We start from the raw sequence: 57,671 nt of genomic DNA on the forward strand, positions 1-57,671 counted from the left end.
CTTCACCAAAATAATGCAGGATGAACTTTCTTCTTGACATGGAAGTTTCGGCATAGGCCACAATTTCTTGCAACAAGGCATTTCCGATTTCCTGCTCCGCCACAGGTTTGCCGGACATGAACTTTTCCAGTTTTTCCACATCCTTGTATGAATAGAAGGCCAAACAATGACCTTCACCACCATCACGGCCGGCGCGACCGGTCTCCTGATAGTAGCTTTCTATACTTTTCGGGATATCGTGATGGATCACAAAACGCACATCGGGCTTATCGATTCCCATACCGAAGGCAATGGTGGCCACAACCACATCCACTTCTTCCATCAGGAACATATCTTGGTATTTGGCCCTTGTCTTGGCATCAAAACCAGCATGGTAAGGCACTGCACTCACCCCATTCACCTGTAATACCTGGGCTAGCTCTTCTACACGTTTTCTGCTCAAACAATATATGATACCCGATTTTCCCTGGTTCTGCTTAACAAATCGGATAATATCGGCGTCCACATTCTGGGTCTTGGGCCTTACCTCATAAAACAGGTTGGGCCTATTGAATGATGCCTTGTACACCAAAGCATCGTTCATTCCCAAATTTTTGATGATATCTTCCTGTACTTTTGGTGTGGCCGTTGCTGTCAGTCCAATAATGGGAATGCCTTCTCCCAATCGGTTGATGATGCCTTTTAGGTTTCGATATTCAGGCCTAAAGTCGTGTCCCCATTCCGAGATACAGTGTGCCTCATCAACAGCTACGAAGGAAAGTTTCACGCTTCTCAAAAAATCTACATATTCTTCCTTGGTCAACGATTCCGGTGCCACGTACAACAATTTGGTGACGCCGTTGGAAATATCCTCCATCACCTGTCTTACCTCGGTCTTGGTGAGTGAGGAGTTGAGCACGTGGGCTATACCATTTTGTTCGGATATGCCCCGGATGGCATCGACTTGGTTTTTCATCAAAGCTATCAAAGGGGAAACCACAATGGCGGTACCCTCTTTCATAATGGCCGGCAACTGGTAACAAAGGGACTTCCCGCCCCCTGTGGGCATGATTACAAAAGTATCCTTGTCATCCAGCACGTTTTGGATGACATCTTCCTGAAGCCCCTTAAATTTTGAGAAACCAAAATATTTTTTGAGTGAGGAATGCAAATCGGTATTCGTTAGGCTCATTTCCGCATTTTTCAATTAATAACAAGCAACCTGAAAGGCCATTGAAACAATCATTTTAATCAATCTTCAAAAGTAGGAAGTATTCTATCTTCCATAATGGTCTGTAAAAGATAGTTTGATTAGTTTTGTAATCTTAAAGATAAGATATTCTTTTAGGAATACAATTAGATAATCCGTTATTTACCTTGAACGACATTCAGTCAATTTTATCCATCGCAAAGCGGACACTTGAAATCGAAAGTAAGGCCATCAGCAATTTGATAGACCTACTCGATGACCAATTTGCACATGCCGTACAACACATATTGGAATCGCAGGGAAGGGTGGTGGTTTCCGGCGTTGGGAAAAGTGCCATTGTAGCCTCTAAAATTGTGGCCACACTGAACTCCACAGGCACTCCTGCCATTTTCATGCATGCCGCGGATGCCATCCATGGCGATCTGGGCACCATTCAGGAGAACGATGTGGTCATTTGCTTATCCAAAAGTGGAAACACACCCGAAATAAAAGCCCTGTTGCCACTCATCAAGATAGGGAAGAACAAACTTGTGGGTATTACCGGGAACATGGATTCACTATTGGCCAAACAGGCCGATTTTGTATTGAACACCTTTGTGGAAAAAGAAGCCTGTCCTAATAATCTGGCCCCAACGACCAGCACCTCAGCGCAAATGGCCATGGGCGATGCACTCGCCATCTCCCTTTTGGAGCTCAAGGGTTTCAGCAGTGCTGACTTTGCCAAGTACCATCCCGGAGGCGCCTTGGGCAAAAAATTGTATTTACGCGTGGCCGATATCGTGGTAAACAATGAAAAACCACAAGTGGACATCAACACCAGCGTAAAAGATGTAATCGTTGAAATATCCTCCAAAATGTTGGGGGTTACGGCCGTCATGGAAGACAACAAAGTAGTAGGCATCGTTACGGATGGGGATATAAGAAGGATGCTGAGCAAATATGACAATATAAGTGGACTGACCGCCAAGGACATCATGACCTCCAACCCAAAATCGGTAGATGTGGATACCTTGGCCATCAATGCGTTGAAATTGCTCCAGGAAAAGAGCATTTCCCAACTTTTGGCCTTTGAGGGTGATGCCTACGCCGGTGTGGTCCATATCCATAACCTTATAAACGAGGGAATCCTATAATGGCAAAAACAGAAAAGAAAAATCCGGATGAAATGTCCTTTTTGGACCATTTGGAAGAATTGCGCTGGCATTTGATACGCTCCACCTTCGCCGTGGTGATCATCGCTTGCTTGGCTTTTATTTTTAAGGGGTTCATTTTTGATACCATCCTATTTGGTCCAAAGAACATGGACTTCCCCACCTACAAGTTCTTTTGCAACATCGCGACCTTTTTTGGGGTAACATCCGAATTTTGTAGCGAATCCCTGCCGTTCACTATTCAGAGTAGATTGATGGCGGGCCAATTTTCGGCCCACATCTGGACCTCCATCTGGGCCGGTGTAATCCTCGGGTTCCCTTATATATTGTTCGAGCTATGGCGGTTCATAAGCCCCGGACTCTATGAAAAAGAGCGAAAGCACTCCAGAGGATTCATCCTAACCGCTTCCTCCCTGTTCTTTTTGGGGGTGCTGTTCGGATATTATGTGGTGGCACCGTTGTCCATCAATTTTTTAGGCTCATATCAGGTCAGTAAAGAGGTATTGAACGAGATTGACCTGGCATCCTACGTATCCACCGTTAGAGCCTCCGTCATTGCCTGTGGGATCATGTTCGAGCTCCCCATCGTAATCTATTTCTTGACCAAAGTGGGTCTGGTAACCCCGGAAATCTTGAAAAAGTACCGGAAGATTGCCTTGGTAGTCGTTCTGATCCTTTCAGCCATCATTACACCTCCAGATATCACCAGTCAAATTGTAGTGGCCATCCCTGTACTTATTTTGTACCAGATCAGCATCTATATCTCCAGAATGGTGGTTAGAAGGGAAGAGAAAAAAGAAAACGCGCGAAAAAATGCCAAATAAAGTAGAAGAATTCAATGCATATCGTTCCAAAATGAACGAAAAGTTGTTGGCCGACAACAATAAGTTGATCAAGCGTATCTTTAATCTTGACACCAATGCCTATATGGCCGGGGCCCTTGATGTAAAGACCAAGGAATTGTTGGGGCTGGTTGCATCCGCAGTGCTTCGATGCGACGATTGCGTGAAATACCACTTGGAAAGTTCCAAAAAAGCCGGGGCCAACAAAGAAGAGGTCATGGAAACGTTGGGCATCGCCACTTTGGTGGGTGGTACCATCGTGGTACCCCATTTGCGAAGGGCCTATGAATTTTGGGAAGATTTGGAAGCCAATGATGCTTAAAAAAATCCAAAAGACACCATCCCAGAAAAAGAATATGTTTAGTTTTGGCACGTTCCTATGAAGCTACGCGCAGAAAATATCATGAAGGCTTACCGCGGCCGAAAAGTTGTTAGGGGTATTTCCCTAGAAGTGAACCAAGGAGAAATCGTGGGTCTTTTGGGACCTAATGGTGCCGGAAAGACCACTTCATTCTACATGATCGTTGGGCTCATCAAACCCAATGGCGGCAACATTTACCTTGACAGCACCGATATTACCAGTTTCCCGATGTACAAACGGGCGCAACACGGCATCGGTTATTTGGCACAGGAAGCTTCGGTATTCCGAAAACTGAGCATTGAGAAAAATATTCTGAGTGTACTGCAGCTGACCAAGTTGACCAAGAAGGAGCAGCACATGAAAATGGAATCGCTCATCGATGAATTTGGTTTGGGGCACATTCGTAAAAACCGTGGCGACCTACTTTCAGGAGGCGAACGCCGTCGTACGGAAATTGCAAGGGCTTTGGCCACCGATCCAAAGTTTATTTTGTTGGATGAACCCTTTGCCGGGGTAGATCCCGTAGCTGTGGAAGATATTCAACGTATTGTGGCCCAATTGAAGAACAAGAACATCGGTATTTTAATCACCGATCACAACGTACAGGAGACCTTGGCCATTACGGAACGTTCTTACCTCATGTTTGAAGGAGGCATCCTAAAAGCTGGTATTCCTGAAGAGTTGGCGGTAGACGAAATGGTGCGAAAGGTATATCTGGGGCAGAACTTTGAGCTCAGAAAAAAGAAATTGGATTTCTAGATCACTTCCCAGAAGGCACCAACAAAGAAGCCAGAATATAGAATACTATAATCAAGGGAATGGCCAAAAACTTCAGGGTCAACAACATGATCAAACTTCCGATTAAGAACAAATAACGAATTCCGTTATCCTTAAAACTCCAATTTTTGAATTTGAGGGCGAAAAGTTCTATGGGTGAATTCAACAAGTAGGCACTTAAAATCGTCAAACCGATCAAAAACCAAGGATTGAGGATGATGTCGTTCAACACTTCGTTGTTATGGTACATCAAAATAAGGGGCAAGGAAATAATTAAAAGCGTATTGGCAGGTGTGGGAAGGCCCACAAAGGATGAAACCTGGTTCTCATCCACATTGAATTTGGCCAACCGATAAGCGGAAGCCAGTGTAATCACAAAACCTAAAAATGGCATGACGGACAGCTCCATATCGTGCCCAAAGCCAAGGTTCCACCCTCCCCTTTCGGCCATATTCAACAATTGGTACATGAAAATTCCGGGGACCAACCCGCTGGTGATCACATCGGCAAGGGAGTCCAATTGCACCCCAACTTCGCTCTGAACATTTAGGATCCGGGCAGCCAATCCATCAAAAAAATCAAAAAATATTCCGATGAATACAAATAGTGCGGCCCATTCCAAATGGTTCAGCACCGCAAAAACTGTGGCAATGCAACCACTCAAAACATTCAAAAGCGTTAAAAAGTTGGGAATATAGGACTTCATAGGTATTGATTTCCGTAAAAATAAGGGAAAAAACAAACTGTTACGGAATCCTATTTCAAGGAGCCGTATTTATTCTGATATTTGCGCTGATGAAATTTGGAATGAAACCAAAATCCCTATTACTTATCTTGTTCCTTTTGGTCGGGAAAACCTTGTTTTCCCAAGTACCCGAACTCTCGGAAAAATCCCAGATCAGTCTTCTTACCTGTGCCGCAGGCGATGAGGTGTACACCGCTTTTGGGCATAGTGCCTTCCGTGTGCAGGATTCCGTTTTAGGTATTGATGTGGTATACAACTACGGGACATTTGATTTCAACAAACCCAATTTCTATCTCAATTTTGCCAAGGGACGTTTGATCTATTCCCTTTCCCGAGACACTTTGGATAATTTTTTGTTCTCTTACGAACTGGAAAAAAGATGGATCAAGGAACAGATTCTGGACCTTACCCTAGAGCAGCGAAACCAAATGCTCCAATTTTTCGAGAACAATTACCTTCCCCAGAACAGGGATTACCTCTACGACCCCCTTTTGAACAATTGTTCCAGCATTACGGGCACCATCCTTAAAGATCAATTTGGGGACAAAGTTGTTTTTGATGGCTCCTATTTGGAAGAGCAGTATACCTTCAGGCAATTGGTGCGACAATTTCTAAAAGTCAATTCATGGTCCATGTTCGGCATTGACTTGGCTTTTGGATCTCCCGTAGATCGAAAAGCGACCGTACAAGAGCATATGTTCATGCCCTATTACGCCATGGAACAGATGAGGCATACCACGTTGGACGGGAAACCCATCTTGAAAAGGGAGCGCACCATTTTGGATTATAGCGAACACATAAACCAAACCTTTTTTCCTTTGACCCCGTTGTTCTGGTTTATCCTGTTGTTGGCATTCACGGGAATCATCACCTATTTCGATTATCGCCACCAAACAAGGAGCAGGTGGTTGGATTTTTCACTGATGTTAATTACCGGACTGGCCGGAACGGTTTTGTTCCTCCTTTGGGTGGCCACGGACCATACCTCCACACCCAGAAACTTCAATGTGCTTTGGGCTTTCCCCTTGAATGCATTTGTGGCCTTCATTTTTGCCTTTCAGGATAAACTGCCTGAATGGTCAACCAAATATCTTTGGACCGCTTTGGGGTTGATAGGATTGATGCTTTTGCTTTGGTTATTCAAAGTGCAGATTTTTTCGCCCGTACTGATTCCCTTACTTTTGACCCTGGCTATCCGATACGTATATCTTATTCGGTATTCCAAGTTGTAAGCTTGATGATTTTGCAGCATCCATGAATTTATTGACGGTAGAAAACATATCGAAATCCTATGGGGAACTGGTCCTGTTCTCCGACATTTCTTTTGGTATCAACAAAGACCAAAAAATTGCGCTCATTGCCAAGAATGGGAGTGGCAAGACATCAATATTGAACATCATGTCGGGCAAGGATACTTCCGAAACAGGTCAAGTGAACGTTAGAAAAGGGATCAAAATATCCTTTTTGGAACAAGAACCCTATTTGGACCCTAACCTGACCGTAGAAGAAACCATTTTTGCCACTGATAATGAGATTTTAAAGATCATTGCAGCCTACGAAAAGGCCGTGGAAAACCCGGATGACTCCGTACAATATCAAAAGGCGTTTGAAGCCATGGAGCACCACCAAGCCTGGGATTTCGAGACCCAGTACAAGCAAATCCTCTTTAAACTGCAACTGACCCAACTCGATGCCAAGGTTTCCACGTTATCGGGAGGTCAAAAAAAACGATTGGCATTGGCCAATGCGCTGCTCAACAAGCCTGACCTGCTTATTTTGGACGAGCCTACCAACCACTTGGACCTAGAGATGATCGAGTGGCTGGAAGCCTATTTCGCCAAAGAGAACATCACGCTTTTCATGGTTACCCACGACCGCTATTTTCTGGACCGCGTCTGCAACGAAATCATCGAATTGGACAACAACCAACTCTACACCTACAAGGGTAATTATTCCTATTACCTGAATGAGAAGGAGGGACGCATGGAGCGGGAGGCCGTGGAACAACAGAAGTCCAAAATGCTCTACAAAAAGGAATTGGAATGGATCAGAAGGCAACCCAAGGCCAGGACCACCAAATCCAAGTCCCGGATTGACGATTTCAATGAGATCAAGCAAAGGGCCCATCAACGTAGAAAGGAGCACGAAGTGCAATTGGAGCTGAACATGGAGCGCTTGGGCAGCAAGATTTTGGAATTGCACAATATCACCAAGTCTTATGGCGACAAAGTGATTCTGAACAAGTTCGATTACAACTTCACCAAAGGTGAACGGGTAGGTATCATTGGACAGAACGGCACCGGTAAATCCACTTTTTTGAACATCATCACCCAACAGGAACATGTGGATGGCGGTAAGGTTGTGGTGGGCGATACCCTAAAATTTGGCTACTACACCCAAAAAGGGATTCCGGATAAGGAAGGCCAAAAGGTCATTGATGTGATCCGCGAATTTGGGGATTACATTCCCCTGAAAAAAGGAAGACAGATTTCTGCCCAACAGCTTTTGGAACGTTTTCTTTTTGACCGTAAAAAGCAATATGACTTTGTCGAAAAATTGAGTGGAGGGGAACGCAAACGGCTTTATTTGTGTACGGTACTCATCCAAAACCCCAATTTCTTGATCTTGGATGAGCCCACCAACGACCTTGACATTGTGACCCTCAATGTTTTGGAAAACTTTCTGTTGGATTTTCCTGGCTGCTTGATCGTGGTATCGCACGACCGTTATTTTATGGACAAGATCGTAGATCACCTGTTCGTTTTCAAAGGAAATGGGATTATCGAAGATTTTCCAGGCAACTATACGGATTACCGTGTGTACGAGAGCAGCAAGGTGGAAGAAGAAAGGGAAAACAAATCCACCGTGGTGGAGAAACAGGAAAAAAACTGGAGGGACACCAGTGGGGGTAAACTTTCGTACAATGAGCAAAAAGAATACAAGCAATTGGAAAAGGACATCCAAAAGCTTGAGGAGCAAAAAGAGACGCTACAGAACCGATTTACCGATCCTGACTTAACAGGTGATCAGATCAATCAATTGTCCGTGGAACTCAAGGAAGTTTCGGATGCCATCGAGACCAAAACGGAGCGCTGGTTTGAGCTTTCCTCAATTCTTGAAGGATAATCATGTGGTTCAGGATCGCTTCGTATCTTCAATTCCTGCTGAAATCCACCAACGAACACGGGGTACATTCACCCTTCGTCTTCAATTTTGTAACAAAATGCCTTTACAATAAGAAGACGTACCATAAAGACAAAAGCATCAATGTTTTGCTCAAAAGCATCGAATATTTCAACGTTCAGCATGCCATTATCGAAGACCTTGAAATCAAAAAACTAGTAAAGGAAAACTTCCCAAGGGTTCAATTTGGACAACAGATGTTGGATTTATCCTTTCTTGAAAGCCTAAGCCCTTCCGAATTCAATATGCTACTGAATGAAGGTAGACTCCATAATGACAGTTTGCTAATAATTGACAACATCTACTTTGACAAAAAAAAACTGGAAGAGTGGAACCACCTCATAGCTCAACCTGAGATTACGGTCAGCATGGACCTGTATCATTGTGGCATCCTATTTATCCGTAGGGAACAGGTAAAGGAGCATTTCACCATTCGGATTTAAAGCAGTAATTTTAGGTATGGAAAATGTTGCAACAGACAATACGATTTGGTACGTGCTCGGCGTATTGGGGCTTATTTATTTGGTGATTTTGACCAGAAATAAAAGAGCCACCAAACGTAGGAAATCGCGCAGGTTCATGGAAGGAAAGCGAAGGCGGGACAATGAACAGTGAACAATGGACAATTACCAATTCATAATGAGCAATTGACAGTACAAATACCGATCGGACAACAACTGTTAATTGATTATTGTTTATTGAACATTGATAATTGAAAAAATGAAAATATACACCAAAACAGGCGATAAGGGCACCACGGCACTATTTACAGGCCGAAGGGTTCCCAAACACCATATCCGCATAGAGAGTTACGGCACCATCGATGAACTCAATTCGCATTTGGGGCTGCTCCGCGATCAGCAAATGGATGCCCATTCCAAAGAAATGTTGGTACTGATCCAAAAAAAACTCTTCACCGTGGGATCTATATTGGCCACGGAACCCGACAAGGACAAACGCCTGAAAATTTCACGAATTAGCCAAGAGGACATTGCCCTTTTGGAACAGGAAATGGACCAAATGAACGAAAACCTTCCTGAAATGACACATTTTATCCTTCCTGGAGGCCACACGACCGTGTCATACTGTCATATTGCCAGAACGGTTTGCCGTAGGGCTGAGCGGATGATCTCCTATTTGCACGAGAACGAACCTGTTCCAGATACCTTGCTTTCCTATATGAATCGCCTATCCGACTACCTTTTTGTATTGGCACGAAAGTTGTCCAAAGATGTAAACGCCGATGAAATCAAGTGGATTCCGGAGAAATTGGACTGATAAAATCGTTTTTTTGACCGCTAAGTTTTGCCAACAATAAAATAATTTTTAAATAATCCAGTTTTTACTTGACAAATTGGGTTTAAAATTTATTTTTGCAAAAAATTTAAAATCAAACCGTTACTATGTACTGGACGTTAGAACTAGCCTCATATTTAAGTGATGCACCTTGGCCAGCCACCAAAGACGAACTGATAGATTACGCGATTCGTACGGGAGCCCCGTTGGAAGTAGTTGAAAATTTGCAGTCCATGGAAGAAGAGGGCGGCGAGATATACGAATCCATCGAAGAGATCTGGCCTGATTATCCCACCGAGGAAGATTACCTCTGGAACGAGGATGAATATTAAATTCATAAAGCACAAAGCACGTTAAAAAGTCTCATCTGAGGCTTTTTTTTATGTAATTTTGACAGCCCAGCAAAAGATTTCCATCGTAATCCCATCCTTGGAACAGCTTTTGCCATTCAAACGAAAAATTATTCCATGAGTTTAATTAATTCCGTACTAAAGGTTTTTGTAGGAGATAAATCGGAGAAAGATGTAAAAGCGCTCCAACCTTTGGTAAAAGAAATAAAATCCTTCGAGCAGCAGTTGGAAGGATTGTCGCACGATGAACTAAGACAGAAAACCGTCGATTTCAAGGCCAAGATCGCTGAGGACTGCAAAGAGATCAACGATAAGATCGCAGCCCTTGAAGCAGAAGTCGAAGCCTCCAATGACATCGACCGAAACGAAGAAATCTATACTGAAATTGACAAGCTGAACGAAGAGGCCTATAAAATTTCAGAAAATACCCTGAACACTATCTTACCCGAAGCCTTTGCCGTGGTAAAAGAAACCGCAAAACGCTTCGCGGCCAACGAAACTTTAACGGTAACCGCCACCGAGTTTGACAGAAAATTGTCCGGTGACAGGGACTATGTGACCTTGGAGGATGACAAGGCCGTTTGGCAAAACTCATGGGATGCCGCCGGAAAAGAAGTCACTTGGGATATGGTCCATTATGATGTGCAGTTGATTGGAGGTATTGCATTACACCAAGGAAAAATCGCGGAAATGCAGACCGGTGAAGGTAAGACCCTTGTGGCCACCCTCCCGCTCTATCTGAACGCCTTGGCAGGAAAAGGGGCGCACTTGGTAACCGTGAACGATTACTTGGCTAAAAGGGACAGCGCCTGGATGGGCCCATTGTTCGAGTTCCACGGCCTTTCCGTGGATTGCATTGATAAGCACCGACCCAATTCCGATGGAAGAAGGGCGGCCTACAACGCCGATATCACCTACGGAACCAACAACGAGTTCGGTTTTGACTACCTACGTGACAACATGGCGCATACGCCTGATGATCTGGTACAACGTCCACACCACTATGCCATTGTGGATGAGGTGGATTCTGTATTGATCGATGATGCCAGAACACCGTTGATCATTTCCGGACCTGTACCTGAAGGTGACCGACACGAATTCAACGAACTAAAACCCAAGGTTTCCGATATCGTTCAAAAACAACGACAATATTTAACCGGGGTTTTGGCAGAGGCCAAACGGTTGATCAAGGAAGGGGATACCAAAGAAGGTGGTTTCCAACTGCTACGTGTACATCGTGGTCTTCCCAAAAACAAGGCCCTCATCAAATTTTTGAGTGAAGAAGGGGTCAAACAATTGTTGCAAAAGACCGAGAACTACTACATGCAGGACAACAACAGGGAAATGCCCAAAGTGGATGAGGAACTGTTGTTCGTAATCGATGAAAAAAACAACCAGATAGAACTGACCGATAAGGGAGTTGAATACATCTCTGGCGATCAGGATAGGGACTTTTTTGTGTTGCCCGATATCGGTAGCGAAATTGCCAAGATCGAAAACCAAAATCTGGAAATTGAGGAAGAGGCCGATCTCAAGGAAGACCTTTTCAAGGATTTTGCCATCAAAAGTGAAAGGATCCACACGCTCACCCAATTATTGAAAGCCTATACCCTCTTCGAAAAGGATGTAGAATATGTGGTCATCGACAACAAAGTGTTGATTGTGGATGAGCAAACCGGTCGTATCATGGACGGAAGACGATATTCTGACGGACTGCACCAAGCCATTGAGGCCAAGGAGAGTGTGAAGATCGAGGCCATGACCCAGACCTTCGCCACCATCACCTTGCAGAACTACTTTAGAATGTACAATAAGTTGGCAGGGATGACCGGTACCGCGGTAACCGAAGCTGGCGAGTTTTGGGAAATCTATGAGTTGGATGTGATGGAAATCCCGACCAACAGACCTATTGCGAGACATGACAGGCACGACTTGATCTACAAGACCAAGCGCGAAAAATACAACGCCATTATTGAAGAAGTGACCCAGCTTGCCACTGCAGGCAGGCCCGTGCTGATCGGTACCACTTCGGTAGAGATTTCGGAATTGTTGTCCAAACTGTTGAGCGTACGCAAAATACCGCACAACGTATTGAACGCCAAGCTCCATAAAAAAGAGGCCGATATTGTGGCCGAAGCTGGAAAATCCGGAGTGGTCACCATTGCCACCAACATGGCCGGTAGGGGTACCGACATCAAATTGACCCCAGATGTGAAAAAAGCAGGTGGTTTGGCCATTATTGGTACAGAGCGACACGATTCCAGACGGGTGGACAGACAGTTGAGAGGTCGTTCCGGTAGACAGGGAGACCCAGGAAGTTCCCAGTTCTACGTTTCGTTGGAAGATAACTTGATGCGTTTGTTCGGTTCGGATAGGGTCGCCAAAATGATGGACCGCATGGGATTGGAAGAAGGAGAAGTGATCCAACACTCCATGATGACCAAATCCATAGAGCGCGCCCAGAAAAAGGTGGAAGAGAACAACTTCGGCATCCGTAAACGTTTGTTGGAGTATGATGATGTGATGAACGCCCAAAGGGAAGTAGTCTACAAAAGAAGGAAACACGCCCTTCAAGGAGATCGTTTAAAAGTTGACATTGCCAACATGATCTACGACACCTGTGAAGTGGTGGCGGAGACCAACAAAATGGCGGATGACTTCAAAAATTTCGAATTCGAGTTGATCAAATTCTTCTCGATCACGTCACCCATTTCCGAGGAGGAATTCAAAAAAATGAGTTTCCAGGAAGTTGCAGGGACCGTCTATAAGGCCGCCTATAACTTCTATCAACAAAAAATGGAGCGAAGTGCCACTGTGGCCTTCCAGGTCATCAAAAAAGTGTTCGAGGATGACACCAACAAGTTCGAACGTATTGTGGTTCCCTTTACCGATGGCATCAAGACTTTGAACGTGGTGACGAATTTGGAGAAAGCTTATAAAACGGACGGAAAGCAATTGATCACCGATTTTGAAAAGAACATCACCCTTGCCATCATCGATGATTCCTGGAAGACGCATTTGCGCAAGATGGACGAGTTGAAACAATCCGTTCAATTGGCCGTACACGAACAAAAAGATCCCTTATTGATCTACAAGTTTGAGGCTTTTGAACTTTTCAAGGATATGATAGACAAAGTGAACAAAGAAGTGATTTCTTTCCTTTTCAAAGGGGAATTGCCCTCTGAGAACACCAATCAGATCCAAGAGGCCAGAACGGTTCGCAGACCCAAGGAAAACCTTCAGACTTCCAAAGAAGAAATCCCGAACAGTGACGAGCTGGCTGCCCAGAACAGGGCCGCGGGCCAAACCCAAGGGCAAAGACCCCATATTACCGAGACTATTGTTCGTGAGAAACCGAAAATTGGGCGTAACGATAGGGTCACCATTAAAAACGTAATGTCGGGAGAGAGCAAATCCATGAAGTTTAAGCAGGCAGAGCCCTTACTCGATAAAGGGGAGTGGGTATTGGTGGAAGACTAAACCCTCTCATTCAAAATTTTAAGAGTGGCAGTTATTTATAGCTGCCACTTTTTTTATATCAAAAACATAGTTAGATTTACACCCTGAAACACCCCATTAAGTTACTTTTACTACCCCAATTTTCAACCTTTTGGTAGTAGAGGGTACAATCACGTGCAGCATATGAAAATTCCTGGTGAGGATAAATATCGATTACAAGATAAGATTGATTTGATACTAAAGGTTAACTATAGTTCTTCGATTTTTGCTGCCGTCTTCGGGTTGATCTGTTTTTTCCTTTTGGATATCAGAGGGGTAATTCCTTATGTATTTTTGGGCTATGCCTTTATCAACCTCATCAACACCTTAGTCTACAAGCAGCACAACAACTTAGTGCTCACTTATAACCTGACCTCCATACTCTCCATGATTGGGGCCATTATCATCACCATTTACAGTGGGGGCATCCAAAGTCCGTTCATTTTTGTGCTCGCCATTGTGGTCTTTGCGGGGTATGTGACCACCAAGGTGTTCGGCCAACTCTACCTGATCATCAATTTGGCGGTACTTACTATCCTATTCCTTTATGATACCGGGAATTTCAAGATATCGAACAATACCGTTCCCATGGAATCCAGAAATTGGTTCGCTTTCTTGAGTGCCGTTTTTGCCGTGTATCTACTTGGGGGCGTATTTGGAAAAAACCTGTTAAGGGCCCATCATAAACTGTACAAATCCAGAAACGAGATCCAGGAACGTATTGAAGAGAAAGAAACCTTGCTCAAGGAAGTACACCATCGGGTAAAGAACAACCTTCAAACGGTATCCAGTCTTCTCAGCCTGCAATCCCGGGCCATTGCCGATGAAAAAATCAGCAACATCATCAAGAGCAGCCAAAACCGTGTGGTATCCATGGCCATGGTGCATGAAATGCTTTACAAAAGGGACGACTATCTTTCCAAAATAGAACTCAAACCCTATGTAAAGGAATTATGCGATTATCTGGTGCGTTCCGTGAAGGGCAGCAACAACAGTGTAAAGGTAGATTTGGACATCGACGAGCACAAACTCAGTATAGATACAGTTATTCCCTTGGGATTGATCATTAATGAAACCATCACCAATGCCCTCAAATATGGCATTACGGAAGGGCATAATGGAGAAGTCCATGTGTCGGTCCATAAGATTGGGGACAATCGTTTTGAAATGTACCTTGGCGATAATGGCATAGGGTATTCCGAGGACATCAACCCTAGGACATCCAATTCCTTGGGTCTTAAATTGATCTATAACCTTGCTAGGCAGCTAAGGGGTACCATTAGCCGCGATTATGATAAAAAAGGTACTTATTACCGCATAGAGTTCGAAGAGATCGTGGAAGAGTTCAATTCTGTGGATTGATCTCAGAAACAACAGAAATAAAAAAGGCCGGTTTTAAAACCGGCCTTTTTCTGTTATGAAATATTCTACTGCTTACCTATTTATCTTGAAATTTTTTATCCCTTAATGAAAAAACGATCGAAGCGACCACAAATGCCATGCTCAAAAACAAGGCAAAGAGAATCAGCAAATTTAAAATCATGATTAAGCCAATTTAGCTTTGTTTTTTTTGGTTGTGAAAGAAAGTTCCTTTTTAACCCTTGAGTTTTTGAATTTGTACAATCTGGCAACTTCCCTATTCTGCTTAACGGATGTGCTAAGATCGATGTTCAACTCAACTCCCACAGTAACGGTATCTACCTTAACTTCTTTGGAAGTATCTTGGGCCATGGCCACTGTTCCGAAAAAAACTACTGCGATGATGGTTAAAATTGTTTTCATGATTTGGGTTTTTATTACGAAGTAAAATTACCCTCGCACCTACCCTAGATCAGATTTGTGTCGCTTAACAGATCAAAATTTTCGGTGTAAAAACTTTTCTTGGTTAAAGTGCATTTTATCGACGACGAACGTTTTTGGGTCCAAAAACACCATACCGACGGCATGTGCATTTCATCGATCGTGAAAATGTAGGGTGCTTTGTAAGTTGTTGATAATGAACGATATATTTGTAGGAAAAAGATTATATTTTCATTATATCATGTAGGAAAATTGTAAGATTTTGAATTGTAAGGCAAATTTTAGTCCAGGGCAGAAATGAGGTCAATTCACAAATTTTAACACCCTTTCGTGTAATTCTTGGTATCTTATAGCAACTAAGTAAGAAAGAACATGAACATCGTGAGAATTACATTTTTTACCCTTCTGATTTTGGTTTCGACCAGTTGTCGACCCAAAGAGAAATCCACCGAACAAGAAATGGCCCATCAAGAGCCTATTGAAAATCCAGAAACTCCCAAACTGACCCCTCCAGAATTACAACAATACGAAACGGCCTATTTTGCCAGTGGCTGTTTTTGGTGTGTAGAGGCCATCTTTGAAAGCGTAAAAGGTGTTAAGGAAGTATACTCGGGTTACTCGGGCGGAACGGAGAAAAACCCTACCTATGAACAAGTCTCCTATGGTAAAACCCACCATGCCGAATCCGTAGAGGTGTATTATGACCCAAAAGTGGTCTCGTTCACACAACTGGTACAAGTATTCTTTGGCTCTCACGATCCCACTACATTAAACCAGCAAGGACCCGACAGGGGCGCCCAATACCGTTCCATTGCATTTTATAAGAATGATGAACAGAAGAAGATCATCACGGATTACATGGCCAAATTGGAAGCGGAACACGTCTATGGCAGACCCATAGTGACCGAAGTGAAAAAGTTCGACAAATTTTATAGGGCCGAAGATTATCATCAGGATTACGAAAAACTACACCCGAACAATAGTTACATCCAGAATGTTTCCATTCCAAGGTTGAACCGGTTCAAAAAGAATTTCAAATCCTTCCTAAAGGAAGATGTGCATTAAGCTGAAGGCTTTTTGTGGACGAAGAAGTTGATATGGGCTTGAAGCAGTGTTGGCCTTGTAGGGAGGACGGCCGAAAGTAGGTGGTTCTTTGGGAATGGGAGGTCTTTTTAATTTTTAAGAACCACCTCGCTGTATTTGGAATTGATGCTGATGGATTTGCCATCCTTGTCATTGATGTGGTACCCTTTATACAAATTGGAACCATGACTTTTGGAAGATTGTAGTTTCAAGGCCTGGGGGTACTTAAACCCTGATCCTGATGTGGTTTCATTTACCGAAATCACAAAGGGGGTGGCCGGTAATTTGCAATCCAACTCCCCGTTTTCCACTGAAATATCCAAGGTATGGAATCCATCGGAAACCGAATTGATGCTCAGGTTGCCGAAATTGTTCGTGACCGATGCCTTACTCGTCAACCTGCCGATCACCACATTGGATGATACGGCATTCAACTTCAATTCCTTTACTTCTTTTAGACTTACATCATCGGAATAATCAGTTTTTAATTTTCCGTAATTCCATCGCTGCACCACCACCGGTGAATATGAGACCCTGATGTCCGTCTTGTCGCCATCAATGGTAGAGGCAAGCAAGCTTGCGTAGGACAAGCTTGCATTGATGTTCCTCGTATTGGCAGCCAGTTTTACCTCGCCGTGCCTGACGTTCAAGTTTAGTTTCAGGTATTTTGGCATTTTGATGATGATATGCTTTTTTACCTTATACTCTTTGTTCTTCCCATCGGATGAAAAGTAGAACACATTGGGAGAAACACGTACGGCCCTGGCTTCTTCCATCTGTTGCTTTCTCAATTCTTCCCTTTGGTTTCTGAGTTCTTCACGTTGTTCCTGCAACTCTTCTCGCATTTCTTGGCGCATTCTTTCACGATCGGCCCTAAGCTCCTCACGTTGCTTTTTCATTTCCTCCATTTGTTCCTCACGTTCCTTGGCCATTTCTTCCATCTCCTTGCTCCACTCCTCAAAGTGCTTCTTGTAATCCTCATCAAAGTTTTTGTCGAATTTCTTCTTCCACTCCTTCAAATACTTTTCCTTATCCTTTTTATAAGCATCATAATCAAACTCCATGTATGGCATCGGTGGCATGGGCGGCATGGAAGGCATCACCGATAATTCGGGAAGTACGGCAATCTCAGGGATTTCTGGAATATCGATATTCTCTATGATATGCGCCACGGAAGGAATATCCGGAATATCAATATCAATACTTCTATAACCAAAAGCATAGGGGCCGGCAGCTTCGGTGCTCACTTCAATTTCCTTGCTGTTGCCCATGATCTTTATCAGATCCTTATCCAAGTACGATTTGGCATCCTCATCGGGCACTCCATCCAATTCAATAGTTGCGGTAATTTCCACCTGGTCCTTGTCCCAGGTCACAAACTCAATATCAGCATAACTGGTATTGATGTTGAGTTCCGTGTCCTTGTCCACATTATAGGTTTCCTTGTAAGTCTTCGATTTCTCCTGTGCATGGCAGGTAAACCCTGCCAGCACAGCGAGCAAACCACTAAACAATATTAGACGATTCCTGTTCATTTTTTGATGATTTTAATTGATTCAACTTGGTTTTCAACTTTTGTAGCAACTGCAGCCTAAGCTGTAGATTTTTGATGAGGGCCTCTATAGTCTGGTCGTTAGGTCCCAGTTCGTTCAGCTCGGCATTCAATCTGTGGTACTCGGCATTCAGCTCCGCCAAACGGTCCATATAGCTGTCCATGAGTTCCTTATTGTTTGGATCCATTTCCAGATCGGAAAGCTGCAGGTTGATGTTGGTCGTATAGTAGGTTTCTATTTTTTTGAGGTCCGGGGAAAGATCACCCAAGGATATGTTCTGTGCTTCACCGCTTGGGTTTTCCCGATCCACTACGGTGATATTCCCGTCAGGGTCGATTTTATTGTCAGATCCCACAAAAAAATATATCGATAATCCTAATACCACCACTACCGATGCCGCAATCTGCAGCCACCATGTATATACCTTTTTCTTCGGTGGTTCGGTAGGCATATCCTCTTCCAATTTGGAAAGGAACCGGACCTCATGCCCCTCTTTTAAGCTATAGTGCTTTTGCTCCCTTTCCTTTTCAAACAAATCCCTTAGATCATGTGCCATAAGCCAAATCCTTTAATTTTTCCTTCAACTGTGCCTTGCCCCGTAACAACCTTGTTCTTGAGGCGGTTTCCGAGATGTTCAAGATTTCTGAAATCTCGCTGTGGTCATATCCTTCCACTAAGAACAATTGCACCACGTATTTATATTTCTGGGGCAGTTCTTCAATGGCCACCTTAACCTGTTCCAAAGAAATCCCCTCTTCAACTGTCCAGCCATCTTCATCCGTGACATGGAGGTAATTTTCATTGAGCTCCACGGTCTGTTGATGTTTTGCCTTCAAAAAATCGATGCTCCCGTTCACTACTATCCTTTTTAACCAAGCCCCGAAGGTTACCTCTCCTTTAAACTGATGGATACGTTGGAAAGCCTTGATGAACGATTCCTGTAGCACGTCCTCTGCATCATCCGTATTTTTAAGGAACCGCATGGCCACACCGAACATACCATCGCAATACTGACGGTACAGTTTAAGCTGTGCCTGACGATCGTTCGCTTTACACCGCTCCACTAGCTCAATATGGAACACGCTCGGTTCTATGTTTGGTTTTTTAGTTGTTCATCATAAGGACGATACAAAAATGGCCTCGTTGCAAATTAGTGCGATTTTGAGTCATTTTTAACAAAAAAATCCCGAAGAGTTCGCTCAACGGGATTCTTTATCAAGTACTTATAAGACTTATTCGTCCAGTAATAAATTGAGATGTACCGTAATATTGTCACGTGTAGCTTTGCTGTAAGGACAGATTTCATGGGCCGCATTGATCAAATCTTCCCCTGTTTCCTGATCTACCGTGGGCAAATAGGCATCCAAAGTGGCCTCTAGGTAAAAACCTTCTTCTTCCTTATTGAATTCTATGGTAGCCGTAACGTTAAAATCCCCTAGATCATCAATTCCCTGCTCCTTGGCAACGGCCTGCAAAGCTCCCGCAAAGCAAGTGGAATAGGCCGCCGCGAACAGTTCTTCGGGATTGGTGGATTTTGGGTCTGGCTTGCCCTTGGAGTTCGGCATTGTAATATCGAAGTCCAATACGCCATCTTCACTTTCTACATGTCCGGACCTGCCTCCTGTGTTGGTCGCCTTCGCTTCAAAAATAGTTTTCATTCGTTTCTTTTTAAGGGTTGATAAAAACCGATAGTATAAAACACATCGGTCATTAATCTGAAAAGTTACCAAATTGAAACTGGAAGTACCCTTAAACAGTTATTAAATTTATGTGAAATGGATATCGGCATCCATCGTTCGTCTTCTTCCCATTCCCGGTAACAAACAAAAACTTTATACCTTCGTGATAAATCCTAAGGGACATACTCTTGACAAACGATAAGAACACACCAACAAATACCATTTCAAAAATAAAGGCACTCCGTAAACAGGAAGTATCCGTGAAGGAGTTGACCGAAGGTATTTTCAATGGCAATAAAACCCAGTTGGCCAAGGCCATCACATTGTTGGAAAGCACCCATCCTTCCCATTATGAAAAGGCCAATGCAGTGATTGAAAAATGTCTGGCCAAGCCCAATGCAAGCATCAGAATAGGAATAACCGGAGTCCCAGGTGTGGGCAAGAGCTCCTTTATAGAAACTTTTGGGACGTATTTGACCTCTTTGGGCAAAAAAGTGGCCGTTTTGGCCGTGGACCCCACCAGTTCATTGAGTAAAGGCAGTATTTTGGGAGATAAGACCCGAATGCAGGAACTGTCCAAAGATCCAAACGCCTTTATTCGCCCCTCCCCTTCGGGAACTTCATTGGGTGGTGTGGCCCGAAAAACAAGGGAGAGCATCATTTTATGTGAAGCTGCAGGCTATGATGTGATCTTGGTGGAAACGGTCGGGGTGGGCCAGAGTGAGATTGCCGTGCACAGTATGGTAGACTTTTTCCTTTTGCTGAAATTATCCGGTGCCGGGGATGAGCTACAGGGCATCAAAAGGGGAATTATGGAAATGGCCGATGCCATCGCCATCAATAAAGCGGATGGAAGCAATTTGGAAAAAGCGGAGCTTGCAGCTACCGAATTTTCCAGGGCCTTGCATCTATATCCACCGAAAGCAAACGGATGGATCCCCAAAGTATTGAAATGCTCCGCAACAGAAAATACCGGAATCAAGGAAATTTGGGAAGTGGTGGAAAACTTTGTGCAACAGAACAAGGAAAATGGTTTTTTTGATAAAAACAGGAAGACCCAGAACAAGAATTGGTTCCTACAGACCGTGGATGAACACATTAAACAGTTTTTTCATCAAAAGGAATCCTTTAAAAATGCACAACTGACCTTATTGAAAGATATTGATGACAACAAAATTTCCCCGTTTTATGCGGCCAAGCTCCTATTGGATCAGATAACCAAGGAACTTTAAATAAAAGCGATAAATTTGCACAGATTTTATACTGAATGAGCACCGTTACCGATTCCCTTTTATCCATAGTGGTTCCTTTGTACAACGAGGAGGACAACGTGGTCTTGTTAACCCAGAAAATCCATGAAAGTCTTCCGGGGTACAACTACCAGATCGTCTATATCGATGATTTTTCCACGGACAAAACCCGCCAAAGGGTCAAGGAAATGGATAACGACAAGGTCCATTTGATCGAGCTGAAAAAAAATTACGGCCAAAGTCTCGCCTTGGCGGCCGGTCTTGATTACGCCGAAGGGGAATACATCATCACCATGGACGGTGACCTTCAGAACGACCCATCCGACATTCCTCACATGTTGGAATACGCCGTTAGCGGTGAATATGATGTAGTCACAGGTATCCGACAAAAAAGAAAGGATTCCCTCGTCAAAAAAATACCATCCAAGATTGCCAATTTTATGGTGAGAAGGGTGACCAAACTGGACATTAAGGATAACGGCTGTGCCTTAAAAGTATTTACCAAGGACATTGCCAAAGGCTTGAACCTTTATGGCGAGATGCATCGATTTATCACGTTGTTGGCCTTTTTGGAAGGTGCCCAGATCAAACAGGTTCCGGTAAAACACCATGCGCGCCATGCCGGAGTTTCCAAATATGGTTTGGAGCGTGTTTTCAAGGTGGTAGCCGATATGATGTTGCTGCTCTTCATCCGAAAGTATTTCCAACGCCCCATCCACCTCTTTGGTATTTTGGGCGTATTGTTGGTCATATTGGGTGTTTTCATCAATATTTACCTGTTAATCGTAAAACTGGGTCTTGGGGAAGATATCGGAAGTAGGCCTTTGCTCATTTTCGGGATGATGTTCATTTTGGGAGGTATACAGTTGTTTACCATCGGTATTGTGATGGAACTCTTGATCCGCACGTATTACGAGTCCCAACAAAAACGACCATATCGCATTAAAAAAATCACGATAGGTGACGGAAAAGCTGCGTAAAAAGCTCATCACTGCCTTAAAACTTGTTGTAAGTGCAGCCCTGATCTACTTTATCTTCACGAAAATAGATCTGAAGGACGTTTTGGAGACCCTGAAGAAAAGCAATCCTTTCTTCTTTTTCTTGGCCTTGGTATTTTTTGTGCTTTCCAAAGCAATAGCCGCTTTTCGGTTGAATGCATACTTCCATCAAATTGGGGCCAAAGTTTCACATCGGAGTAATTTAAAGCTCTATTTGCTGGGCATGTTCTACAATCTGTTTTTACCTGGAGGAATTGGCGGTGATGCCTACAAGGGATATGTGGTGCAAAAAGCATTTCAACCTGGGACCAAAAAAGTGGTATCCAGTTTATTGTTAGATCGTTTGAGTGGCATGTTGCTGCTTTTTATATATGCTTGCTTTCTGGGAACCTTGTCCGAAAATCCATTTTTTGATGGTTTTGATTGGTTGTTGATATTACTGATTCCTTTGAGTTTGGTAGTATTTTGGTTTATGAACAAGCTGTTCTTTACCACAACACTCCTCGTTTTTTGGAAATCGTTCGGCTATTCTGCTCTAGTGCAATTGGCGCAGTTGGTCTGTGTGATTTTCATCTTGAAGGCGCTATCCATTTCCACGGATGCCATCGAATATCTTTTTGTTTTCTTGGTATCGTCCATCGTGTCGGTCATTCCATTGACCATTGGCGGCATTGGAAGTAGGGAAGTTACTTTTTTGTATGGGGCGGAATGGCTGGGTTTGGATGCCAGTACCTCCATCGGCATCAGCTTTACCTTCTTTCTGATTACGGCACTCACCTCCCTTTTTGGAATTCTATATCATTTCAAAAAACCGGAATTGGAATCGGTAGCCTAATTTAAATGCACCAAATGCATTTTATTGAGCTTTTCTTGGCGGGTATTCGGGTTCAGGAACTTGATCTGTAATCGGGTAATCCTAAACTGGTCCACCGTGATTTGATCATCCCACTGAATCCCTTGTTTGGAGAGTTGAGCCAATTCCTGATCGGTGGCATATACCCAAACATCCTTTTTGGATTTTAGTTCAGGGATGGAAACAATATTGACAGGGTCTTTGTCGTAAAAATCCAAGGCCCACGTGTGTTGTTCGGAAACTTTGTAGATCTTATCCACCGGAATATTTTGCTCCTTTACCTTTTCGGCCATGGTGGACCCGCCTTGGTATTCCAACAGTTTTGGATAGAAATGGGCATTCATCAATCCGTTCAACAATACAGAGCTGAATAGTGCCACAGCAATAATTTTAGCGGCAAAATCTTCCTTCTTCCAAATAAAATAGGCAGTCAATGCGAGAGCAACTATCAAAAAGACATACCCATACCAATGTTCCACTGGGAAAATATAAAAACTGACCAGTAAAACGAACACCACGACCAATCCCAATATAAAATATTGGAAGCCCAAAATCACTTTGGCCATTTTGGCTTTTTCCTTTTGAAAAAGGGTATAGAGAAATGCTGCGGAAAGAATGGCGTACAACGGCATTAAAATGTTCATGTAGTGTGGCAACTTGAACTGTGCAAAACTGATGACAAAAAACAGGATGGAAATACCGCCCAGTGTTAAAAACTCCAGATTGGGTCGGTAAGCGAATTTCACCTGCCAAAATGTTTTCAATTGGTTCCAATAGCCGATCAAGGCCAAAACGGTCCAAGGGAGGAATACCCACAAAAAAGTGTGGAAGAAAAAGAAGAAATCGCTACTGTTCTTCCCTACCCCTTCACCGCTCATGCGTTCAAAGCTCTGTTCCCAAAAAATAAAGAAGATTCCGCTGCGATGGTCCTTTCCGCGAATCACTTTTTCGGGATGTAGATCGAACTGATGGTAATAAGCATACAGCATAGGTGCAATGGTCAATCCGAATACCAAAACAGCCACCAACAGTTTCCAGTTGAGCAATCGGTACCATTTTCGGGTGTAGGCCAAATGGCACAATACGGAAATACCAATAACCACCAACGCAATCTGTCCTTTGGTGGAAAAGGCCATTCCCGCCCCAAATGCACCCAAGGCAATATTTTTCAGGGAATTCTTTTCAATATAGGCCACCAACTGCCAAATGGAAAATATGGTAAAGCCGGTGAGCACGGCATCCGTACGTACATCAATATTGGCCAGCACCATCGTCTGGGCTGTCATAAAGATCAAGGAGGCAAACCGGCCTACATCCTTGTTGTACAATAGTCTTCCAAGGCCATAACAGCTATAAGCACCCAACAAGGTGGACAGAATACCGGGAATTCGGTACGCCCAATCATGGATGCCAAAAATCTTATAGGAAAGGGCCGCCAACCAATAGTGCATATGTGGCTTGTCCAGATACTCCTCCGGGCCTTTGAAAAGGCTTAAAAAATCATGTTCCTGGACCATTCGCATGGCCATTACGGCAAATTGCGCGGAATCGTTCTCGAACAGGGTCACGAACATCCCGATGAGGTACACCAGCACAATGAGGGCAATAAAAAACCAATACCGGGTGGTGGAGATCATGTCCCTATTTTTTGGAATGCAAATATAGCCAACTTGGCAAACAACCATCCGAAGAGCGAACCGATGAAAGCACCCGTGATCACATCCAAGGGATAATGCACCCCGATGTAGATTCTGCTATACGCTACAACACAGGCCCAAAACAACAAAACCCAACTGATGTATTTCACCTTTTGATGGAACAACACGATAAAAAACACGGCAGGCCCGAAGGAATTGGCCGCATGGGCCGAAAAATATCCATACTGTCCTCCGCAGTAACTTTTTACCAAACGCATCACACTGCTCACTTCTGGGTCGTGGCATGGACGCAAGCGACCCACCCCATATTTAAAAAAATTGGCCAACTGATCCGTAGAGGTAATCAAAAGTGCAACAGAAACCAAAACGATGGCGGTGTTCTTCCAACCCAAATGTTTGTAGGTAAGGTAAAGCAACAGTAGATAAAGTGGAGCGGAATTCCGGGTGGTGGTCATGAACATCCAAAAACCGTCCCAAGTTTCCGTTCCCAAACCATTCAGGAATAGGAAGAGGTCTTTATCGTACTGTAGGATTTGTTCGAGCATTACGCGTCGTATCTTGCCACTTCACGATCGTAAAAAGCAGTAGCCGCCTCGATCAGACTTTCGGCTTCTTCCATCAAATCCGCTTCGTCCTCTTTGGAGAATTCCTCCATCCATTCCACTTCATCATTTTCCAAATTGATGATAAAACGCGGGTATTCGGTATGGACAATGAAAATGGCCTCGGGATAGTCTGTATTGTCGGCCAATAAAAATTTAGGTAGTTCCATGTGTTATCAATTTGGACCCAAACGGGTATTTTTATTCAGATATCAATTTTTGGGTCAAATACTTAAACCGAAGATACAACATTACGGCCGATGCAGTGAGCCCAAGAAGCAATCCAATCCAGATTCCAGTACTGGTCAAATCTGTGTATAGACCCAAATAAAAAGAAGCAGGAAAACCGATGAGCCAATAAGCGATGAAGGTTATCAACATGGGAACCTTTACATCCTGCAAACCACGGAGAGCCCCCAAGACCACCACTTGCAAACCATCTGAAATTTGAAAGAAAGCCGCCACCAACAACAATTTGGCTGCGATGATAATCACTTCTGTATTGTCCATTTGATTGGCAATATCGTCCACATCCAAGTAAATAGTGGGGAACCAATGCCTACCCACTAAAAAGAGTGTGGCAAAAACGATTTCCAAGATAAGTGTCAAGAAAAATATGGACTCGGCGATACGCTTCAATTCCTTGAAATTTTGGAGCCCTTTCTGGTTACCCACACGGATCATGGCCGCCACGCTGAGTCCCATACCCACCATAAAGGTCATGCTGCTCAGGTTCAAGGCAATTTGGTTAGCCGCTTGGGCGTTTTTACCCAGTACCCCACTCAACCAAATGGCAGCCGTAAATATGGCCACCTCAAAAAACATCTGCATGGACGATGGAAAACCCAGACTGATGATTTTATTGATCATCTTTTTTTCAATAATCTTGAAATTGAAATGGGTCACGTAGGGCCTGAATTTTTCCCGACGGTTCAATAAAAACCAAATAAACAATACCATGATGGCCCGTGAGGCCAACGTACCGATGGCCGCCCCAACCACGCCCAGTTTAGGAAACCCGAAGGAACCAAAAATGAACAGGTAGTTAAGGGTGATGTTCACCACATTCGCCAAAATGGTGGCATACATGGGGTATTTGGTTTGGGAAAGTCCTTCCGAAAATTGTTTGAACGCCTGAAACATGATCAAGGGCACTAGTGAAAAGGCTACAAGCTCCAAGTAAGGGACGGCCAGTTCCACCACTTCAGGTGGCTGTTCCATATGATGCAACAGAGGTTTGCAAAGCAAAATGATTCCGAAAAGAGAGAGCCCCAAAAGTGTACAAAGTACCAAGCCATGTTTTAGGGCATTCTTGCCCGCTGCCTGATTTCCTGCCCCATCCGCCTCTGCCACCAAGGGTGTTATGGCCGTGGAAAAACCAATACCCAGCGACATGGCAATGAACACAAAACTATTCCCCAAGGAAACAGCGGCCAACTCTGTAGGTCCCAATTGGCCCACCATGATATTATCGGCGAAAGCCACAAACGTATGCCCCAACATCCCCAAAATAACGGGATAGGACAACTTTAGGTTATAGGCGAATTCTTTGGTGTACTGCTGAAACAAAACGGATACGTATGAAAAGATGGCAAATATAGCTAGTTTGACAAAACAATGAAGTCAAACTGACATAAGCTAAAGGATAAATTATAGTGCATCACAGTCCTTTGGCCTCTTCCCAAAAAACATCCATTTCAGCCAAGGTCATGTCCTTAAGGCTCTTTCCTGAGGCTTTTGCTTTTTCTTCCAAATACTGGAAACGCTTGATGAATTTTTTATTGGTCCGTTCCAGCGCATTCTCTGGATTGACGTTTAAAAACCTGGCATAATTGACCATGGAAAACAACACATCCCCAAACTCGGACTCCATTTTATCGGCATCGTTGGCCTTCACTTCTTCCTGAAGCTCACCCAATTCCTCTTTCAATTTTTCAAAAACCTGTTCGGGATGTTCCCAATCGAAACCTACACCGGCCACCTTTTCTTGGATTCGGTTGGCCTTTACCAAGGCTGGTAAACTATTGGGCACGCCTTCGAGCACACTTTTTTTGCCTTCCTTCAGTTTGATGTTTTCCCAATTCTGTTTCACTTCCTCTTCATTTTCCACCTTCACATCACCATAAATATGGGGATGGCGGTTGATCAATTTCTCACAGATACCGTTGGCCACATCGGCAATATCAAAGTCTTGGGTCTCCGAACCGATCTTGGCATAAAAGACAATGTGAAGCAATAGATCACCCAATTCCTTTTTTACTTCCTCAAGATCGTTGTCCAGAATGGCATCCCCAAGTTCGTAGGTTTCTTCAATGGTCAGATGCCGAAGGGTTTGCATGGTCTGCTTTTTGTCCCAAGGGCATTGCTCCCGTAACTCGTCCATGATGTTCAACAGTCGTTCAAATGCCTTTAGCTGCTCTGATCTTGCGTTCATCTATAAAATTTTAGTCAAAAGTACAAATCCCATATTTTAGGACATGTTGGATTTTGGGCATTTTTGGGCAACTTTTCAACGCCTTTTAAAAAATTGATGCGAAAAGCAACGAGTAGTCAACGATCCATACCATAAATTGTATTTTTGGGAGAAACATTCCAATCCATGAGAAAGATCCTTTTAGCATTTTTACTGATTTCATCCATTGGATATTCCCAAACTTCCAAGCCTTTTGAAAGTGAAGTGAAGGACATTCAGATAAAAAATGACAGTCTGTGGGACTCCACCAAGCCGGCCATCGTGTTCACGGGTAGTTCCAGCATACGATTTTGGAACGATGTGCAAGAACGTTTCCCACAGCATCAAGTATTGAACACGGGGTTCGGAGGATCTCAATTTTCAGACCTGGAACTTTACCTGAACGAATTGATCTTGAACTACAATCCAGTAAAAGTGTTCATTTATGAAGGGGATAACGATATTTTCGCCAAGAAAAGCCCTCGAAAAATTCTGGGGACCGCAGAAGGAATTTTGGCGCAGTTACAACAAAAAAATCCAACTATGGAAATTGTGCTCATCTCGGCAAAGCCTAGCATTTCAAGATGGCACTATCGCGGAAAATACCGAAGGTTAAACCGAAAACTGAGCAAATTGGCCAGTGAACTGCAAAGAGTTGATTTTGTGGATGTTTGGTATCCCATGTTGGACAAGAGAAAGGTAAAACAGGACATCTTTGTGGAAGATGGATTGCATATGAACAAAAAAGGGTATGACATCTGGTATGAGACCCTTAAAGATTACATAGACTAAAAACTGAACAAACGTGATTAAAAAAACCCTTTTGCTGTTCACCGCAGTACTCTGCATGGCAGCATGCCAAACCGAAAAAAAGGAAATCAACTTCCCAAAAACCGACTTGGCCAGCGCCCCTTTGATCCCAAAACCAGTCAAGACCATTGCCACGCATACAGCTTTTGGGTTGGATAGTAGCACGGTAATCTACACCACGACCACAGATCCACAATTTGAAAAAGTGGGCAAGTTTCTTTCTGAAAAAATAAAGGGAAAAACAGGATTGGATCTTATGGTGAACGCTTCCCCCGATGGTGGAACCGGGCGACTGATCTACATCAACCAATCCGATAGTACAGCTCTGGAAACACCGGAATCCTATCAACTCTACATTAAAAAAGACTCCATTTTGTTGAATGCCAAAACAGCGGCAGGAGCTTTTCGGGGTATCCAGACCTTGAGACAACTCATTCCCGAAAAAAGCAACGACACCCTAACGGACCATCCTTTATGGGTAATTCCGTCGGGAAAGATCATGGACTCGCCCAAATATGGACATCGTGGTGCCATGCTGGATGTAGCGAGACATTTCTTCACTTTGGACGAAGTAAAAAAATATATGGATGCCCTAGCTTATTACAAGTTCAACATCCTGCACCTGCATCTTTCCGATGACCAGGGATGGCGAATCGAAATCAAATCCTGGCCCAAACTGACCGAGGTAGGTGGTGCTACCGAAGTAGGTGGTGGCGAGGGTGGTTTTTACACCCAGGAAGAATACAAGGAATTGGTACAATATGCGGCGGACAGGCATATCACCATTATCCCTGAAATCGATATGCCCGGACATACCAATGCGGCATCGTTCAGCTATCCTTTCTTGAACGGGAATGGTAAAAAATTGGAGGCCTACACCGGAACCCACGTAGGTTTTAGCACTTTTGATGCCCAAAAGGATACGGTTTATGCCTTTTTGGATGATGTGATTGGTGAGATTGCGGCAATCACCCCTGGTCCCTACTTCCATATTGGAGGGGACGAAAGCCATTCCACCAAAAAAAGTGACTACATCCATTTTGTGGAAAAGGTGGAGAAAATTGTCCAAAAACATGGCAAGACCATGATTGGTTGGAATGAAATCGCACAGGCTAAAATTGCCCCAACATCCATTGCCCAGCTTTGGAACGAACCCCACAATGCCATAAGGGCAGCGGAAAACGGGTCTAAAATTATTCTGTCACCTGCCGTAAAGGTCTATTTGGATATGCAATACGACTCCCTTACCAAATTGGGATTACACTGGGCGGCATACATTCCTGTGGATGAAAGTTACAATTGGAATCCCGAAACCTATGTGGAAGGACTTCCGAAAGAAAGTATTTTAGGTGTGGAGGCCCCATTATGGTCAGAAACCATCAGCAACAGTGCAGAGCTGGAATACTTAGCTTTTCCCCGCATTATAGGAGTTGCCGAGTTGGGATGGTCCTCCAGTGAAAACCTAAATTGGGATGACTACAAAGTACGTTTGGCCCAACAGGTGCCCTATCTAAAAGAAATGAACATCAATTTCTACCCCACCAAATTGGTGGATTGGGAAAAGGAATGATTATTCCTCCTCCTTGGAGGCCTCTACAGCAGTAGGTTCCTCACCATCCTTCTCTTCAACAAAGTCAGTAATGTTGTTGTCTAGAAGGATGTTGTACCACTGTACGATTTTTTTGATGTCACTCGCATAGACCCTGTCTTCATCATAGTTGGGAAGGATTTCGAAGAAGTATTCCTCCAACTCGATTTTATCGGCCTTGTGACTGATGGATGTTTTCTTGCCACCTTCCTTTTCCTTTATCTTTTGGAACACTTCCCTTAAGGGAACTTCTTCTTCCAAAGTATAGATGGCAATTTCTGAAAGTACACTTACATTGCTGCGGATGCCAACGGTAACACGCTTGCCATCCAACAGGGATTCACCAACAAAACCACTTCTTGTTTGGGTGAGTAATTTGTAAAGTCCAGGTTTTCCACCTATAGATAAAATCTTGTCCAATGCCATGTAGTATTATTTATTGCGGGCAAAAATATGTTTTTATCGCAAACTGCGATTTTTTTAACGTCCTTTTTTGATGTTGGGAAACTTCATTTTGTATTCCACATCAATCTTTCCTTTGGAAATTTTATCGAGGCGGCTTTTCAACAAGCGTTTTTTAAGGGATGAAAGTTTATCCGTAAAAAGTATGCCTTCAATATGATCATACTCGTGTTGGATCACCCGTGCCAAAAGCCCATCATAGGTTTCGGTATGAGAAACAAAGTTTTCATCCATATACTGAATGGTGATCTCTGGTTTACGTTTAACGTCCTCACGGATATCGGGAATGCTCAGACACCCTTCGTTAAAATCCCATTCCTTGCCATTTTCGGCTTCGATTTTGGCATTGATGAACACTTTTTTGAAACCTTTGAGCTGTTCCTGTTCTTCTTTGTCCAATTCCTCATCATCCCCGAACGGAGCGGTATCCACTACGAATAAGCGTATGGGCAAGCCCACTTGTGGGGCGGCCAGACCTACCCCATGGGCATTGTACATGGTCTCCCACATGTTCGTGATCAATTCTTCAAGTTTTGGATATTCCTGTGTGATATCCTTTGCCACTTTACGTAGAACGGGGTCACCGTATGCCACAATGGGTAAAATCATAAACTAAAATCTGTTAAGGTATGCCTGCAATATAAGCGTGGCACTAATTTCATCAACCAAGGCCTTGTCCCTGCGTTTTTTCTTTTTCACCCCACTGTCCAACATGGACTGGAACGCCATTTTAGAGGTAAACCGCTCATCTTGTCGTTCCACTGGAATGGCGGGAAACACGGCCATCAACTTCTTCAAAAATCCTTGGATAAGCTCTTCTGACTCCGACGGGGAATTATCCATCTGTTTGGGTTGTCCGACCACAAAACGTTCCACTGTCTCTTCCTTGAGATACTTCTCCAGAAACGGGATCAGTTCCTTGGTCTCAACGGTAGTAAGTCCGGAGGCAATCAATTGCAGTTCATCGGTCACCGCAATTCCCGTCCTAATCTTACCATAATCCAAAGCCAAAATTCTCGCCAAGACAATTTTTTGGCAAAAATAACCCTAAAAATGTTATGCCCTTAAAAATGACGGGCATTATTCTGGGGAGGGCCGTATCTTTGCGAAAATTTTAAGAAAAATGACCAATTTAAGGACGCTTATTGAAGAAGCATGGGACAATAGAGCATTATTGGAAGACGAAAGGACCCAAGTGGCCATACGGGAGGTGATCGACCTTATCGATATGGGAGAATTGCGCTGTGCAGAACCCACCAAGGATGGATGGCAGATCAACGAATGGGTAAAAAAGGCCGTGGTACTTTATTTCCCCATCCAGAAAATGGAGGTCCTGGAAGCTGGCATTTTTGAATATCACGACAAGATTCCGCTCAAAAGGGGCTATCAGCAAAAAGGGGTTCGTGTGGTACCTCATGCGGTGGCCAGACATGGCGCATATATTTCCAGAGGAACCATTTTAATGCCCAGTTATGTGAACATTGGTGCTTATGTGGATGAAGGCACCATGGTGGATACCTGGGCCACCGTCGGTAGCTGTGCCCAGATAGGCAAGAACGTCCATTTGAGTGGCGGTGTTGGTATCGGTGGAGTGTTGGAACCCTTACAAGCTGCTCCGGTAATCATTGAGGACAATGCCTTTATTGGATCACGCTGTATCGTTGTTGAAGGGGTAAGAGTTGAAAAGGAAGCCGTTTTGGGGGCCAACGTAGTGTTGACGGCTTCTACCAAAATTATTGATGTAACCGGTGATGAACCCATTGAACTAAAAGGTAGGGTGCCCGCACGTTCAGTTGTAATTCCAGGAAGTTATACCAAAAAATTCCCTGCAGGGGAGTTTCAAGTTCCCTGTGCCTTGATCATTGGGAAAAGAAAAGAAAGTACCGACAAGAAAACATCATTGAACAATGCGTTAAGGGAGCATGATGTAGCAGTATAATCCCATTGTATACAACTCTGAAAAGAGTATTCAATAATAATTATGGAATAGGGTTGTTTTTTTCTGAAATGAGAAGCAACCCTATTTCTTTTTTGGCCTCTACAAGAAAAATGATTGTCCCAAAATTTAGATTTTAACAAAAAATCGGTAGGGAAAATGAAGACCTGATTGTTGTAAGAAAAATAAAGCAAGAAACAATTTTTGAGCTTTTTTTTTGTTATAGATTTGTAAATACCAAAACACTACACCAATAAATATGGCTGGATTGAGCACCCCAAAGCAAAAATTATCAGCGCTGATCATCACCTACAATGAAATGGGTTACATTGAAAGATGTATCGATTCCGTTTCCTTTGCAGATGAAATCATTGTGGTAGATTCTTTTAGTACTGACGGCACCTTTGAATATTTGACCGACCATCCCAAAGTGAAAGTGATACAAAATCCTTTCGAGAATTTTACATCACAAAAATCCTTCACCCTGAAACAGGCGACAAATGATTGGGTCTTGTTTTTGGATGCCGATGAAGTGGTAACCAAATCCCTTCAAAAAGAAATCATCGCTACCATAAACAATCCTGAAGCCGATGAAGCCTATTGGTTCTACAGAAAATTCATGTTCCAAAACCAACCTCTTAATTTTAGCGGTTGGCAGACCGATAAAAATCATAGACTTTTCAGAAAAAGCAAAGCATGTTTTACCGACAGAAAAATCGTCCATGAAACGTTGGAAGTAGATGGAAAATCAGGAATCTTAAAAGAAAAACTGATCCATTACTGCTACAAGGATTACGAGGATTATAAAGGTAAGATGCTTAAATATGGCTGTCTTAAGGCCAAGGAGGACTTTTACAAGGAAAAGCACTTCAACTACCTCTTGATGATGATCAAGCCTGCGTGGAAATTTTTTAACCATTATGTCATCCGATTTGGATTTCTGGATGGAAAGCGTGGAATTACCATCTGTTACCTGAATGCCCTAGGAGTTTTGGAAAGGTTCAAGGAGCGTAAAAGATTGGAAAAAAAGAATGAGCTTGCCTATTATTTGGTAATGCCATAGTGGGTCCACACCACCTTTTGTGACTTGGTTTCCTTTCTAATGGACTGATTTTTGGCAATGGATTCCGGGGTTTTGTAACCTCGCTTATGGTCCAAATGCACGCAAACCGCACTGTAGCGCAACTGTTTGGATTTGATCCCGAAATTAAACAATCGTTCCCCTAATTCCCGGTCCTGACCGCCATACTGCATACGTTCGTCAAAACCGTTCACATTCAGGATGTCCTTTTTCCAACCCGATGAGTTGTGCCCGTTCCAACTGGCATTGGTCGGGGTGAACGTATTCAAAAACTTGGAAACAAAACCTTTGGCTGTGAGTTTGTTATTCTTAAAAGTCTTGGGAATCCCCATTTCCTTGAGCCATTGAATGTTGAAACAATTCTGTTTCTCTATATCTTCCAAAGTGATCAACTTGGAAATGTTCATGGGCAACATATAATATCCCCCTGAAATAAAATAACCCGGTTCTTTGTTGATGTAATGCACCTCCACAAAATCCTCCCTGGGAATACAATCCCCATCGGTCATGATGATGTATTCCGCATTGCAGGCTTCCACTGCCTTGTTCAAGATCCTTGATTTTTGAAAACCATCGTCCTCTTGCCAAACATGGATAATCGGATAAAAAACCTGTTCGGAGAGCTCATCCAACAATGCTTTGGTCTTGGGACCCGAGCCATCATCGGCGACCACTACCTCAAAATCCTTGAAAATTTGGCAATTGAAACCCCACAACACTTTCCTCAACCACTCCTCCGCGTTGTATGTGCTCACTATTACTGAAATTTTTGGTGCTTCTTGTTCCATCGGGTTCATTCTGGCAAAAATAACAAAGTCTGTAATTTATGGAATAACTTTGCATAAAAGTATCTAAGACAAAAGTATTGTTAAACTGGGTTTTTAGCTGAAATAGACCACATGACCGAAGAAATCAACAACTGCATCAAAATTTTAAAAGAAGGTGGACTTATCCTTTATCCTACCGACACCGTTTGGGGAATCGGTTGTGATGCCACCAATCCCGAAGCGGTTAAAAAAGTGTATCAACTCAAAAAAAGGGAAGACAGCAAGGCGCTCATTTGTTTGGTGGCCCATCAGGCCATGTTGGAACGCCATGTTCGGGAAGTTCCAGAAGTAGCTTATGATATCATGGATTTGGCCACCAAACCCACCACCATTGTTTTTGATGAACCCAAGGGAATTGCCGAAAATCTTGTGGCCGAAGACAATACCTTGGCCATTCGGGTGGCCTCGGATAAATTTTGCCAATACCTCATCAACAAATTCAAAAAACCTATTGTTTCCACCTCCGCCAACATTTCAGGGGAACCCACACCAAAACAATTCAAGGATATAGCCCCGGAAATTTTAAAAGGAGTGGACTATGTGGTAAATTTGCCGGACGTAAATAAAAATGCCATACCCTCTTCCATCATCAAATTGAGTAATGACGGTCAGGTAAAGGTAATCCGTGAGTAAATGACGAAGGAGTTGCATACAGAAGCCCTACAACATCCCATTTTTAAGCTGATCGGTGAAGCCTCCGAAGAACTGGGGGTTGATTCCTATGTGATCGGTGGATTTGTAAGGGATTATCTTTTAAAAAGGGGCACTCCAAAAGACATCGACATTGTGGCCATTGGCAGCGGTATTCAACTGGCCAAAAAAGTAGCTTCCAAACTTAAGGGGAAACCTGAGATTTCCGTGTTCAAGAATTTTGGGACGGCCATGATCAAACACAATGACTTGGAATTGGAGTTCGTCGGTGCCCGAAAAGAGAGTTACCACCATGATAGCAGAAAACCTGTTGTGGAAGACGGAACTTTGCAAGACGACCAAAACCGACGTGACTTTACCATTAACGCCTTGGCGTTGGCATTGAACAAGGACAGTTTTGGAACCCTGTTGGACCCTTTCAATGGATTGTCCGATCTGGACCAAAAAATCCTACGTACCCCTTTGGAACCCGGAATCACCTATTCCGACGATCCCTTGCGCATGATGCGCGCCATCCGGTTTGCCACGCAACTGCACTTTACCATAGAACTGAAATCGCTCCAAGCCATTTCGGAGAACAAGGAGCGTATCCAGATTGTATCCAACGAACGTATCGTGGACGAGTTGAACAAAATTTTGATGAGTCCCAAGCCATCCATTGGCTTTAAGCTGATGCACCAAACGGGGTTGCTTCCCTTAATCCTTCCTGAATTGACAGCGCTGCAGGGCATTGAGGAAGTGGAAGGACAACGGCACAAGGACAATTTTTGGCACACGCTGGAAGTGGTGGACAATATCTCAGAAACCACGGATAACCTTTGGTTGCGATGGGCCGCCCTACTCCACGATATTGGCAAGGCACCCACCAAAAAATTCCATGATAAAATTGGATGGACGTTCCATGGCCACGAATTCGTGGGTTCTAAAATGGTGTACAAGCTGTTCAAAAGGCTCCGGATGCCCTTGAACGAAAAAATGAAGTTCGTTCAAAAAATGGTGTTGATGAGCTCCAGGCCCATCATCCTATCCGAAGACCATGTAACAGATTCCGCGGTACGGCGATTGGTCTTTGATGCAGGGGATTTTGTGGACGACCTCATGACTTTGTGTGAAGCCGACATCACCACAAAAAATCCAAAGAAACAGAAAAGGTACAAGAACAATTTTCAGATTGTTCGTCAAAAAATAGTGGAGGTCGAAGAAAGGGACCACGTCCGAAACTTTCAACCCCCGGTCTCCGGAGAAGAGATCATGGAAACCTTCAACCTAAAACCTAGCAAGGAAATAGGCATCATCAAGGATGCCATCAAAGAGGCTATTCTAGAGGGCGAGATTCCGAACGAATACGAAGCCGCTTATCAATTTATGTTGGAAAAAGGCAAATCAATGAACCTAAAAGTCCACTCCAAATGAAAAAGAACAAATATGTGGTGTATTGGTTGTTAACGGGTTGTGCGCTCATCTTTGTGATGGTTTTGGTCGGGGGAATTACCCGCCTTACCCATTCCGGACTATCCATTTCCGACTACAAGTTGATACAGGGCACCCTTCCCCCCATGAATGACCAAGAATGGCAGGAAGCCTTTGAATTGTACCAACAATACCCGGAATACCAAAAACTGAACAGTCATTTTGGCCTTGAGGATTTTAAGGACATCTATTTTTGGGAATGGCTGCATCGGTTCATTGGAAGACTTATTGGCATGGTGTTCATCATACCTTTCCTGTTCTTTTTGATCACTAAACGATTGGACAGGCCCACCATTAAAAAAGCAGTGATCCTTTTGATCATGGGTGGTTTCCAAGGATTTTTGGGGTGGTATATGGTCAAAAGCGGATTGGTGGATCGGCCAGACGTGTCCCATTTCAGATTGGCCGCCCACTTGACAACGGCCTTCCTTACCTTTGCCTATAGCCTTTGGGTTGCCCTAGATCTAATCTATCCGGATAAAAAAGAAGTCAACACAAAGATTAGGAACCTTATCCGGTTCGCTTTGGTCGTCCTGCTCCTGCAGATCATTTGGGGCGCTTTTGTGGCGGGATTGGATGCGGGATTCATCCACAACCACTGGCCATTGATGAGCGAAGGAAAATTGATACACGAAACGGTTTATATTGAGCAACAACCTGTGATCAAGAACTTTTTTGAAGGTAAAAGCGGTGTACAGTTTGTTCACCGTTATCTTGCCTATGTAGTGGTGGCATTTATTTTGGCGATATGGTTCAAAACTCGAAAAATAGAGCGTACTCCGCTGCAGGAAAAAGGTCTGAAAGTGCTTTTGGCCATGGTTTTTGTACAATTTTTGTTGGGTGTATTCACCTTGATCTATGCCGTTCCTCTCTGGTTGGGAATCGCGCACCAAATCGGGGCATTTTTTCTTTTGGCCACCATGACGTTTACCTTGCACCGGTTCACCAAATAAGGTCTATTTATTGTAACTTTGTGCCCACTTTAAAAATTTTTGGATGATTTATAAAATCAGGATAATACTTGATGCTGAGGAAGATATCTTCAGGGATATCGAGATTGAGGACAACAATACTTTGGAAGAATTCCACAATGCCATTACCCAAGCCTTTGGTTTTGAAGGCAGTGAAATGGCTTCTTTTTATACTTGCGACGAAGAATGGAACCAAGATGAGGAAATCGCCCTTTTTGACATGAGCGACAGCGATTCTGATGTTCGGTTGATGAACGAGACCAGTTTGGATGATGTACTAACCGAACAGACCCCGAAAATGATCTATGTGTACGATTTTTTCAGCATGTGGACCTTTTTTGTGGAATTGGCCGATATTGCAGAAAAAGAGGATGGACGCGTTTACCCGAGTCTGCTGTTCAGTTTTGGGGAACTTCCCGATGCCCCGCCAGAGAAAAATTTTGAAGCCGAGGAAGGTGATTTAGAAGATGACTTTGATGATGATGATGATTTCCTCGACAGCTATGATGATATGGATTTTGATGAAAATTGGAATTGAATCGAACTTGACCTTCCACCCCAAACCCTTCACCCTTTTACTATAAACCTTTCACCCTAAACCCTTTACCTAAAAAATGCTAAACCTATATAACGCCCAGATTGAAAGTCTTTCCCTCCACCGAGTAGGAAACAAAAGTAAGAACGAAGCCGCGTTCTTATCGTCGGAACCTTTTACCTTGAACGATGAGATGGCGGGTCTGTTGAAGGAATATTTCTTCCGCCCCTTTCGGGAAAAAGAGGAGAATTACTATAGGTTTTCCAATGACGTGGATGTGGAGTTCAACGATATGTTCACGGCTGTTTCAGGTATTTTTGAAAACCCGGCGAACGGGCACGAACTTTCAAAAAAGATTACCCAACACCTCTATGACCAATCCAATCACCCCCATATCAAAAGTGGTGAGGTTTACGTGGTGCATTTTTCGGATGTGGTAATCGACAACAAGAAAACCGATGCCGTGGGCATTTTTAAGAGTGAGTTGAAACACGATTTTCTTCAGTTCAAGGAAACGGAACAAAATCTGGAAATCTTAATCAAACAAGGTATCAATGTCAACAAACTGGATAAGGGATGTATTGTCTTCAATGTGGAAAAAGAGGAAGGGTACAAAGTGTTGTCAGTGGATAGCAACCGGTATGATGCCAAATATTGGTTGGAAAACTTTTTGGGCCTGATCCCTTTGACCGATGAGAACTTTTACACCAAAAACTACCTGAAATTCTGCCAGAACTTTGCCAAGGATGTGGTTTTACCTGCCGAGGACAAACAACAGGAAGTTTTGTTCATGAATCGCGCAGTGAACCATTTTGCCAAAAACGATGCCTTTGAGGAAACCGCCTTTTTGAACGAGGTGATGGAAAACCCGGAATTGATTCCCGAGTTCAAACATTACAAAGTGGAAAAAGGACCCAAATACAGCATTGAGGACGTTTCCAACTTCGACATTGCCAACAAAGCAGTGAGCGATGCCCGAAGAAAGATCAAGAATGTGATCAATCTGGATACTAACATCCAAATTAAATTGGACTTTATCAACCCGGAATCTGCAGAGAAATTTGTGGAAAAAGGATGGGATGAGGAACGCCAGATGTACTATTACTTGGTCTACTTCAACAAGGAGCAGAAAAGCTAGAACTTCTTCTCGATAATCTGTTTCATACTGACATCCTCATAATTCCTGCGGACAAAATCCAGGGCATGGGTCAATATTTCACCCATATTCTTACTGTCCCTAAAATTGATATCGCCCGTAAGTTCCTGTAATTGGGCTTTGAGCATTTCAATATTCTCCGGGGTAGAAATGGTATCCTTTCGGCAGGCATCCAAAAGTGCTGTGAGTCGATGTCCCCAACTCAAAATCCGTTTGGCAATGATGGAACGCTCCTCCACAATATACTGGTTTACCGAGTCCATCCGTAGTTTGTTCTGTACCATATCCACCATAATCTTGTTCTCCTTGAAAAATTGGGGGCGGTACACCTTCAACTTCCCTTCATAACACTGTTGGTCAAAATCGATGGCGCGTATCTTGTAGACCACACTGTCAAAATCGTGGGTGGGAACCATTACATAGTTGTAGGAGCGCATATCTCCCAAAAGTCGGATCATACAGCGCTCGTTGAACTTTACAAACTCCTTGGCAATCTGTGCTTTATCAAATTCTGAACACTCCGGCAAATTGTTCTTGATAAACAGATCCCCGGGAATACCCACAATGTGCTCTTCGATCAAAGTATTCTCATAGATCACAAAATTCAGGTTGTAGGGAGACAGCATGTGCTCCAACTCCAGCCCATACACCCTGGAAGCATCCGTCTTTTTTACATAGAGCAAGGTGTAGTTGTCGTTCAAGATGTTACGGATCTTGATCCGAAAGGGTTTGGAGTTCCCAAAGGTGCAATAATCCACATAATCCACGTTCAGGTATTGTAGAATGGAATCGCTACCATCCGAAACGAATATGGAATAGACGCGCTTCAATGCAAGATCAATTTCGTCCCTATCAAACTCCGCATAATAGACCCTCACCCAAAGGGTGTCCTCATCATTCGCATCATACACGGCCACGCTGCCAGAAAACCGGAGAAGATCATCATAATGGATGGGAATCTCGATCTTTCGGTTGTAATAATCCAAATATTCATCCAGTTCCTTGCTTATGGGATAGGCAGGTTTCTTTTTGGACATCAATTTTTCTTCGGACATTGTAAAGGGTTATTTTGTAACAAATTTCGATAAACATCGTCAAGTTAGTATAAACCATTCAAAAAACGTTAGCAACCTTTGGAAACAATTCTGACCGTTAACCATCTCACCAAGAAATTCGGTTACCTGACTGCCGTGAACGATCTTTCCTTCACCATTGAAAAAGGAAACGTCTATGGCATTTTGGGCCCCAACGGAAGTGGTAAGTCCACAACTTTAGGCATTATATTGAACGTGGTCAACCGTACTTCCGGCGAATTCAGCTGGTTTGAGGGCAACACCTCCACCCACGAAGCATTGAAAAAAGTAGGGGCCATCATTGAGCGGCCCAACTTTTACCCCTATATGACCGCCATCCAAAATCTTCAACTGGTCTGTAAGATCAAGGAGGTACCTGAAACCAAAATCCAGGAAAAATTGGAATTGGTTGGACTTTGGGAGAGAAAGGACAGCAAATTCAAGACATATTCCCTTGGGATGAAGCAGCGTTTGGCCATTGCCTCCGCCCTGCTCAACGATCCTGAAATACTAATTCTGGATGAGCCCACCAATGGCCTAGACCCCCAAGGCATCCATCAAATTAGGGAAATCATTAAAACCATTGCCGGTCAAGGCACTACCATTTTGTTGGCTTCGCATTTGTTGGATGAAGTGGAAAAGGTTTGCTCCCATGTGGTCATTCTTCGAAAGGGAGAAAATCTGTATTCCGGCCCGGTAGACAGTATGTTGGCCAGCCATGGCTTTTTTGAACTGAGATGTGGAAATCTGGACAAGCTTCAGGAATTGCTTGAAAAAAATGCAAGTTTTGGGAAAATAGAAAACTTCAACGGTACCCTTACGGCTTATCTGAAAGAGGAAATGGACGCGGAATCGCTGAACAAGATGCTGTTTGAAAAAGGAATCGTCCTGTCCCATTTGGTGAAACGCAAAGAAAGCCTTGAAGAACAATTTTTAACCTTGACCAAAAACAACTAATCAAAAAACGAATGTTACGTCTACTCCAAATAGAATTCATAAAACTGTGGAACAATAGGGCCAGTAAGGTCTTGATCATCTCCTATTTTGTGCTTCTGACCTCCATCGCATTGATTGCGGCCATAAAGTTCGACATCGGACCTGTGCAGTTTCACTTAGCCGATCAGGGCATCTTCAACTTTCCATACATCTGGCACTTTAACACCTTTGTCACCGCACTTTTTAAATTGTTCTTGGCAATCGTGATCGTTTCCATGATGTCCAACGAATACAGCAACAAGACGATAAAACAAAATTTGATCGACGGACTTTCCAAGAAGGAATTCATACTTTCCAAGTTATTGACTGTCATTTCTTTTGCTCTCATTTCCACTGTATTTGTTTTTGTGGTATCCATGATTTTGGGGTTGGCCTATTCTGATTATAACGAAATGTCCATCATCTTCTCCGATCTAGACTTCTTGTTCGCCTTTTTTGTGAAGTTGGTGGCCTTTTTCTCCTTCTGTCTGTTTTTGGGCATCTTGGTAAAACGTTCGGCTTTTGCTTTGGGCTTTCTGATTCTATGGAGCATTTTGGAACAAGTGGTATTTGGGCTTTTGGGTTGGAAAGTGGTTAGTTGGGACACGGCAAAACATATTAAGAACTTTTTCCCATTGCAGTCCATGTCCAACTTGATTAAGGAGCCCTTCACTCGTCTTTCTGCGGTCCAGAACATCGGGCAGCAGATTGGGGAAGACATGAAGTTCGATTACCACACCTATTGGTACGAGTTCCTGATTGCCTTCGTTTGGACTGCCATTTTCATCTATTTATCCTATGTCCTATTGAAAAAGCGTGATTTGTAGTATCTTGGGAGATGCACATATCATGTAAATGCTGAACAGAAAATTAGTTTTCTTGGTTCTTTTGATGGGCGTGATGGCACATGCACAAAATTGCCCTGACCTCTTAAGCCCTGCCGAAGGTGCTGCGAACGTTCCCCTGAATACCACGATTTCTTGGAATCCTGTGGATGGGGTAAATGCATTCATCATCTCCCTAGGTACAACACCGGGCGGGAATGATATTGTGTCTCCTAAATTTGTCAGCGGAACCACTTACACGCCTCCACTTGGACTACCGGAAAATGCAACCGTTTACGTCACCATTTCACTCTACTTTTATGATGGGCCAGATATTACTTGCCCCAGTATAAGCTTTACCACGGAATCGTTGACACAGCCTCCTGCCTCCTGTGCAACAATGACACAGCCTTCAGATATGGCTACCGATGTCAATCCAAAAACCAACATTTCTTGGGATTATGTTTATGGAGCCACGGGGTATCTGGTTAGATTGGGCACTACAGCGGGTGGTAGTGATATTTTGCAGCAAGATGTAGGGAACAGGTTGACCTTGAACCCAGATTTTGATCTTCCAGCTGAAACCCCCATTTTTGTAACCATCATCCCCTATAATGACATTGGAACGGCAATGGGGTGTTCCTCGCAGCAGTTTACCACGGGAATGGTTTCGGCTCTACCGGAATGCACCAGTATGACCTATCCCCCGAATGGGGAAACCAACGTTCCCTTGACCACCGAACTGGAATGGAACGATGTACCTGGGGCAACTTCCTACTATGTCACTATTGGAACCACACCGACCAGTAGCGACATCTTGGACAATTCCCGGTTTTATACCAACTCTACCCCTATTTTCAATCTGGAACCCAATAAGACCTATTTCATCACCATATCCCCTTCCAACGAAACAGGTACCGCCATGGGATGTCTTCAGGAAAGTTTTACCACATCCTTTGGATGTGGCCCCTATTGGGATGTGAACGTGGGTGACTTTGTGACCATCAATCCCGAAATTGATTTTCCAGATACCATTTCATTCTGTGAAAACGAAGCTCCATACATGGCCTTCTCCACCGATGTTGCCGATGGATATCGCTGGTTTAAAGTGGATGACAAGGACAACGAAACATTGCTTTCGGAGACCAGTGAAGTTGCTATCACGGAAAATGGCACCTATCGTTATGAAGCTTACAATCTAGTGGACAGGGAAGCTGGTACCCTTGAATGTCCCACCACCAAGATATTCCATGTAGTCTCTTCTGAAATGGCTTCTATAGACAACCTTAGGGTTCAAAACAGCAATGGACTACTCAGCATTCAAGTGGAAGCCTCGGGTATTGGGGATTATGAATTTGCCATTGACAACATGAATGGTCCTTATTCCGATAGCAGTGTCTTTAGCAATATTGAACCTGGGAACCACACATTGTATGTCCGCGACAAGAACGGTTGCGGGGTGGCCCAAAAAGCATTTGTTCAAGACCTTACTTTGGAAGGCTTTCCAAAATTCTTCACCCCAAACGGGGATAACATCAACGATTATTGGCAGTTCATCCAACCAGAAAAATCAGCGGAAGTAGTCTTTCAAAGTATCCGAATTTTTGACCGTTATGGTAAATTTTTAAAACAGATATCACAGGATTCACAGGGCTGGGACGGAAGAATCGCAGGTCGTCCCCTACCATCCGGGGACTATTGGTTTGTGGCCATCGATGATTCGAACCAAGAAATCAAAGGGCATTTTTCCTTAAAAAGATAATCTCATTGATTCGCTTCCTTTTAGCATTATCCTTTACTATTTTTATCGAATGAAATTTCAGGTAGTCTCAGCATTCAAACCCACTGGGGACCAACCCGAGGCCATACGACAATTGGTAGAGGGCATAGAGGGAAATGTGCGCCATCAAACCTTGCTTGGGGTCACAGGTTCCGGTAAGACCTTCACCGTGGCCAATGTAGTAGAGTCGGTGCAGCGGCCCACTTTGGTTTTGGCCCACAACAAGACCTTGGCTGCCCAGTTGTATTCGGAGTTCAAACAATTTTTCCCGAACAATGCTGTGGAATACTTTGTATCCTATTACGACTACTATCAGCCAGAAGCTTATATTCCGACTAGTGGGCTTTATATTGAAAAGGACCTTTCCATCAACGAGGATATTGAAAAACTGCGGTTGAGTGCAACCTCTTCGCTTCTTTCGGGACGAAGGGATGTGCTTGTGGTTGCCTCGGTTTCCTGTTTGTATGGCATTGGAAACCCTATCGAATTTCAAAAGAACGTGATCACCATCCATCGTGACCAAGTGATTTCCCGGACCAAATTCCTGAAACAACTCGTGCAAAGCCTATATTCCAGGACTACTGCGGATTTCAGGAATGGAAATTTTAGGGTGAAGGGGGATGTGGTCGATGTGTTCCCAGGCTATGCAGACCATGCGTTCCGTATCCATTTTTTTGGGGATGAGATTGAAGAGATCGAAGCTTTAGATCCGTTCAACAATAATGTCATCGAAATTTACGATTCGCTGAATATATACCCGGCCAACATGTTCGTGACCTCGCCCGACATCTTACAGAATGCCATTCGTGAAATTCAGGATGATCTGGTAAAACAAGTGGACTATTTCAAAGAGATTGGACGACCCTTGGAAGCCAAGCGATTGGACGAGCGCACCAATTTTGACCTTGAAATGATTCGGGAACTGGGTTATTGTTCCGGTATCGAAAACTATTCCCGCTACTTGGATGGTAGGGAACCAGGCACACGGCCTTTCTGCTTGCTGGATTATTTCCCCGATGATTACTTGATGGTCATTGATGAAAGCCACGTAACCATTCCACAAGTGCATGCCATGTACGGGGGCGACCGCTCCCGCAAGGAAAACCTAGTGGAATATGGATTCCGTTTGCCCGCGGCCATGGACAACCGACCTTTAAAGTTTGAAGAGTTCGAAACCCTTCAAAACCAAGTGATCTATGTAAGTGCTACACCTGCGGACTATGAATTGGAGTTGAGCCAAGGGGTTTATGTGGAACAGGTGATTCGCCCAACGGGATTATTGGACCCTGTGATCGAGGTACGACCCAGTGCCAATCAAATTGATGATTTGATAGAAGAGATCCAACAGCGGGTGGAATTGGATGAACGTACCTTGGTGACCACCTTGACCAAAAGAATGGCAGAGGAACTGACCAAATATCTGACCAGAATCGATATTCGATGCCGTTACATACACAGTGATGTGGATACCTTGGAACGCGTGGAGATCATGCAGGATCTGAGGAAGGGCATTTTTGATGTGCTCATTGGTGTAAACTTGCTTCGGGAAGGATTGGATCTGCCAGAAGTTTCATTGGTTGCGATTTTGGATGCGGACAAAGAAGGATTTCTCCGAAGCAACCGTTCCCTGACACAGACCGTGGGGCGTGCGGCCCGTAACCTGAACGGAAAGGCCATCATGTATGCGGATACCATCACGGACAGCATGCAAAAGACCATTGATGAGACGAATTACCGTCGGGACAAGCAGATAAACTACAACAAGGAGCACAACATCACCCCCAAGGCTTTGAAAAAGAATTTGGACAATGCCTTGGCCAAGAATTCCGTGTCCACCTATCATTTTCAAAAGGAAGAACTGCGCGCCGCAGAACCCGATTTGGAATACCTGACCGAGAACCAAAAGGAAAAATTGATCAGGGAAAAGCGCAAGGCTATGGAAAAAGCGGCCAAAGAACTCAACTTCATGGAGGCGGCCAAACTACGGGACGAAATCAAGATGCTCCAAGAAAAGGAATAAACGAAAGCGCGCCCCGAACATTGCTGTAGGGGCGCGCCAACAAACTAACCAACTAATCCAACCATCATGAAACACCTATAGTTGGTGTCTTCAATTTCTTATGCGATTTCAATCAAACGTTTTGGTTTTGGTAATGCTTCTTGCTTTTTGGGCAAGGTCAATTTCAAAATTCCATATTCGTATTTCGCATCGATTTTAGAACCATCAACGGTTTCAGGTAAGGTGAAGGCCCTTCTAAAAGAGGTGTATGAAAACTCTTTTCGGGTGTAATTTTCCTTGTTTTCTTCGTTTTCGGTTTGCAGTTCACTGGAAATGGTCAACACATCTTTATCAATTTCCACGGTGAAATCATCCTTTTTCATACCTGGAACAGCCAGTTCCAATTCAAAATTTTCGGTATTGTCCTTTATGTTGACAGCGGGAACGGAAGCATTCCACTTCTCTGTTCCACCAAACCAATCAGGACCCATAAAATCGTTCATCAGGGATGGAAAAAACAGGTTGTTTCTTTTTACTATACTCATGGCGATTCAATTTTTAGTTAAACATTTAAATCACCTAGTACTAGACAAATGGTGTACCAATACCCAAAACATGTCTTTATGACATGAATACAGGGGAAAATAATGTCATTTTGGCATTAATTGTAGTGCGCCTTGAAGATATCGATGAGCACATCAGGAGGGACCACGTTGTCGGGATAGCGGTGCATCACCTCAAGGACCTGACCAATGGCAACGGGCGGAAGCCCCATCTTAAGTCCTATATTGTAAAGGGTATTGACCTCACTTTTGTGTTGTTCGCGATCAATGTTCATCAACAGCAACAACCTGTGGAACTGCACAATACGTTCTGCTTGGGACTTCAGGGTTATTTTAGGGGAGCGATGTTTTAAAAGTCCATCGAACGTTTCCTTATCGATCCCTAAATTGGAGGCCACCTTGAGCAGGAACTCATATTCGGACCGTTTCATCGAATGATCCACCCTGGCAAAGGCGATCATCTCCGAAAGGATGCTCAGTTTTTCTTCGTAGGTTCCCATTTGGTTTGGTTTTGGGGCTTGCTTCCTTATACATAACTCAAAAACCATGGTTTTAGTGCATAAAAAAAGCCTTGATCATATCAAGGCTTTCTAACTAACTCAAACAATCTCCGTCAATTACGCGGTAATTCTTACGGCAACCGTATAGATTTTGCCCTCTACGGGTTTTCCAGATTCCACTTTTTGGTAGTTCAATCTGCTTTTTACAAATTTTTCCAAAACCTCATTTTTGGTTTCCACGGAAAGTACTACCATTTCCCCATTTTGGTTGATGGTGAAACGTACATCAGCTGTCAACTCGTTGTATTGAAGCTCGAAGTTATTCTGCTTCAACATTTCATAAATTTGAGAGGACAAGCTCTTTTCTGGAAGTTCATTGTTGCCTTTGTTGGCGAATGCGCCCAATGTGGCGAACAACATAAAAGCTACGGATGCAATTTTAATTTTTCTCATGATTTTGTTTTTTGATGTATTGATGAATGATTTTAATGATTTGTCAAAAAAACGTTTCTGTTTTAAAGACACTACAAATATAAGACGGTAAAAAAATCGAAATGTTACACAAATGCATGATTTAACCAATGTTTAACTCGTGTAACGATGTCCTAATATTGAAGATTTTGAAGAAAATCCGAACAATTATGAAAACTCTGCAGCCGAATTAAGAAAGGACCAATAACCTTGCAAACCATTTCTGAAATAGAACAAAAAATGATTTTGTCTTCTTTCCCTATTCCAGGAAAACAAAAAAGGGCAACGTTAAGAAAACGTTGCCCTTGTCTATTTTAATTTTTGGTGTCTTATGCCAAAACCTCTTTCACTTTATCAGCAGCCTCTTGGAACTGTACCGCTGAATGCACGGCCAATCCAGAATTATCGATGATCTCTTTTGCCAATTCGGCATTGGTGCCTTGCAAACGCACAATGATGGGCACCTTAATGGCATCGCCCATATTCTTATAGGCATCCACCACACCTTGAGCCACACGGTCACAACGAACGATTCCTCCAAAAATATTGATTAAGATTGCTTTTACGTTGGGATCTTTCAAGATGATACGGAAGGCTTCCTCTACCCTTTTGGCATCGGCGGTACCACCCACGTCCAAGAAGTTGGCCGGCTCACCACCTGCCATCTTGATCAAGTCCATGGTGGCCATGGCCAACCCGGCACCGTTTACCATACAACCCACGTTTCCATCCAAATCCACATAGTTCAAACCTACTTCCCTTGCTTCAACCTCAATAGGGTTTTCCTCCCTAAGGTCTCGCATTTCTGCATAGGCCTTTCTTCTATACAGTGCATTATCGTCGATGGTCACCTTGGCGTCCACCGCCATGATCTTATCGTCCGAAGTTTTCAAAACCGGGTTAATCTCAAACAAGCTGGCATCACTCTGTTCGTATGCTTTGTACAAGTTGGAAACAAATTTCACCATCTCCTTGAAAGCCGTACCGGACAAACCTAAGTTGAAGGCAATCCTTCTGGCCTGGAAGGGCAACAAGCCCAATCCTGGGTCAATTTCCTCGGTAAAGATCAAATGAGGGGTCTTTTCGGCCACCTCTTCAATATCCATACCCCCTTCGGTGGAATACATCACCATGTTCCTGCCGGTACCCCTGTTCAAAAGCACGGACATATAAAATTCATTGGTTTCGCTATCGCCTGGATAATATACATCCTCGGCCACCAAAACCTGGTGAACTTTTTTACCTTCGGCAGATGTTTGCGGGGTTATCAGGTTCATCCCGATGATACTACCTGCCAATTCCTCCACTTCCTTCAAGTTTTTGGCAAGTTTTACACCGCCGCCCTTACCACGGCCACCAGCATGCACCTGTGCTTTGATCACGTGCCATCCGGTTCCGGTTTCCTGTGTAAGTTGTTTCGCGGCCTCTACCGCTTCCTTGGCGTTGCGGGCAACAATACCTCGCTGGATCCTGACCCCAAAACTGGCCAAAATCTCTTTTCCTTGATATTCGTGAAGATTCATCTGTGAATTTTACTTTTGTTTGCCGACAAAAATAGAAAACACTACGGAGAAATTGAAGGTATTATGGAATTATTGCCAATTATTCCGTGCTTTTTCACTGTCGGAACTCAAGGCTTAAAATCCTGAAAGTCCAAAGGGTCGAAATTTTTGAAATGTCCGTTCATTTCTATAACGGTTTTGGTGCGGTTGACCTCGTTCAAAATATTGGTAGTCGATTCCAAATGGGCCTTGATAAAATGCAATCGGTCGGTTTCTTTGGTCATCAGCAGGAGTTCGTATTCCTGTTCAAAAGAAAGTCCCATTTTGTGCGCCAACGAATAACTGTTGAACTGTTTGGGCGACGTCTGGGTGAAAGGGACATCCATCAAATCGTATAACATTTCCACTTTTTGGATTACCTCTTTCCTGAGATTGTCGTCGGCATCGTTCTCCATTTCCAAAAATTCCACATCTCCCCCAGCGTATAATTTGCCTTCCATTTGCTTTTCAAAACTCAGTATCTTAAACACCTGTCTGGCCACACAGACCACATCCATTTCCCCAGAATTGTAGGTAGTGACCACCTCCACCAATTGCACTTCGGTACCGTAGGAAATGGAATTATTGATAAAAACGGGGATCCCAAACGTCAAGGCCTCTTTTCTGCAATCATGGATCAATTGTTTGTACCGATCTTCGAAAATATGTAGTGGTACGGTCTCACCAGGGTAGAAAACGGATTGCAATGGAAATAATGGCAGCTTCATGGTTGTGGTTTGTCTAAAAGTACAATGTCCCAAGCAAAGCCGCAAACAGTTCTCTAGAAAAGGATTGTTGCAATTCAAACATTTTGTTATAAATATATAAAATATGTTTTTTGTTCTTGTATAACCCAAGGACTTACTTTAGATTTGTCCATTAAAGACGGATATAGCATGAATTCCAAGGATTTATTGAAACTGGTTGACCAATACGGTGCCCCACTATATGTTTATGATGCGGATAAAATTGCATCGCAGTTCAACAGGCTTACCAATGCTTTTAAGGAAGTACCCAGCCTACGATTGAACTATGCAGCGAAGGCCTTGTCCAATATCAGTATCCTAAGGTTCATGAACAGTTTGGGAAGTGGGCTTGATACGGTTTCCATCCAAGAAGTAAAATTGGGGCTATTGGCCGGTTTCAAACCCGAATCCATCATTTTTACGCCAAATGGTGTTTCATTGGAAGAAATTGAAGCCGCTGCCGCCTTGGGTGTGCAGGTGAACATCGACAACCTTTCCATTTTGGAACAGTTCGGAAGCAAACACCCCGACATTCCAGTTTGTATCCGTATCAACCCCCACGTGATGGCCGGAGGGAACTCCAAGATTTCCGTAGGGCACATCGATTCGAAATTCGGTATCAGCATTCATCAAATTCCGCATTTGTTGCGCATTGTGGACTTGACCAAGATGAACATCAATGGCATCCACATGCATACCGGTAGCGATATTTTGGATATTGATGTATTCCTTTATGCCTCTGAAATTCTTTTCGAGACTGCTAAAAACTTCAAGGACCTGGAGTTTATCGATTTTGGAAGCGGATTTAAAGTACCTTATAAAGAAGGTGACATCCAGACCAACATTGAGGAATTAGGTAAAAAATTATCGGCAAGGTTCAACGAATTTTGTAAAGTTTATGGCAGGGATCTGACCCTAGCCTTTGAGCCTGGGAAGTTTTTGGTAAGCGAAGCTGGGTTCTTCCTCGCCAAAGTGAATGTGGTAAAACAGACCACCTCCACGGTGTTCGCCAGTGTGGATTCCGGATTCAACCATTTGATCCGTCCGATGCTGTACGGCTCCAGTCATGAGATCATCAACATTTCCAACCCAAATGGCAGAGAGCGTTACTACTCTGTTGTTGGGTATATCTGTGAAACCGATACTTTTGGAAGCAACCGACGCATCAATGAAATTTCCGAAGGGGATATTCTGTGCTTTAAAAATGCAGGTGCTTATTGCTTCACCATGGCAAGCAATTACAATTCCAGATATCGGCCTGCTGAAGTTTTGTGGTACAAAGGCAAAGGCCATTTGATTCGCGAGCGCGAAACCTTTGATGATATTTTAAGGAACCAAGTAGATGTTAAATCGCTATTTGAAGCACCCAAGAAAGAAACCGTAAACTAGAATGGGCACTATAGCCCTGTTGCTTTCCATTATTTTTATCTTTTTGGCCGGACTCCATTTTTATTGGGCGATTTTCGGCATCAAGGATCCTTCCGTGGTGCTACCCACGAAGGAAAATGGCAAGTTTCTCTTTAAACCGGGCAAGTTGGGAACCGTTCTTGTGGGACTGTTCTTGAGTCTTTTTGCATTAGTTTACCTTAACAAAGCCATCGATTTTATGGAACATGGAGAGCTAACCTATGCTTCCGCAGCTATTGGCTTCATCTTTCTTTTAAGGGCTTTGGGCGATTTCAAATACCTGGGATTCTTCAAAAAAATGAGAACAACCCGTTTTGCCCGGATGGACAGCCAATATTACTCGCCTTTGGCCTTGCTTGTATCCATTTTGATATTTGTGTTGGAGCTCTGGTCCTGAATACTTTTTTGGCACAATTTTCGTTAGCTTTGTATGGATGGAACGACAAAACGTTCATAATTAAGAAATCATGCGCAAGACATTTACCCAAATCAGTTTGTTTTTTCTTCTTCTTGTTGGACTGCAGACCAACGCCCAAGATATAAAATGGCTAAGTTGGGATGAAGCTGTTAAGCTTTCCCAAACCGACGCAAAACCCAAGAAAATGTTCATCGATGTGTACACCGATTGGTGCGGATGGTGCAAAAAAATGGACAAGGACACGTTCCAACATCCCGATGTATCCAAATACATGCAGGCCAACTTTTATATGGTAAAATTGGACGCAGAGGGTAAAGATCCCATTGAATACAAAGGCAAAACCTTCAAGTTTGTCCCTTCCGGAAGAAATGGCTACCATGAATTGGCCGCTGCCCTTTTACAAGGCCAGTTGAGTTATCCCACCGTGGTATTTCTGGACGAGGAGATGAACATGTTATCCCCAGTTCCCGGATACCAAAAAGTGGAACCCTTTATGCAAATTGCCAAATACTTTGGCGACAACATCTACAAGGACAAGGACTGGCAAAGCTATGCTGGGAAGTAGCATTATCAATTACTACAGTTCCCGTCAATGATATTTTGGGCCGTAGGATTGTAATCATTTCCAACTGCCGTAAAATTGCCTATTAATCCGCCATCAACCACAAGTGATTGTAAGCTGCAATAATCACTAAGATTAACATTATTGGTTATTTCAATATTCCCATTGACTGAGGCCAAATTCTGAAAAGCATTAAGATTAAGCAACCCAAAATTTGCCATACTCGGATTATTCTGATAAATAATCAAATTACCACCTATGGTGTCAATATTCCATGTTGTATCCAAATTAAAGAATTGGTCAAGGTTGTTCATTATCGAAACATTTCCCTTCACCTCTGTTAAAACTGGAAATTCAATATTTTGTAAATACTGATTATTGTTTATAGTCAATCCACCTAACGTAATTAGGCTATCAAATACATTGATATTAATAAGTGGGACTGATTCAAGAATTAATGCACCACCTATTTCAGTTAGATTCTCCAAACCTGTTAAGAAAAGTAAGGTCTCAGAATAATTAATATAAAGCCCTCCTTCTATAGCTGTTACACTTGACATAAATTGCAGATTGGTCATTTTATTGGCACTCAAATCAACACTACCGGAAACACCGGTGAGGTATGGGAAGGCAGTTATATCGTACAGGGAGCTATTTGCTTTAATAAAGAGATCTCCTTCCAGTGAAATGATTCCATCAAATCCTGAAATTGACTCTAATAAAGCATTACTCTGTATATAAATACCCTCCACCGAAGTCAAACTTGAAAAACCTTGGATACTCGATAATTGACTATTAGCTGTCAACCTTAGATCATTCTGTACACTTTCCAAAACATTTAGATTGTTGAGCACAGTGATACCCGTATTGTTTATAAGAAGATTATCAACCGTGGCAACATTTGCTATACCATCTATATTTGTTAATTGAGGTTCGTTACTAATTATTAAATTTCCATTTACCGATACAGTCGATTCCAGACCATCCAAATTTGTCAATGAACCATTTCCCTGAACCGTTAAACTTCCATTCATGGCCGTTAAACCAGGAAAACCATTTAGAGAGGACAAAACATTATTTGTTCGTATGCTAAATCCGCCTCCAAGAGATTCCAGATTTGAAAGCCCCTGAATATTTTGAAGTGAATCATTACCAGCTATTTCTATATCGCCTGTCACAGAAATCAAATTTCCCAATCCATCAATATTGGTGAAGACATCATTGAAATTAATTGTTAAATCACCTTGTATGGATGTGAGATTTGAAAGACCATCCAAATTCCCAAGATTGTCATTGTCATAGATTATCAAGTCTTTTCCTATGGATTTGAGATCCGATAGGGCATCCACGTTGGAAATATCATTTGCTCCTCCAACACCAATGGAAACCATTCCAGTAACCTCAATATAATTATTAACCCCGAAATCATCCACCTCTTGCTGGGTCCTTAAAATTATATCACCTTCATAAATCTTGTCAACTTCTGCTGAAGTTATAAATGACAATTCGTTTCCATAAACCGTACCCTCAGAATTTGTCGCATAGGCTCTAACAAAATATTCTGTATCCGCCAGCAAATTAGACATGGCACTGTCAAATGAACCAACTCCCTCGCCATCAACGGTCTTATTATCATCAATGGTCGGGTTGGTTGTTGTACTCCAACATATGCCTCTCGAAGTGATGGCTTTTCCTCCATCAGCTACTATCTCTCCTCCGCTTTGTGCTGAATTTTCCGTAATTTCAGTAACAGCCTTGGTAGTCAATTCGGCCAAGGAAGCATTCGTGGTAAATGTAATTTCACTACCATAGGCAGTTCCTTTAGAATTGATAGCATAAGCCCTGAAATAATACTGGGTGTTTTTTTGCAAACCAGACAATGAGGCACTGAACTCACCTGTTCCCGTTCCATTTGTCGTCTTGGTTCCTGCCACAGTAGGGTTCGAGGAAACTCCCCAAGCAACACCTCTTGCCGAAACAGAAGCACCACCATCACTGGTAACATTTCCCCCAACTACTGCAGAAATGTCTGTTATCGAAATGGCAGATACTGAATTTACCGTAGGTAGTTTAACAACCGCTGTAGGTTCTTCTTCGCCTGCTGAATCACTGCTACAGGAAAATAAAACAAATAGCACAAAAATTGAAAGGGTAACTTTTCGGAACATAAATAGGTTGAATTAGCTTTTACAAGGATAGACAACCTTAGTCAGAAAAACAACACAATTTCGATTAGAGAAAATTTACCTACTATAATTCGGACTTTCTTTGGTGATGGTTACGTTATGCGGATGGCTTTCATGGATACCGCTGGAAGTTATTTTTACAAATCGTCCTGTTTCCTTCAAAGTAGCAATATCCTTGGCACCGCAGTAGCCCATACCAGCTCGCAGACCACCAATAAATTGGTGCATGCTTTCGTATAGATCTCCTTTGTAAGGAACTCGGCCCACGATACCTTCCGGAACCAATTTCTTGATATCATCTTCCACATCCTGAAAATAACGATCCTTGCTCCCCTCTTTCATGGCTTCCACAGAACCCATACCACGGTACGATTTGAACTTTCTGCCTTCATAGATAATGGTTTCACCTGGAGATTCTTTGGTCCCTGCCAACAATGATCCCAACATCACTGTATCGGCGCCAGCAGCAATGGCCTTTGGAATATCACCGGTATAGCGGATTCCACCATCGGCGATAACGGGCACCCCGCTTCCTTTGATGGCAGCGGCCACTTCCAACACAGCGGAAAACTGTGGAAAACCGACGCCGGCTACCACACGGGTGGTACAAATGGAACCTGGTCCGATACCTACCTTAACAGCATCGGCACCTGCTTCCACCAAATATTTGGCAGCTTCGGCAGTGGCAATGTTACCCACAACCACTTCCAACTGAGGGAATGATTTTTTTACTTCTTTCAAAATACCCACCACACCTTTGGTGTGCCCGTGTGCCGTATCAATAATGATGGCATCCACACCGGCCTCAACCAGTGCTCCGGCCCTTTTTACGGCATCGGCGGTAACGCCAATAGCAGCGGCAACCCGTAGCCTACCATATTGGTCCTTATTGGCAATGGGTTTTTGGGTGAGCTTGGTGATATCACGAAAAGTGATCAATCCGATCAGTTCATACTTGTCGTTGACCACCGGAAGCTTCTCAATTTTATTTTCCTGCAAAATAACCTCGGCCTGCTCCAAGGAGGTTCCCTCACCAACGGTCACTAAATTTTCGGAAGTCATGACTTCGGAGATAGGACGGTCGTCGTCCTTTTCAAAGCGAAGGTCGCGGTTGGTCACGATCCCAATCAATTTTTTATTGGCATCCACAATCGGGATTCCCCCTATGCTGAATTCCTTCATACTAGCCTTAGCATCCCTAACCTTGGAATCCAAAGGAAGCGTTACAGGATCCATGATCATGCCACTTTCTGCACGTTTTACCTTACGAACCTTTAGGGCTTGCTGCTCAATGGTCATGTTCTTGTGCAACACCCCAATGCCCCCCTCTTGGGCCATGGCAATGGCCATTCGGGATTCGGTCACGGTATCCATCGCCGCAGAAACAATAGGCACATTAATAGTGATATTTCTAGTGAATTTGGATTGGATATTGACTTCTCGGGGAAGTACTTCGGAATATGCGGGCACAAGAAGAACGTCATCATAGGTTAGTCCTTCGCCAACAATTTTGTTTAGGTGGGCTTCCATTGCAATTACGGATTAATTGCGTGCAAATATACCACTATTTTAATTGATTTCAGCCTGCAATCCAGATAGAGATTTTCTATGGCCCAATTTCATATTTTCTAGTCTTTATTTAGAATCATTCTAATTTATTTATATCTTTAGGGTACAAATCTTTATTATGTGCCATTCTTTGAACGTTTTGAACCGATCCAAAAACGGAGTCCTGACTTTTTGCAACCATACGAAACTGTTTCAATTGTTGTTCAACAACCTCTGCTTTGAATTGTATGAGTGGGAGTTGGATGCCTTGAAGGAATACATAGGTCAATTGGATCTTAATTATTGGGAAAACCACTTGCAGCATTGGGCACATCAAAGAAAAATTCCTATTTCTGTAGGCAAAAAACATTTTATCATACTGGTCAACCGGGAAGAAATACAGGAATTATTGGGATTACTTTCCTTCGAAGAGTCTGGAATTGCCTATTTGAATTTTCAGGATATCGATTATCAGTTTATTGAGAATTGAGGAAAATCAATCCTTCAACCTTGCTGGGCTGATACATTGCCAAAGCACTAAACTGGCAGCTCCTGTAAAACAAACCGTCATCAAAATTCCTGAAACGATTACTACATATTTGAACCAACCGATTCCTGACCACATCAAATAAATTCCACCAAAGGTGAGGATTACGGACAAAAACGGTTCAATGGTCAAAAAGAGTTTCCATTTTTTAGGTGCGTGGGTCATCCACACCAATGCACCCAACAAAAAAAAGATGAACGACATGGACAAAATATGGGTATGTACCGTGGTGAGCATCTCCCTATCCCCTTTTTTAAACTTCATCACCGCTGCCTCCTCATCTTCCTCGTTACCCAAGTAATTTTCCTCGATACCATCAGGTGATGTGGCCTCGGTATGTTTTATAAAAAGCAATCCGGTAAAATACCCTATGGAAAGGATCACCACAAAAGTGGCAATGAAGAGTCTGATCTCTTTGGGAAAAGTGGCCAATAATCCGTTGTACGTCATCCTAAAAATCATTTAGGCCCCAAAGATAATTAATTTAGAATCGATATAAATAAATGGAATGGATTCTTCAACCCTAAGGTCAATGATAGACCGAAAACAATTCGGTAGCCTTATTGTAGGCGGCTTCAAAAACCATCCAGTTTACACCTGTATCTGCCTTTTGGGACGTAAAATAGGAAAGCATTTTTTCAGTGGGCATATTCCCCGTCAGTTCATCCTTGGCCATAGGGCAACCTCCAAAACCTTGAACCGCACCATCAAAACGACGGCAACCTGCTTTGTAAGCCGCATCCACCTTTTCATACCATTTGGTAGGAGTGGTGTGTAAATGCGCCCCAAACTCGATATTAGGATATGTAGGAATCAAATTGGAAAAAAGGTAGTCGATCACTTCCGGTGTGGAACTTCCAATCGTATCTGACAGAGACAAAATATGGATTCCCATGTCGGCCAACCTTTCTGTCCATTCCCCCACAATCCCCACATTCCACGGGTCGCCATACGGGTTCCCAAAACCCATGGAAATATACGTGACCACTTTTTTGTCGTGTGCATGGGCCAGTTCCAAAATTCCCTTCAGGGTTTCCACAGATTGGGCTATGGTCTTATGGGTGTTCCGCATCTGAAAGTTCTCCGAAATGGAAAAAGGAAAGCCCAAATAGTCAATCGCCTGATGTTCACAGGCATCTTCCGCACCCCGAATATTGGCCACAATGGCCAATAGTTTACTCTTGGTGCGGGAAAGGTCCAGCTTGGCCAAAACCTCTGCGGTGTCCTGCATTTGTGGAATGGCCTTGGGCGAGACAAAACTTCCAAAATCAATCGTATCAAAACCACAACCCAACAAAGCTTGGATATACCTCACTTTTTCATCTGTGGGGATAAAGGTCTTGATTCCCTGCATGGCGTCCCGTGGACATTCTATGAGTTTGATCTTTGACATAGGCAAACGTAAAAATAGCACTATTTATCCGATAAGATCAGATAAATGGCGATGCCAACAAAAACCACGATCTGCACCCATTTCAAATAGAATCCTGCCTTGTTATGGGTCGTTAAATATTTGGAAATACTCCCCGCCAAAACGGCAAGAAGGCTGAATACGATCAAGGCACAAAGCATGAACAGTAACCCCAGAACATAAAATTGAAATACGGTGTTCAATGTATCACTGAACAAAAACCCAGGAAAAAAGGCCAGGAAAAAGATGGTGACCTTTGGATTGAGAACGTTCATGGTGAAACCGGTCATGAACAATTTTTTTGTGGATTTGG

60 protein-coding genes (2 of these 60 running past the window's edge) are annotated in these 57,671 nt (G+C 43.3%); 33 read left to right on the top strand and 27 right to left on the bottom strand.

Going from position 1 to position 57,671, the window contains the following annotated elements; genetic code table 11:
• A protein-coding gene (gene recQ / locus D2U88_RS11840) for a DNA helicase RecQ (protein ID WP_119640776.1) crosses the window boundary here: on the bottom strand, positions 1–1,171 show its 5' portion. The gene continues 1,031 nt to the left of window position 1, outside the view; only the first 1,171 of its 2,202 coding nucleotides appear in the window; the start codon lies at positions 1,169–1,171; its stop codon lies off the left edge, out of view.
• Between the two features lie 185 nt (positions 1,172–1,356).
• Here recQ and D2U88_RS11845 point away from each other — a divergent pair, with 185 nt between their 5' ends.
• From D2U88_RS11845 to lptB, 4 genes are read left to right on the top strand one after another with little or no spacing between them, the layout of a single operon-like run.
• On the top strand, positions 1,357–2,322 hold the full coding sequence (locus D2U88_RS11845) for a KpsF/GutQ family sugar-phosphate isomerase (RefSeq protein ID WP_119640777.1): 966 nt from the start codon (positions 1,357–1,359) through the stop codon (positions 2,320–2,322).
• Complete coding sequence (gene tatC, locus D2U88_RS11850; protein ID WP_119640778.1) at positions 2,322–3,164, top strand: twin-arginine translocase subunit TatC; 843 nt, start codon at positions 2,322–2,324, stop codon at positions 3,162–3,164. Before D2U88_RS11845 ends, tatC begins: the two co-directional genes overlap by 1 nt.
• Complete coding sequence (locus D2U88_RS11855; protein WP_119640779.1) at positions 3,154–3,504, top strand: carboxymuconolactone decarboxylase family protein; 351 nt, start codon at positions 3,154–3,156, stop codon at positions 3,502–3,504. The genes tatC and D2U88_RS11855 overlap by 11 nt, the downstream gene beginning before the upstream one ends.
• A 57-nt stretch (positions 3,505–3,561) precedes the next feature.
• Positions 3,562–4,302 (top strand): LPS export ABC transporter ATP-binding protein, encoded by a 741-nt coding sequence (gene lptB / locus D2U88_RS11860; RefSeq protein WP_119640780.1) that lies wholly within the window; start codon positions 3,562–3,564, stop codon positions 4,300–4,302.
• 1 nt (position 4,303) lies between these two features.
• Here the strand turns inward: lptB and D2U88_RS11865 are convergent, their stop codons facing one another.
• Positions 4,304–5,026: a CDP-alcohol phosphatidyltransferase family protein gene (locus tag D2U88_RS11865; RefSeq protein ID WP_119640781.1), complete on the bottom strand. Its 723-nt coding sequence runs from the start codon at positions 5,024–5,026 to the stop codon at positions 4,304–4,306.
• Positions 5,027–5,127: 101 nt separating this feature from the next.
• Between D2U88_RS11865 and D2U88_RS11870 the strand changes: the two genes are divergently transcribed.
• The 8 genes from D2U88_RS11870 (at position 5,128) to D2U88_RS11900 (ending at position 14,754) form a co-directional block, all read left to right on the top strand.
• Positions 5,128–6,297: a lipoprotein N-acyltransferase Lnb domain-containing protein gene (locus D2U88_RS11870; RefSeq protein WP_119640909.1), complete on the top strand. Its 1,170-nt coding sequence runs from the start codon at positions 5,128–5,130 to the stop codon at positions 6,295–6,297.
• 22 nt (positions 6,298–6,319) lie between these two features.
• Positions 6,320–8,191 carry an ABC-F family ATP-binding cassette domain-containing protein gene (locus D2U88_RS11875; protein WP_119640782.1) on the top strand — a complete coding sequence of 624 codons (1,872 nt, stop codon included), beginning with the start codon at positions 6,320–6,322 and terminating at the stop codon, positions 8,189–8,191.
• A 2-nt stretch (positions 8,192–8,193) separates the two neighbouring features.
• A complete protein-coding gene (locus tag D2U88_RS11880; protein ID WP_119640783.1) occupies positions 8,194–8,691 on the top strand; it encodes a hypothetical protein in 498 nt (165 codons plus the stop codon).
• 16 nt (positions 8,692–8,707) lie between these two features.
• A complete protein-coding gene (locus tag D2U88_RS19665) occupies positions 8,708–8,863 on the top strand; it encodes a hypothetical protein (protein ID WP_220473503.1) in 156 nt (51 codons plus the stop codon).
• A gap of 105 nt (positions 8,864–8,968) precedes the next feature.
• Complete coding sequence (locus tag D2U88_RS11885; RefSeq protein ID WP_119640784.1) at positions 8,969–9,526, top strand: cob(I)yrinic acid a,c-diamide adenosyltransferase; 558 nt, start codon at positions 8,969–8,971, stop codon at positions 9,524–9,526.
• 125 nt (positions 9,527–9,651) lie between these two features.
• The gene (locus D2U88_RS11890) at positions 9,652–9,876 is read left to right on the top strand and encodes a DUF2795 domain-containing protein (RefSeq protein WP_013551418.1); all 225 of its coding nucleotides are present in this window, start codon (positions 9,652–9,654) and stop codon (positions 9,874–9,876) included.
• Positions 9,877–10,011: 135 nt separating this feature from the next.
• Positions 10,012–13,374, top strand: a complete 3,363-nt coding sequence (gene secA, locus D2U88_RS11895; protein ID WP_119640785.1) for a preprotein translocase subunit SecA — start codon at positions 10,012–10,014, stop codon at positions 13,372–13,374.
• A gap of 162 nt (positions 13,375–13,536) precedes the next feature.
• Entirely contained in the window at positions 13,537–14,754 is a 1,218-nt protein-coding gene (locus tag D2U88_RS11900) for a sensor histidine kinase (protein ID WP_119640786.1), read from the top strand.
• A 183-nt stretch (positions 14,755–14,937) separates the two neighbouring features.
• Here D2U88_RS11900 and D2U88_RS11905 read toward each other — a convergent pair whose 3' ends face one another.
• Positions 14,938–15,174, bottom strand: coding sequence for a hypothetical protein (locus D2U88_RS11905; protein ID WP_119640787.1), 237 nt, complete (start codon positions 15,172–15,174; stop codon positions 14,938–14,940).
• A gap of 390 nt (positions 15,175–15,564) precedes the next feature.
• On the opposite strand from D2U88_RS11905, the gene msrA reads away from it, so the two are divergent.
• The gene (msrA, locus tag D2U88_RS11910; protein ID WP_119640788.1) at positions 15,565–16,257 is read left to right on the top strand and encodes a peptide-methionine (S)-S-oxide reductase MsrA; all 693 of its coding nucleotides are present in this window, start codon (positions 15,565–15,567) and stop codon (positions 16,255–16,257) included.
• 107 nt (positions 16,258–16,364) lie between these two features.
• On the opposite strand, the gene D2U88_RS11915 is transcribed toward msrA, so the two are convergent.
• From D2U88_RS11915 to D2U88_RS11930, 4 genes are all read right to left on the bottom strand, one after another.
• A complete protein-coding gene (locus tag D2U88_RS11915) occupies positions 16,365–17,810 on the bottom strand; it encodes a hypothetical protein (RefSeq protein WP_147378582.1) in 1,446 nt (481 codons plus the stop codon).
• Positions 17,782–18,384 (bottom strand): hypothetical protein, encoded by a 603-nt coding sequence (locus D2U88_RS11920; RefSeq protein WP_119640790.1) that lies wholly within the window; start codon positions 18,382–18,384, stop codon positions 17,782–17,784. The genes D2U88_RS11915 and D2U88_RS11920 overlap by 29 nt, the downstream gene beginning before the upstream one ends.
• Entirely contained in the window at positions 18,374–18,910 is a 537-nt protein-coding gene (locus D2U88_RS11925; protein WP_119640791.1) for an RNA polymerase sigma factor, read from the bottom strand. Before D2U88_RS11925 ends, D2U88_RS11920 begins: the two co-directional genes overlap by 11 nt.
• A 150-nt stretch (positions 18,911–19,060) precedes the next feature.
• Positions 19,061–19,486, bottom strand: a complete 426-nt coding sequence (locus D2U88_RS11930; protein ID WP_119640792.1) for an organic hydroperoxide resistance protein — start codon at positions 19,484–19,486, stop codon at positions 19,061–19,063.
• A 209-nt stretch (positions 19,487–19,695) separates the two neighbouring features.
• Here D2U88_RS11930 and meaB point away from each other — a divergent pair, with 209 nt between their 5' ends.
• Genes meaB through D2U88_RS11945 form a run of 3 tightly spaced genes read left to right on the top strand, consistent with a single transcriptional unit; the run spans position 19,696 to position 22,590 of the window.
• Positions 19,696–20,739: a methylmalonyl Co-A mutase-associated GTPase MeaB gene (meaB, locus tag D2U88_RS11935; RefSeq protein ID WP_119640793.1), complete on the top strand. Its 1,044-nt coding sequence runs from the start codon at positions 19,696–19,698 to the stop codon at positions 20,737–20,739.
• 35 nt (positions 20,740–20,774) lie between these two features.
• A complete protein-coding gene (locus D2U88_RS11940; protein ID WP_119640794.1) occupies positions 20,775–21,737 on the top strand; it encodes a glycosyltransferase family 2 protein in 963 nt (320 codons plus the stop codon).
• Positions 21,718–22,590, top strand: a complete 873-nt coding sequence (locus D2U88_RS11945) for a lysylphosphatidylglycerol synthase transmembrane domain-containing protein (protein WP_119640795.1) — start codon at positions 21,718–21,720, stop codon at positions 22,588–22,590. Before D2U88_RS11940 ends, D2U88_RS11945 begins: the two co-directional genes overlap by 20 nt.
• Here the strand turns inward: D2U88_RS11945 and D2U88_RS11950 are convergent.
• The 5 genes from D2U88_RS11950 to mazG form a co-directional block, all read right to left on the bottom strand.
• Positions 22,587–24,245: an ArnT family glycosyltransferase gene (locus tag D2U88_RS11950; RefSeq protein ID WP_119640796.1), complete on the bottom strand. Its 1,659-nt coding sequence runs from the start codon at positions 24,243–24,245 to the stop codon at positions 22,587–22,589. The genes D2U88_RS11945 and D2U88_RS11950 overlap by 4 nt on opposite strands.
• On the bottom strand, positions 24,242–24,811 hold the full coding sequence (locus D2U88_RS11955) for a phosphatase PAP2 family protein (protein WP_119640797.1): 570 nt from the start codon (positions 24,809–24,811) through the stop codon (positions 24,242–24,244). Before D2U88_RS11955 ends, D2U88_RS11950 begins: the two co-directional genes overlap by 4 nt.
• Positions 24,811–25,038 (bottom strand): hypothetical protein, encoded by a 228-nt coding sequence (locus D2U88_RS11960; protein ID WP_119640798.1) that lies wholly within the window; start codon positions 25,036–25,038, stop codon positions 24,811–24,813. The genes D2U88_RS11955 and D2U88_RS11960 overlap by 1 nt, the downstream gene beginning before the upstream one ends.
• 31 nt (positions 25,039–25,069) lie before the next feature.
• The gene (locus tag D2U88_RS11965; RefSeq protein ID WP_119640799.1) at positions 25,070–26,437 is read right to left on the bottom strand and encodes an MATE family efflux transporter; all 1,368 of its coding nucleotides are present in this window, start codon (positions 26,435–26,437) and stop codon (positions 25,070–25,072) included.
• Positions 26,438–26,528: 91 nt separating this feature from the next.
• Positions 26,529–27,302, bottom strand: coding sequence for a nucleoside triphosphate pyrophosphohydrolase (gene mazG, locus D2U88_RS11970; RefSeq protein WP_119640800.1), 774 nt, complete (start codon positions 27,300–27,302; stop codon positions 26,529–26,531).
• A 165-nt stretch (positions 27,303–27,467) separates the two neighbouring features.
• Here mazG and D2U88_RS11975 point away from each other — a divergent pair, with 165 nt between their 5' ends.
• Positions 27,468–28,112: a GDSL-type esterase/lipase family protein gene (locus D2U88_RS11975; RefSeq protein WP_119640801.1), complete on the top strand. Its 645-nt coding sequence runs from the start codon at positions 27,468–27,470 to the stop codon at positions 28,110–28,112.
• A gap of 55 nt (positions 28,113–28,167) precedes the next feature.
• On the top strand, positions 28,168–29,700 hold the full coding sequence (locus tag D2U88_RS11980; protein ID WP_182859177.1) for a family 20 glycosylhydrolase: 1,533 nt from the start codon (positions 28,168–28,170) through the stop codon (positions 29,698–29,700).
• On the opposite strand, the gene D2U88_RS11985 is transcribed toward D2U88_RS11980, so the two are convergent.
• Genes D2U88_RS11985 through ruvX form a run of 3 tightly spaced genes read right to left on the bottom strand, consistent with a single transcriptional unit; the run spans position 29,701 to position 31,203 of the window.
• A complete protein-coding gene (locus tag D2U88_RS11985; protein ID WP_119640803.1) occupies positions 29,701–30,144 on the bottom strand; it encodes a DUF5606 family protein in 444 nt (147 codons plus the stop codon). It abuts the gene before it with no gap.
• Positions 30,145–30,198: 54 nt separating this feature from the next.
• A complete protein-coding gene (def, locus tag D2U88_RS11990; protein WP_119640804.1) occupies positions 30,199–30,789 on the bottom strand; it encodes a peptide deformylase in 591 nt (196 codons plus the stop codon).
• 3 nt (positions 30,790–30,792) lie between these two features.
• Positions 30,793–31,203 carry a Holliday junction resolvase RuvX gene (gene ruvX, locus D2U88_RS11995; RefSeq protein WP_119640805.1) on the bottom strand — a complete coding sequence of 137 codons (411 nt, stop codon included), beginning with the start codon at positions 31,201–31,203 and terminating at the stop codon, positions 30,793–30,795.
• A gap of 100 nt (positions 31,204–31,303) precedes the next feature.
• Here ruvX and D2U88_RS12000 point away from each other — a divergent pair, with 100 nt between their 5' ends.
• A complete protein-coding gene (locus D2U88_RS12000; protein WP_119640806.1) occupies positions 31,304–32,119 on the top strand; it encodes a 2,3,4,5-tetrahydropyridine-2,6-dicarboxylate N-succinyltransferase in 816 nt (271 codons plus the stop codon).
• Positions 32,120–32,375: 256 nt separating this feature from the next.
• On the top strand, positions 32,376–33,179 hold the full coding sequence (locus tag D2U88_RS12005) for a glycosyltransferase family 2 protein (protein ID WP_119640807.1): 804 nt from the start codon (positions 32,376–32,378) through the stop codon (positions 33,177–33,179).
• Here the strand turns inward: D2U88_RS12005 and D2U88_RS12010 are convergent.
• Positions 33,161–33,994, bottom strand: coding sequence for a glycosyltransferase family 2 protein (locus D2U88_RS12010; protein WP_119640808.1), 834 nt, complete (start codon positions 33,992–33,994; stop codon positions 33,161–33,163). The two genes, D2U88_RS12005 and D2U88_RS12010, sit on opposite strands and share 19 nt — an antisense overlap.
• Before the next feature lie 102 nt (positions 33,995–34,096).
• On the opposite strand from D2U88_RS12010, the gene D2U88_RS12015 reads away from it, so the two are divergent.
• The 5 genes from D2U88_RS12015 (at position 34,097) to D2U88_RS12035 (ending at position 38,789) form a co-directional block, all read left to right on the top strand.
• Positions 34,097–34,657 carry an L-threonylcarbamoyladenylate synthase gene (locus D2U88_RS12015; protein ID WP_119640809.1) on the top strand — a complete coding sequence of 187 codons (561 nt, stop codon included), beginning with the start codon at positions 34,097–34,099 and terminating at the stop codon, positions 34,655–34,657.
• The gene (locus D2U88_RS12020; RefSeq protein WP_119640810.1) at positions 34,658–36,088 is read left to right on the top strand and encodes a CCA tRNA nucleotidyltransferase; all 1,431 of its coding nucleotides are present in this window, start codon (positions 34,658–34,660) and stop codon (positions 36,086–36,088) included.
• Positions 36,085–37,098 (top strand): COX15/CtaA family protein, encoded by a 1,014-nt coding sequence (locus D2U88_RS12025; RefSeq protein ID WP_119640811.1) that lies wholly within the window; start codon positions 36,085–36,087, stop codon positions 37,096–37,098. Before D2U88_RS12020 ends, D2U88_RS12025 begins: the two co-directional genes overlap by 4 nt.
• A gap of 43 nt (positions 37,099–37,141) precedes the next feature.
• A complete protein-coding gene (locus tag D2U88_RS12030) occupies positions 37,142–37,654 on the top strand; it encodes an IS1096 element passenger TnpR family protein (protein ID WP_119640812.1) in 513 nt (170 codons plus the stop codon).
• A 76-nt stretch (positions 37,655–37,730) separates the two neighbouring features.
• Entirely contained in the window at positions 37,731–38,789 is a 1,059-nt protein-coding gene (locus D2U88_RS12035; RefSeq protein ID WP_119640813.1) for a nucleoid-associated protein, read from the top strand.
• On the opposite strand, the gene D2U88_RS12040 is transcribed toward D2U88_RS12035, so the two are convergent.
• Positions 38,786–39,862 carry a hypothetical protein gene (locus tag D2U88_RS12040; RefSeq protein ID WP_119640814.1) on the bottom strand — a complete coding sequence of 359 codons (1,077 nt, stop codon included), beginning with the start codon at positions 39,860–39,862 and terminating at the stop codon, positions 38,786–38,788. The genes D2U88_RS12035 and D2U88_RS12040 overlap by 4 nt on opposite strands.
• A 78-nt stretch (positions 39,863–39,940) precedes the next feature.
• Between D2U88_RS12040 and D2U88_RS12045 the strand changes: the two genes are divergently transcribed.
• From D2U88_RS12045 to uvrB, 4 genes are read left to right on the top strand one after another with little or no spacing between them, the layout of a single operon-like run.
• Complete coding sequence (locus tag D2U88_RS12045) at positions 39,941–40,837, top strand: ABC transporter ATP-binding protein (RefSeq protein ID WP_119640815.1); 897 nt, start codon at positions 39,941–39,943, stop codon at positions 40,835–40,837.
• Between the two features lie 11 nt (positions 40,838–40,848).
• Positions 40,849–41,682: an ABC transporter permease gene (locus D2U88_RS12050; protein ID WP_119640816.1), complete on the top strand. Its 834-nt coding sequence runs from the start codon at positions 40,849–40,851 to the stop codon at positions 41,680–41,682.
• Positions 41,683–41,710: 28 nt separating this feature from the next.
• Positions 41,711–43,441: a T9SS type B sorting domain-containing protein gene (locus D2U88_RS12055; RefSeq protein WP_119640817.1), complete on the top strand. Its 1,731-nt coding sequence runs from the start codon at positions 41,711–41,713 to the stop codon at positions 43,439–43,441.
• A gap of 49 nt (positions 43,442–43,490) precedes the next feature.
• Positions 43,491–45,479, top strand: a complete 1,989-nt coding sequence (uvrB, locus tag D2U88_RS12060) for an excinuclease ABC subunit UvrB (protein WP_119640818.1) — start codon at positions 43,491–43,493, stop codon at positions 45,477–45,479.
• A 98-nt stretch (positions 45,480–45,577) separates the two neighbouring features.
• Here uvrB and D2U88_RS12065 read toward each other — a convergent pair whose 3' ends face one another.
• The 5 genes from D2U88_RS12065 to D2U88_RS12085 all read right to left on the bottom strand — a co-directional run bounded on the left by D2U88_RS12065 (position 45,578) and on the right by D2U88_RS12085 (position 49,261).
• A complete protein-coding gene (locus tag D2U88_RS12065; protein WP_119640819.1) occupies positions 45,578–46,003 on the bottom strand; it encodes an Hsp20/alpha crystallin family protein in 426 nt (141 codons plus the stop codon).
• Between the two features lie 116 nt (positions 46,004–46,119).
• On the bottom strand, positions 46,120–46,521 hold the full coding sequence (locus D2U88_RS12070; RefSeq protein WP_119640910.1) for a TerB family tellurite resistance protein: 402 nt from the start codon (positions 46,519–46,521) through the stop codon (positions 46,120–46,122).
• Between the two features lie 117 nt (positions 46,522–46,638).
• Positions 46,639–46,974 carry a hypothetical protein gene (locus tag D2U88_RS12075; protein WP_147378583.1) on the bottom strand — a complete coding sequence of 112 codons (336 nt, stop codon included), beginning with the start codon at positions 46,972–46,974 and terminating at the stop codon, positions 46,639–46,641.
• Between the two features lie 347 nt (positions 46,975–47,321).
• Complete coding sequence (gene sucC, locus D2U88_RS12080; protein ID WP_119640821.1) at positions 47,322–48,515, bottom strand: ADP-forming succinate--CoA ligase subunit beta; 1,194 nt, start codon at positions 48,513–48,515, stop codon at positions 47,322–47,324.
• Positions 48,516–48,622: 107 nt separating this feature from the next.
• Positions 48,623–49,261 (bottom strand): LON peptidase substrate-binding domain-containing protein, encoded by a 639-nt coding sequence (locus D2U88_RS12085; RefSeq protein ID WP_119640822.1) that lies wholly within the window; start codon positions 49,259–49,261, stop codon positions 48,623–48,625.
• 168 nt (positions 49,262–49,429) lie between these two features.
• On the opposite strand from D2U88_RS12085, the gene lysA reads away from it, so the two are divergent.
• The 3 genes from lysA (at position 49,430) to D2U88_RS12100 (ending at position 51,669) form a co-directional block, all read left to right on the top strand.
• On the top strand, positions 49,430–50,668 hold the full coding sequence (gene lysA / locus D2U88_RS12090; protein ID WP_119640823.1) for a diaminopimelate decarboxylase: 1,239 nt from the start codon (positions 49,430–49,432) through the stop codon (positions 50,666–50,668).
• Position 50,669: 1 nt separating this feature from the next.
• Positions 50,670–51,083 carry a DUF3995 domain-containing protein gene (locus D2U88_RS12095; protein WP_119640824.1) on the top strand — a complete coding sequence of 138 codons (414 nt, stop codon included), beginning with the start codon at positions 50,670–50,672 and terminating at the stop codon, positions 51,081–51,083.
• A gap of 70 nt (positions 51,084–51,153) precedes the next feature.
• Positions 51,154–51,669 (top strand): thioredoxin family protein, encoded by a 516-nt coding sequence (locus tag D2U88_RS12100; protein WP_119640825.1) that lies wholly within the window; start codon positions 51,154–51,156, stop codon positions 51,667–51,669.
• A 5-nt stretch (positions 51,670–51,674) separates the two neighbouring features.
• Here D2U88_RS12100 and D2U88_RS12105 read toward each other — a convergent pair whose 3' ends face one another.
• Both D2U88_RS12105 and guaB read right to left on the bottom strand, forming a co-directional pair.
• The gene (locus D2U88_RS12105; protein WP_119640826.1) at positions 51,675–53,834 is read right to left on the bottom strand and encodes an autotransporter outer membrane beta-barrel domain-containing protein; all 2,160 of its coding nucleotides are present in this window, start codon (positions 53,832–53,834) and stop codon (positions 51,675–51,677) included.
• Positions 53,835–53,909: 75 nt separating this feature from the next.
• A complete protein-coding gene (guaB, locus tag D2U88_RS12110) occupies positions 53,910–55,382 on the bottom strand; it encodes an IMP dehydrogenase (protein ID WP_119640827.1) in 1,473 nt (490 codons plus the stop codon).
• 157 nt (positions 55,383–55,539) lie between these two features.
• Between guaB and D2U88_RS12115 the strand changes: the two genes are divergently transcribed.
• Entirely contained in the window at positions 55,540–55,890 is a 351-nt protein-coding gene (locus D2U88_RS12115; RefSeq protein WP_119640828.1) for a DUF6686 family protein, read from the top strand.
• A 6-nt stretch (positions 55,891–55,896) separates the two neighbouring features.
• On the opposite strand, the gene D2U88_RS12120 is transcribed toward D2U88_RS12115, so the two are convergent.
• The 3 genes from D2U88_RS12120 to D2U88_RS12130 all read right to left on the bottom strand — a co-directional run.
• The gene (locus tag D2U88_RS12120) at positions 55,897–56,397 is read right to left on the bottom strand and encodes a hypothetical protein (RefSeq protein ID WP_119640829.1); all 501 of its coding nucleotides are present in this window, start codon (positions 56,395–56,397) and stop codon (positions 55,897–55,899) included.
• A gap of 79 nt (positions 56,398–56,476) precedes the next feature.
• On the bottom strand, positions 56,477–57,340 hold the full coding sequence (locus D2U88_RS12125) for a hydroxymethylglutaryl-CoA lyase (RefSeq protein WP_119640830.1): 864 nt from the start codon (positions 57,338–57,340) through the stop codon (positions 56,477–56,479).
• Between the two features lie 20 nt (positions 57,341–57,360).
• Positions 57,361–57,671, bottom strand: the 3' portion of a protein-coding gene (locus D2U88_RS12130; protein WP_119640831.1) for a LysE family translocator. Its footprint extends 349 nt past the window's final position; 311 of the gene's 660 nt are visible here — the last part of the coding sequence; its start codon lies beyond the right edge, outside the window; the stop codon is at positions 57,361–57,363.

This window comes from Flagellimonas aequoris, assembly GCF_003584165.1.
GTDB lineage: Bacteria > Bacteroidota > Bacteroidia > Flavobacteriales > Flavobacteriaceae > Flagellimonas > Flagellimonas aequoris.

Excerpts from the sequence above, each read along its gene's own strand:
- D2U88_RS12070 (WP_119640910.1), bottom strand. The coding sequence starts at position 46,521 with ATGGGAACCTACGAAGAAAAACTGAGCATCCTTTCGGAGATGATCGCC.
- D2U88_RS12125 (WP_119640830.1), bottom strand. The coding sequence starts at position 57,340 with ATGTCAAAGATCAAACTCATAGAATGTCCACGGGACGCCATGCAGGGA.
- D2U88_RS12100 (WP_119640825.1), top strand. The coding sequence starts at position 51,154 with ATGCGCAAGACATTTACCCAAATCAGTTTGTTTTTTCTTCTTCTTGTT.
- D2U88_RS12005 (WP_119640807.1), top strand. The coding sequence starts at position 32,376 with ATGGCTGGATTGAGCACCCCAAAGCAAAAATTATCAGCGCTGATCATC.
- def (WP_119640804.1), bottom strand. The coding sequence starts at position 30,789 with ATGATTTTACCCATTGTGGCATACGGTGACCCCGTTCTACGTAAAGTG.
- D2U88_RS12120 (WP_119640829.1), bottom strand. The coding sequence starts at position 56,397 with ATGACGTACAACGGATTATTGGCCACTTTTCCCAAAGAGATCAGACTC.
- D2U88_RS11915 (WP_147378582.1), bottom strand. The coding sequence starts at position 17,810 with ATGAACAGGAATCGTCTAATATTGTTTAGTGGTTTGCTCGCTGTGCTG.
- D2U88_RS11905 (WP_119640787.1), bottom strand. The coding sequence starts at position 15,174 with ATGAAAACAATTTTAACCATCATCGCAGTAGTTTTTTTCGGAACAGTG.
- D2U88_RS11960 (WP_119640798.1), bottom strand. The coding sequence starts at position 25,038 with ATGGAACTACCTAAATTTTTATTGGCCGACAATACAGACTATCCCGAG.
- D2U88_RS11855 (WP_119640779.1), top strand. The coding sequence starts at position 3,154 with ATGCCAAATAAAGTAGAAGAATTCAATGCATATCGTTCCAAAATGAAC.
- D2U88_RS12065 (WP_119640819.1), bottom strand. The coding sequence starts at position 46,003 with ATGAGTATAGTAAAAAGAAACAACCTGTTTTTTCCATCCCTGATGAAC.
- D2U88_RS11880 (WP_119640783.1), top strand. The coding sequence starts at position 8,194 with ATGTGGTTCAGGATCGCTTCGTATCTTCAATTCCTGCTGAAATCCACC.
- D2U88_RS11975 (WP_119640801.1), top strand. The coding sequence starts at position 27,468 with ATGAGAAAGATCCTTTTAGCATTTTTACTGATTTCATCCATTGGATAT.
- D2U88_RS12115 (WP_119640828.1), top strand. The coding sequence starts at position 55,540 with ATGTGCCATTCTTTGAACGTTTTGAACCGATCCAAAAACGGAGTCCTG.
- D2U88_RS12015 (WP_119640809.1), top strand. The coding sequence starts at position 34,097 with ATGACCGAAGAAATCAACAACTGCATCAAAATTTTAAAAGAAGGTGGA.
- D2U88_RS11930 (WP_119640792.1), bottom strand. The coding sequence starts at position 19,486 with ATGAAAACTATTTTTGAAGCGAAGGCGACCAACACAGGAGGCAGGTCC.
- D2U88_RS12000 (WP_119640806.1), top strand. The coding sequence starts at position 31,304 with ATGACCAATTTAAGGACGCTTATTGAAGAAGCATGGGACAATAGAGCA.
- lptB (WP_119640780.1), top strand. The coding sequence starts at position 3,562 with ATGAAGCTACGCGCAGAAAATATCATGAAGGCTTACCGCGGCCGAAAA.
- D2U88_RS11885 (WP_119640784.1), top strand. The coding sequence starts at position 8,969 with ATGAAAATATACACCAAAACAGGCGATAAGGGCACCACGGCACTATTT.
- D2U88_RS12105 (WP_119640826.1), bottom strand. The coding sequence starts at position 53,834 with ATGTTCCGAAAAGTTACCCTTTCAATTTTTGTGCTATTTGTTTTATTT.
- sucC (WP_119640821.1), bottom strand. The coding sequence starts at position 48,515 with ATGAATCTTCACGAATATCAAGGAAAAGAGATTTTGGCCAGTTTTGGG.
- D2U88_RS11920 (WP_119640790.1), bottom strand. The coding sequence starts at position 18,384 with ATGGCACATGATCTAAGGGATTTGTTTGAAAAGGAAAGGGAGCAAAAG.
- D2U88_RS19665 (WP_220473503.1), top strand. The coding sequence starts at position 8,708 with ATGGAAAATGTTGCAACAGACAATACGATTTGGTACGTGCTCGGCGTA.
- secA (WP_119640785.1), top strand. The coding sequence starts at position 10,012 with ATGAGTTTAATTAATTCCGTACTAAAGGTTTTTGTAGGAGATAAATCG.
- D2U88_RS11890 (WP_013551418.1), top strand. The coding sequence starts at position 9,652 with ATGTACTGGACGTTAGAACTAGCCTCATATTTAAGTGATGCACCTTGG.
- msrA (WP_119640788.1), top strand. The coding sequence starts at position 15,565 with ATGAACATCGTGAGAATTACATTTTTTACCCTTCTGATTTTGGTTTCG.
- D2U88_RS11875 (WP_119640782.1), top strand. The coding sequence starts at position 6,320 with ATGAATTTATTGACGGTAGAAAACATATCGAAATCCTATGGGGAACTG.
- D2U88_RS12095 (WP_119640824.1), top strand. The coding sequence starts at position 50,670 with ATGGGCACTATAGCCCTGTTGCTTTCCATTATTTTTATCTTTTTGGCC.
- D2U88_RS11865 (WP_119640781.1), bottom strand. The coding sequence starts at position 5,026 with ATGAAGTCCTATATTCCCAACTTTTTAACGCTTTTGAATGTTTTGAGT.
- D2U88_RS12075 (WP_147378583.1), bottom strand. The coding sequence starts at position 46,974 with ATGAGAAAAATTAAAATTGCATCCGTAGCTTTTATGTTGTTCGCCACA.
- guaB (WP_119640827.1), bottom strand. The coding sequence starts at position 55,382 with ATGGAAGCCCACCTAAACAAAATTGTTGGCGAAGGACTAACCTATGAT.
- D2U88_RS12040 (WP_119640814.1), bottom strand. The coding sequence starts at position 39,862 with ATGTCCGAAGAAAAATTGATGTCCAAAAAGAAACCTGCCTATCCCATA.
- D2U88_RS11900 (WP_119640786.1), top strand. The coding sequence starts at position 13,537 with ATGAAAATTCCTGGTGAGGATAAATATCGATTACAAGATAAGATTGAT.
- D2U88_RS11950 (WP_119640796.1), bottom strand. The coding sequence starts at position 24,245 with ATGATCTCCACCACCCGGTATTGGTTTTTTATTGCCCTCATTGTGCTG.
- lysA (WP_119640823.1), top strand. The coding sequence starts at position 49,430 with ATGAATTCCAAGGATTTATTGAAACTGGTTGACCAATACGGTGCCCCA.
- D2U88_RS11940 (WP_119640794.1), top strand. The coding sequence starts at position 20,775 with ATGAGCACCGTTACCGATTCCCTTTTATCCATAGTGGTTCCTTTGTAC.
- D2U88_RS12030 (WP_119640812.1), top strand. The coding sequence starts at position 37,142 with ATGATTTATAAAATCAGGATAATACTTGATGCTGAGGAAGATATCTTC.
- tatC (WP_119640778.1), top strand. The coding sequence starts at position 2,322 with ATGGCAAAAACAGAAAAGAAAAATCCGGATGAAATGTCCTTTTTGGAC.
- D2U88_RS11955 (WP_119640797.1), bottom strand. The coding sequence starts at position 24,811 with ATGCTCGAACAAATCCTACAGTACGATAAAGACCTCTTCCTATTCCTG.
- D2U88_RS12010 (WP_119640808.1), bottom strand. The coding sequence starts at position 33,994 with ATGAACCCGATGGAACAAGAAGCACCAAAAATTTCAGTAATAGTGAGC.
- mazG (WP_119640800.1), bottom strand. The coding sequence starts at position 27,302 with ATGAACGCAAGATCAGAGCAGCTAAAGGCATTTGAACGACTGTTGAAC.
- D2U88_RS12055 (WP_119640817.1), top strand. The coding sequence starts at position 41,711 with ATGCTGAACAGAAAATTAGTTTTCTTGGTTCTTTTGATGGGCGTGATG.
- D2U88_RS12020 (WP_119640810.1), top strand. The coding sequence starts at position 34,658 with ATGACGAAGGAGTTGCATACAGAAGCCCTACAACATCCCATTTTTAAG.
- uvrB (WP_119640818.1), top strand. The coding sequence starts at position 43,491 with ATGAAATTTCAGGTAGTCTCAGCATTCAAACCCACTGGGGACCAACCC.
- D2U88_RS12050 (WP_119640816.1), top strand. The coding sequence starts at position 40,849 with ATGTTACGTCTACTCCAAATAGAATTCATAAAACTGTGGAACAATAGG.
- D2U88_RS12025 (WP_119640811.1), top strand. The coding sequence starts at position 36,085 with ATGAAAAAGAACAAATATGTGGTGTATTGGTTGTTAACGGGTTGTGCG.
- D2U88_RS11985 (WP_119640803.1), bottom strand. The coding sequence starts at position 30,144 with ATGGCATTGGACAAGATTTTATCTATAGGTGGAAAACCTGGACTTTAC.
- D2U88_RS12035 (WP_119640813.1), top strand. The coding sequence starts at position 37,731 with ATGCTAAACCTATATAACGCCCAGATTGAAAGTCTTTCCCTCCACCGA.
- D2U88_RS11980 (WP_182859177.1), top strand. The coding sequence starts at position 28,168 with ATGGCAGCATGCCAAACCGAAAAAAAGGAAATCAACTTCCCAAAAACC.
- D2U88_RS11870 (WP_119640909.1), top strand. The coding sequence starts at position 5,128 with ATGAAACCAAAATCCCTATTACTTATCTTGTTCCTTTTGGTCGGGAAA.
- D2U88_RS12085 (WP_119640822.1), bottom strand. The coding sequence starts at position 49,261 with ATGAAGCTGCCATTATTTCCATTGCAATCCGTTTTCTACCCTGGTGAG.